This is a genomic window from Sphingomonas sp. 66-10, assembly GCF_001897045.1.
Taxonomy (GTDB): domain Bacteria; phylum Pseudomonadota; class Alphaproteobacteria; order Sphingomonadales; family Sphingomonadaceae; genus Sphingomonas; species Sphingomonas lycopersici.
The window spans coordinates 36397-84426 of the sequence record NZ_MKRR01000097.1 but is presented as its reverse complement, the minus strand read 5'-3'; the positions used below and the strand labels follow the sequence as shown (position 1 = coordinate 84426).

Sequence of the window (48030 nt, the reverse complement as noted above, 5' to 3'; positions counted from 1 at the left end):
ACGGTGGCATAGCCCCTGGCGAGCGCGCCCTGCATCGTGAGCTGGGGCAGCAACATGCTCCCGCCATAGCCGCCATTACCCGCACCCAGCAGCTTGCCGTTCCACGCCGCGGTGAGCGGCAGCCACACCTCGACCTTGATCGACGACCGCGGCGTGGGGGTGAGCGTCGCGCGGACGCGGCAGAAGGCGACCTGCGAGGGGAGGCCGGGCACCCCCTCCTTGGTGGTGACCATCGCGCCCTTCGCGACTTCCTCCGCCGCGACGACCTTGCCGTCGGCGAGCGTCAGCCCGGTGAGCGCCGCGCAGGCGCCGCCGGCGGGGGTGCCGGGCTGGGTTGCCGCGACGGGGGCGAGGTTGCTGCCCGAGGCGAGGAGCAAAGCGGCGAGCGCGCCGAGCGTACCGACATGCATGTTCATTTGCGGAGCAATCCTTTCGCGGCGAACCACGCCTGCGCCTGCCCGGTCCAGGCATCGGAGGCCTTGCCGCTCTTGGCGATGCCGAAGCCGTGGCCGCCGTTGGCGAAGGTGATCAGCGAGGCTTCCGCCCCGGCGGCTTTCCACGCGTCGACGACCCGCACGGGATCGGTGCCGACGAGCGGATCGTCCTTGGCGGCCATCGCGAGCAGCGGCGGCGCCTTGGCCGGCACGTTGAACGCATCGCCCACCACCCCGGGGTACATCGTCACGACGAAATCGGGGCGGCTGGCCGCCTTGGCGGCCATCACCGTCCACACCGTCACCGCGCCGCCGGCGGAAAAGCCCATCATCCCGATGCGATCAGGCTTCACCCCGTATTTCGCGGCATTGGCGCGGACGTAGCGCACCGCTTCCGCGCCGTCGGCGGTGGCGAGCGGGCGGAGCGGGGTGATCGCCTGCACCAGCGACTTGCGGTTCATCAGCCGGCCGAACAGCACCATCCCGAAATTGTCATTGGTCGGGAGCAGGCGATAGCGCAGCACGAAGGCGGTGATGCCGAGGCTATTGAGCCATTTCGCGACGCCATCGCCTTCATTCTCGATCGACAGCATGTGGAAGCCGCCGCCCGGCGCGACGATCACCGCGGTGCCGGTGGCGATCTTGGGATCGGGCGCGAAAACGGTCAGCGTCGGATCGGAAACGTTGCGGGTAATCCGGCCATAGGGCGCCTTGGTCGCGGTGGTCTCGGGCTGCATCGCGCCCATCGATCCGGGGGCGCCATTGGGCCACAGGCGGATCGCCTGTTGCGCCTGCGCCGTCGTGGCGCCAGCGACCAGCGCGAGAAGCGCGGCCAAGCGGGCAAGGATACGCATCATTGGCTTCCTCATTTCTTCTTCGCCGCGTCACGCGCGGCGGCGATCGCCTTGATCGTCGGCGCATCGGCGGGGGCAGTGTCGGTCTTGTCGCCGGCGATCCGCAGCATCACCGGTGCGGCCGGCACGAAGCGCGGCCAGGCGGGCAGGCCCCTGGCGTTGGGATCGCCGGTCTTGGCGAAGTGCGTCCAGTAATCGGCGACCTGCTTCGCCGCCGCCAGATCGGCCGCGGTCGGCTTGATGCCGGCCGCGGCGAGATTGTCGAACTGGAACGGCACGTCGGAGGCATGGACCGCGCCGGGCAGCGACGCGCGTTTTTCCTCGGCGACATAGCCGAAGCGATAGAGCCAGGTCGGCGCCCCCGCCTTCGTCGCGCGCGTCGCGAGCGAGAAGGCGGGTTCGGTGAAGGTGAGGTCGCTCGAAACGTGGCGCTCATAATTCTCCGCCGAGCCATAAGCTGCGCGCACCGCGTCGGCGGCGGGGCCGAGCGTCGCGCTGGCCTTTTCGGCGAATGCCTTGCGGAAGGGCGCCGGGATGAACCCGAGCTCGTCGCTGTTCGAGCCGACGATAGCGCTGATGCCGCGCGCCGCACCGGCGGCGAGCAAGGTGTCGGTATCGCCGGTGACGATGCGCCCGTCGGTGATCGGGCCGGAATAATGCGCCTCGTCGCCGTTGAGCAGGTTGATGCCGCCCTGCACCTTGTCGGCGGGGAGCGCGCGCAACGCGACGAGATCGTCGGGCGCGACATTCTCTCTGGTCGCGAAGGCGACGCCCTTCGCCTCGGCCGCGGCGAGATCGGGCCAGCTATCCCGCCCGCCGCCCGAGGCCGCGATCGCCTTGACGAACAGCCCCTTGGCAGCGGGCGAGACCATCAGCCGGCCGACCGATTCCCCGCCGGCGGATTCGCCGAAGACGGTGACGTTCGCCGCGTCGCCGCCGAACGCCGCGATGTTGCGCCTGACCCAGTCGAGCGCGGCGATCTGGTCCATCAGCCCCCAATTGCCGGTCGCGCCGCCCGCCGCCTCGCGGGTGAGCGCGGAGGTGGCGAAGAAACCGAACCGCCCGAGGCGATAGTTGAGCGTCACGACCACTATGCCGCGCGCGGCTAACCGCGTCCCATCAAGGATCGCTGCGCTGCCCGATCCGGTCGAGAAGCCGCCGCCGTGGATATAGACCATCACCGGCAGCTTCGCGCCGGCGCGTGGCCGGGGCGTCCAGACGTTGAGGAACAGGCAATCCTCGCTCATCGGCTGATTGCTGTTGGCGACGTCGCCCGGCATCCGCGACTGGACGCAATCATTGCCATAGCCGGTCGCGTCGCGCGTGCCGGTCCAGCCCGCGACCGGCGCGGGGGCGTGCCAGCGCAGCGCGCCGACCGGCGCCGCGGCATAGGGAATGCCCTTGAAGCTGGCGATGCCGTCGGCGCTCGCGCCGCGCAATGCGCCGCCGTCGGTGCGCACCACCGGGGCCTGATCGGCCGGCGCGGCGGCGGCGAGCAGCAGTGCGAGCGCAGGCAGAACGGCTTTCATCGATGATCCCCGGTGACGAAGGTGAAGCTGCCCGGGCCGGTGGCGTATACCGTCGCGGCATCGGTCTTGCGCAGCAAGGTCGCACCCTCCGGCGCCGAACCCACAGCGCCGAACCCGGCCGGCACCCAGATCTCGCCGGTCGCGTTCAGCGGGATCGTCGCGGTGAGGCTTAGCCGGCCGTTGTCGACCTGCCACGCGGCGCGCGCCTCGCCCTGCGGGGTCGCCATCGTCGCGGCGGCCGAGGCGAGCCCGCGCGGGATTTCGGGGCGGATCACGACGCTGCGATAGCCCGGCGCGCCGGGGCGCAGGCCGGCGAGCCGCTGGCGCATCCAGTCCGCGATCGACCCGAAATAATGATGATCGAGTGAGCGCGCCTTGAGCGTCCACGCCTCGAACATCGTCGAATGCCCGTTCCTGATCCAATAGCCCCAGCTCGGCTCGTCGGTGCGCGTCGCGACGCGATAGGCGAGGTCGGCGTGGCCGTAATCGCTGAGGATATCGAGCAGATAGCGCGTGCCATAAACCCCGGCGCGCAGCCCGCGCGCCTCGACATCGCGCGCGATCGTATCGGCAACCTTCTGCTCCGCCCCCGCGGGCGTCATCCCGAAGGCGAGCGGCAGGATATTCTGCGACTGGGTGGGCGCCTTGGCCGCGCCCTTGTCGTCGAGCGTGCGATACCAGCCGTTCGCGGCATCCCAATAACGCGCATTATAGGCGCGGCGGATATCGGCGGCGAGCGCGGCATAGCGAGTCGCATCGGCGGTATTGCCGATCACCGCGGAGGATTTCGCCAGCAGATCCGCCTCGTGGAAGAAATAGGCCACGGTGATCGCATCGATCCCGCCATTGTTGGTGGCGAAGATATCGAGCGGGCCGGGCGCGCTCCATTCGCTGAGCCCGGTGTTGTGGCGATAGTCGGGCGCCTTGAAGACGGCGGCGGTATAATCGACCAGCCGCTTCTGCATCTCGTGCATCCGCGCGAGGATGCGGGTGTCGCCCTGCGTCTGATACAATTCCCACGGCAGGATCATCGCCGCGACGTCCCACGGGGTCGACGGCCCCCAGACGAACGACCAGCCGGGCGTCCCCTCATAGCCGTAGAAGGGGGTGGCGGGGACGATCTCGGGGAGCTCGCCGCTCGCCGCCTGCGCATCGGGGAAATCGGTGAGCCATTTGGTCCAGACGCGCGAGATATCGAGGCTGCGCGCCGCCGCGCCCGCCGATGCCTGGGCGTCGCCGGTCCAGCCGTTTTTCTCATAGGTCGGCGTATCGGTCTGATAGCCGTGCATATTGTTGAGGATCGTGGCGATCGCCGCCTGATCGATCTGGTTGAGCAGCGGATCGGCGCTGGTGAAGCTGCCCACCGCGGCGACCGCCGAATGTGCGACCTTGCCGGTCAGCGTCGCCAATGTCGGGGTGCCGGGGAAGCCGCGTAGCTCGACATAGCGGAAGCCGCGATAGCCGAAGCTCGGCGCCCAATGTTCGCGTCCCTTGCCGGCGAGCGTGTAGCGATCGGTCTGGAGCTGCGCGTCGATCAGCCCCGAGGCGGGGACGACAAGCCCGTCGTCGCCGATACGCTCGCTCGCGACGAGCGAGACGGTGGCGCCGCGCGGCCCGCTGACGTCGAGCGCGGTCCAGCCGGCGAAGATCCGCCCGAAATCATAGACCCAGACGCCGGGTTTCACCTCCTTGAGCGAGACGGGACGGATGTCCGCGACCGGGGCGATCGGCTCGACATTGGCGGCCTGCAACACCCCCTTCGGCCCGGATACGGTCTGTACCGCGCCCCAGCCCGTGCCCGCAAAGCCGGGCATGTCCCAGCCGGCCGGCAGCAGCCGCGCGTCATAGCGCTCGCCGCGGTGGAGCGAATCGTTGAGCGTCGGGCCAGAGATCGTTCGCCAGCTCGCATCGCTCGCGATCGTCTGGCGCGAGCCGTCGGCGAACGTCACCTCGAGCTGGGTCTTGAGCGCGGGCTCGCCGTGCCACGGTGCCTCGTTGAAATACCATTCATTGGGATCGGTGAGGCCATACCAGCCACGCCCCAGTTCGGCGCCGAGCACGTTGCGTCCGACGCGGACGCGATCGGTGACGTCATAGGTCTGGTAGAGGACGCGCTTGTCATAGGCGGTGAACCCGCTCGCCATCGCGCTCGCACCGATCGTGCCGCCGTTGAGGTGGACGCGCGGCCAGCCCGCCCCGGCGACATAGAGCCGCGCCGCGGCGATCGGCTTCGCCGGCAGCGTGAAATCCTTGCGGACCAGCGGGGCGGGGGATTCGATCGGCAGGACGATATCGATATTCGGCACCCCGGCCGCGACGACCAGCCCGTCGGCCTCGACCGTGCCGCCGACGAATGGATTGTCGTTGGCCGCGAAGCGCGTCGCGAATGCCGGGCTGCCGGTGCCGGTCACCTCGACGGCGTGGATCGTCGCGGCCTTGGCGTCGCGCGAGGAATAGCCGATCGTGCCGTGGGTCTGCGCGGCATCGGTGATCGTATCGACCTGCCTGCCGTCGATCGCGGTGACGATGCTCGTGCCGCGCGCGGTGATCGTGATGCGGTGGCGGACGCCCTTCAAGGTGACGCCGGTGAGCGGCACGCGCTTCAATTCGGTGAGCTTGACCCCCGAGCTCGAGCCGCCCGGATAATGCCGCACCCGCGCGATCAGCACCGCGCCGGTCTTTTCCTCGGCGAGCGTCCAGACATAGGCCTCGCCATAGGTCTTGCCCGCGGCGCGCGCGCGGAACAGCAGGTCGATCGAATTGCCTGTCAGCGTCAGATCGCTGGTGAAGCGGAGATCGGCCCAATCGTGATCGCGGCGCGCGGGGCCGGCGATCCATTGCGCGGACCAGTCGGCGGGGGTGAGCAGCCCCATTTCCCACCACGCCGGCCGGCTCCAGCCGCTTTCGCGGCCGTCGGCGTCCCATGTCTTGACCTGCCACCAATAACGCGTCCGCGCGGCGAGCGCGGGGCCGGCATAGGGGATTTGCGCGTTGGCGGCGGAGGCGATCCGGCCGCTGTCCCACAATGGCCGATCGGTCTCGAGCGCCCCGGCGCTGTCTGCGACGCGGATGCGATAGGCGATCTGCCGCCGCGCGCTCGGCTGCCAGCCGAGACGCGGCGCGGGTTCGTCGATGCCGAGCGCGGCGTCGGTATATTCAACCGTGAGCCGTGAGGGGGCGGGATCGGCCCCCTCTGCGGCTGCGGCAACGGCGAGCAGGGCCGCCACGCCGATCGTCGGGATCGACCACGGAAATGATACCGGCTTGATGACCCCCTCCTAGAATTTGGTTCGGATACCGAACGTTACGAGCCTACCCAGCGTGGTGCCATTGGTATAGGCGGCGGACGTGTTGAGCCACGGCGGATCCTGATCGAACACATTGTCGATGTTGACGGTCAGCATCGCATTCTTGACGAAGCCGTGCTCGCCGAGATCGTAACCGAGGAACAGATCGACGGTCTTGAAGGCGTCCACCCGCGTCTGCTGCGGCACGAGGAGGATCGGATAACCGCCCCTGTAGTTGAACGAGGCCGATCCGACGAACCCGCCCGCCTTGCCACCCAATGTAGCGACGAAGGAGAGGCGGCCGACGCCGTTCTCGAGATCGTCGGCGAACGGGCCGCCGGCCACCGCCTGCGATTTGCGGTTGAGCGTATAGGTGCCCGCGACGCTCGCGTTGATCGCGCCGAACCCGGTCTTGCGGACATAGGACAGGTTGAAATCGAGCCCGTCGGTATTGACCGCGCCGAGATTGTTACGCCGCGCGTCGATCACGATATACGGACTCTTGCCCCCGGCATAGAGCGAGTCGATGCTCGGCGCGCCGACCACATTGAGGTTGCCGACCAGCGCCTTGGCCTGCGCCAGCGTGGGGTTGACGATATAATAGCCGGCGAAATTGGGCTGGGTGAACAACGTCGGCTGGGTGAACGGCACGAGCCCGATCGCGTCCTTGAACCGCACATTATAATAAGTGAGGTTGAGCGCGAGGCCGGGAATCCGGCTCGGTGCCCAGTCGAACCCGACCGACCAGGTATGCGCGCGTTCGGGGCGCAGCTTGGGATTGCCCCCCGCCAGCACGACGGTCGAGCGCAACTGGTTGAGCGGGCTCGCCCCCGGCGCGATGAACGGGCTGAACGGGAGCGCGGTCGCGCGTGAATCCGAAGTGCTGCTGGTATCCGCGAGGCTCGGCGCGTTGAACGAGGTGCCGTAATTGCCGCGGATCGTCAGGTCGCTGATCGGCTTGTAATTGATGCCGACCTTCGGATTGGTGGTGCCGCCCTGATCGCTGTAATCGTCGTAGCGGATCGACCCCGAAAGCTGCAGCCCGCGTAGGCCGGGGCTGCCGTTTTCCGGCCCGATCAGCGGAATCATCAATTCGCCGAAGGCCGAGCGCACGTCGCGCGAGGTGCGCGAGGTTTTGACATTTGCATAGGACCCGACCGCCCCTTGCGCGATCCGCGAGGCGAGCCCGGCATAATAATATTCCGCGCCGACTGCGAGGCGCACGTCGCCGCCCGGAAGCTGGGCGAGCGAGCCATCGAGGATCAGCCGGCCATCGGCCATTTCCTGCGTCGCATCGCCGTAATTCTCGTAATTGCGGATCGCGGCGAGCGCGGCGGGGCTGCTGGCGGAGAGGTTATAGGGGTTGAGTGCCATCCCGGGGATTAGCCCGGCGAGCGCCAATGTGGCGGTCGTCGTGTCGATCGCGCCTTCGCGCACCTGATTATAGCTGCGGCCGAAATTGCTCTCGGCGCGAAGCTGCCACTTGTCGCTGAGCTTGAACGAGAAGCCCGGGGTGACGCCGTAGGATTCGAAGCGCTGGCGGCTCTTCAGGCTGTTGCCGAAGACGTCGGCGAACGAAAAAGACGCATTCTGCTGCAATTCGCCGGTGATTGAGCGGAAGAACGGGTTGAGCACCGAGATCGTGCCCGACATCATCCCCGGTGCCTCGCTCACGGTCGTGTCGCGCCGCGACCAATAAGCGGTTGCCGAGAAACTGACGCTGTCGTTGAGCCGCTGGGTGAACGAGCCGAACACCGAATTGCGCCGCTCGCGCGGGAACAGTGTGGCATAGGCATTCGGGTCGCACTTGTTGACCGTGCCGGCAACGAGCCCGGGGAGCGCGTAATTGGTCGCGCCGACCTGGATATTGCCCGGCGCGCAGGTGGTGACACGGAAATCGCTGCCGCCCTTCGCGCGGAGATCGGGCGAGGTATAGTCGCGGTCCTTATTGTAGATCTCATTGTGCCAGACATAGGCATAAGAGAGGTAGAGCGAGCCGCTGCCCCAATCCTTGCCGACGGTGAGATTGCCGTCCACCGAGCGATAATCGCCGACGAAGCCGTAGCGCATATTGGCCGACACGCCGTCGAAGCGCTTGCGGGTGATGAAGTTGATCACCCCGCCGATCGCATCCGAGCCATAGACCGCCGAGCCGCCGTCGGGCACCACCTCGACACGCTCGAGCACGTCGGGCGGCAGGATCGAGGGATCGATCGTGGTCTGCAGGATTCCCGCGCCGACCCCGCGCTGGCCGTTGAGCAGCACGAGCGTGGTGTTGCCGCCCGATGCGCCGAGGTTGCGGATATTGGGGCGCACGATCGGCAGCCCGAAATTGGCGAGGCCGACCGGGATCGTGCCGAAATTGCCGACCTGCGGGATCTTGGCGAGAAGATCGTTCGACGAATTGACGCCGCGCGCGACGATCGTGTCCTGCGTGATGCCGATCACATTGGTGCCGGTGGGGGCGACCCCGCGCAGCAACGTGCCGGTGACGACGACATCGGCCTGATCCTCGGTGGGCTGCGCATCGGGCTGCGCGCCGATCGTGTCGGTCGCGGCGGCGGTCTGCGCCTGCGCGGTGCCGGCGGTGGCCAGCATCATCGCGATCGCGAGCGTCGAGAGCCCGGCGAGCGTCGCCCGACGTGAATTAGGCTGCGGTCGAACTTCGGTGTTCATAGATCCTCCCCGTCTGAATCGTTCGAACTCTTGTTTTTCCGCGCGTCGTCCGGCGGGCGGAATCGCTCACACGGCGACTTTCCACAATCGTTCAATCTCGATCTTTTTCGATCATGTCAATGATCAAATTAGATTGCGAAGGGCGGGGATCTGGTTTCGGGAGGGGCGCCGCACGTAAACGCGCGCCGCCACCCGGCCTCGAGCCGGAGTGGCAGGAGAGGGGGAGAAAAAAGCGCGCCGGTCGCTCAGGCGGGCAGGCGCGCCCGCTCGGCGGGACGCACCGACGCCGATTGCACCGCGACGATCGCCTCGATCTTGGCGAGCAGCACCGCCAGCGCGTGATCGGGGAGATTGTCGACGTCGACCGCGAAATGCTGCACCCCCTCGAGCCGCTCCGCCGCGATCGAGAGCGGGAGGATATTGTGCTGCGCGATCAGCCCGAGCACGCGGAGCAGCGCCTGCGGGCAGAGGTCGGCGGCGACCGACAAAGTGACGATCCGCTCACGCGGCACCTTGGTTTCGGCAGACTGATTCCGGCGCGCAGACGCCGCGCGCGACATGACATTGGACATGGAAAAGCACTCATCATTCGAATGAAAGATGCGCCGGTGCAGCGGCGCGGACGGCGCGCCGGATCAGTTGATCCGGCAGCTCGTAATTCGAATGCGGCTGCTCCGACCCTGCACGACCGAAGCGCCGGCGGTAAGTCGCGCCGTCGCAAGGATCGTAAGAAGGGCTCGTGCCGTGATCATGCTGCGCGGCGCTTAGCCGAAAATCGCGGGCGATTTCCACAGCTTTTTGTGCCGGCGGAGCATGCCCTCCGGTTATCGCCGCGATCCAGCTTGAGATCGCAATTCGCCGTTACTGGCGTTAAGTGGTTCGCATGTCCGCTATCATCGATCCGTTCCACGCCATCGCCATCAGCCGCACCGCGCATCGCCTGACCGCGGAGGGGCGCTCGATCATCCATATGGAATTCGGCCAGCCCTCCACCGGCGCACCCGCCGCCGCGATCGCCGCCGCGCATCATGTGCTCGACCATGATCCGATGGGCTATTGGGAGAGCGGCGCGCTCAAGGCGCGGATCGCGCGGCATTATGCCGAAACGCAGGGGCTGACGATCGACCCCGAGCAGATCATCCTGACCTGCGGCGCCTCGCCCGCGCTCGTTCTCGCTCTGTCGTGCGTGTTCGCGCCGGGCGAGCGGGTGGCGTTCGCGCGGCCCGGCTATGTCGCCTATCGCAACACGGTGAAGGCGCTGCATCTCGAAGCGGTGGAAATCCCCTGCGGCGAGGCGGAAAGGTTCCAGGTCACCGCCGAGGCGATCGAACGGCTCGACCCCGCGCCGCACGGGCTGATCCTCGCCAGCCCCGCCAACCCGACCGGGACGATCGTCGCGCCCGAGGAAATGGCGGCGATCGCCGCGGTGTGCCGCCGGCGCGGCATCCGCATCGTCTCGGACGAAATCTATCACGGGCTGAGCTATGTCGGCCCCGCGCGGTCGATGCTGCGCGACGACGCCGGCGCGCTGATCGTCAACAGCTTCTCCAAATATTTCAGCATGGCCGGCTGGCGGCTCGGCTGGCTGGTGGTGCCGCCCGAGCTGATCGACGCGGCGCGCGCGCGGATGGGCAATCTGTTCCTCACCCCGCCGTCGCTGGCGCAGCATGCCGGGCTGATCGCATTCGACGAGCGCGACGAGCTGGAAGGGCATATCCGCACCTATGCGCGCAACCGCGAGCTGATGCTCGCCGCGCTGCCCGCGCTGGGATTGCGGCGGATCGCGCCGCCCGACGGGGCTTTCTATATCTATGCCGATATCGGGCATCTGACCGACGACAGCATGGATTTCTGCATGCGGCTGCTGGTCGATACCGGAGTCGCCACCGCGCCGGGGGTCGATTTCGATCCGGTCGAGGGGCATCGCTTCGTGCGCTTCAGCTTCGCGGTGTCGACCGATCGCGTCGAGGAGGCCCTGCGCCGCCTGACGCCGTGGTTCGCCGCGCAGCAGGCGGCGGTGGCGGCCTCGTAAAGCATCGCGTCAAATTGGGGACACGTCCCCTCCATCCCGACCTTCGCCGGGGAGTCGGGGTCCCGATCTTCGGGGGAGAGCGAGCGCGAACCTCATTTGTGCTCCCGCGAAGGCGGGAGCCCAGCCTGGGTCCCCCGCCTTCGCGGGACACAAGGAAAGGGGCGGGTCGCTCGACAGCTCATCGGATCGCCACCGCAACCAATGCGGTTGAAGGGATCGGCAGCACCGGGCGATCGCCCGCCATCCGCCGCGCCTCGGCCACGACCGCGGCCTTTTCGGCATCGGTGAGGCTCGTCCAGTCGGGCGACATGCCGAACAAAGTATCGGGATCGGCGAGTGCGGCGATGTAGAGCGCGTAATCGTGGGTCACGCTTTCGATCTGCGGATCGCGATATCCCGCCGCGACCAGCTCGCGCGCAAAGTCGCCCGGATCGCTCAGCGCCTGCACGCCGGCCGGCATCGTCATCCCCTCGCGCTCGGGGAACAGCTTCTGGCGGATCTGGCCGAGCAGAAGGAAGGTCGCCGCGCCGCGCGCCTGCCAGGTCGCGACCACGCCGGTGCCGCCCGGACGTGTAACCCGCGCCATCTCCGCAAGTCCCTTGCGCCAATGGGGGAACATGATCACCCCGAAGATCGAGAACACTGCGTCGAACCCGGCATCGGGCAGCGCGAGCGCCTGACCGTCCATCACGCGTGTCTCGACATTGCGCAGCCCCGCGGCGGCGATGCGCGCGACCATACCGGGCGAGAAATCGGTCGCGAGCACCTGCGCCCCGGTCCGCGCCGCCGCCAGCGCCAGCGCGCCGGTGCCCGCCGCTATATCGAGAACGCGGCTCTCGGGGGTCAGCGACACGCGTGCCAGCGCCGCCGCCGCATAAAGCGCGGTGAATGGGTGGGCGGTTCGCTCATAATGCTGCGCGGCGCTGTCCCAATGAGCGGGGTTCTCGAATTGTCGCATTGTCGGCACTCCACGAATCACGTAACATTAAAAGTATCGTGATCGACCCGACTTGCCAATCCCGGCCGCGACGAAGAGGATCGCGAGGTGCGTAACGACAGCCGCCTTTCCCGCATGCTCCACGTGCTACTCCATATGGCGCGACACGAAGCTCCGCTGACGTCGGATGCGATCGCGCGGATGCTCGGCACCAACGCCGTCGTGGTCCGCCGCACGATGGCCGGGCTGCGCGAGGCCGGTTATGTGCGGTCGGAAAAAGGGCATGGCGGGGGGTGGGCGATCGCTGCGGACCTCACGAAAGTGTCGTTGCTCGATGTCCATCGCGCGGTGGGCGGCCCGCGCATCTTTGCGATCGGCAACGAAAATCCCAATCCGGGTTGCGCGGTGGAGAAGGTCGTCAACGATGCGCTGGAGGATGCCTTGCATCAGGCCGAGGCGCTGCTGATCGAGCGGCTGGGTGCGGTGAGCCTCGCCGAACTGGCGCGCGATTTCGACGTGCGCTGCGCAACGGCGCATCATCACTGAGCGTGCGGCTTCGTCGGCCTGCCCGGCTTTTCTCTTTTCCTTAACAGAGGCGTAGCCTTACCGTCATTGAGCCTCGCCATAGCTCCGCGCTCACCATCCGGGAGGGACACGGGGATATGAAGGCGTCGTTCTGCGCGCGGTTCAATGCGTTGCTATTGGTTTCTTCGCTGGCGGTGCCGGCGGCTGCGGAGACGCGCGCGCTTCCCGAAGACGGCGGGGCCGCCCCGGCGGCGGAGACCGCCGACAGCGCGGATACCGTCATCGTGACGGGTACGCGGTCGCAGGCGCAAACCCAGTTTTCCGCGCTGTCGCCGGTCGATGTCTTCTCCGCCAAGACGATCCAGTCGACCGTGTCGAGCAGCCTCGACACCAAGCTCGCGCAGCTCGTCCCGACCTTCACCGTCAAGCGTCTGCCGTCGTCGGACGGCCCGCAGTTCGTCCGTCCCGCATCGCTCGACGGGCTGTCGCCGGACATGACGCTGGTGATGGTCAACGGCAAGCGCTTCCACCGCTCGGCCTTTCTCAACGGCGGCGCGGGCGGCGCGCAGGCGGCGGATCTCGCGCAGATCCCGTCCTATGACATCAGCCATGTCGAGGTGCTGCGCGACGGCGCGTCGGCGCAATATGGCTCGGATGCGATCGCCGGGGTGATCAATATCATCCTCGACGACAAGCCGGGTTTCTCGGTCTACGGCCAGGGCTCGCAATATTATCGCGGCGACGGCCGGCAATGGCAGCTCGGCGGGCGCGCGGGCTTCGCGCTCAACGGCGGCGGGCATGTCGTCGTCACTGGCGAATATAGCGATTCCGACGCCACCTCGCGCACCGCGCAGCGCCCCGACGCGATCGCCTTCCAGGCCGCCAATCCGCAGATCGCGGTGCCCAATCCGGTGCAGCATTGGGGCAACCCGGAATTCAAGGCGCTCAAATTCGCGGTCGATGCCGCGACCCCGATCGGCGACGCGCTCGAACTCTACGCCTTCGGCACTTATGCCCGCACGCGCGGCGCCAATGACATCAACTGGCGCAACCCGACCCCGGGGGTGAACGACAATATCTTCGGCAAGCCCGGCGCGCCGTTCTTCCCCGGTTTCGATCTGCGCAAAATCTATCCGGCGGGGTTCGCGCCGCGCGAGGGCATCCGCGCCAACGACGGGCAGGCGGTAGCCGGGCTGCGCGGCAAGGGATCGTCCAATTTCACCTGGGATGTCAGCGGGTCTTACGGCGTCAACGACACGCAGTTCATCCTCAACAATTCGATCAACGCCTCGCTGGGGCCGGCAAGCCCGTTCAACTTCAACCTCGGGCATCAGATCCAGCGCGAATTCAACCTCAACGCCGACGCGGTCTATCGGCTCGACGTCGCCGGGCTGCCGCAACCGGTGAATATCGCGTTCGGCGCCGAGCGCCGGGTGGAAACCTATAAGATCGTCGCGGGCGATCCGGCCTCCTATATGGTCGGGCCGGGCGCCGCCGCCGGGCTGGCCGCGCAGTCGAACGGCTTCCCCGGCTTCGGGCCGACGCAGGCGGGATCGTGGAGCCAGACCGATTATGCCGGCTATCTCGACGTGCAGGTGCCGCTGACCAGCGCCTGGACGGTCGAAGCCGCGCTGCGCGACGAAAATTACGATACGTTCGGCAATACCTTCAATTACAAGTTCTCGACGCGCTATGAGCTGGCGCCGGGGATTGCGATCCGCGGCGCCTATTCGACCGGGTTCAAGGCGCCGAGCCCCGGCCAGCTCAACTCGACCAGCATCAGCCAGGGGCTCGATACCAGGACGCTCCAGCTCTTCACCACCGGGCGGCTCTCGCCGCTCAATCCGGTCGCGGCGTTCTTCGGCGCCAAGCCGCTCGAGCCGGAGGAATCGAAGACCGCCACCGCCGGGCTGGTGTGGCGCACCGCGAACGGGCTGAGCGGGTCGCTCGATCTCTATCAGATCAAGGTGACCAAGCGCTTCAGCCTGTCGCCGACCTTCGTCGTCACCCCGGCGATCCGCCAGCAGCTCGTCGCGCTCGGCGTCGCGGGGGCCAATGATTTCACCAACATCAACTTCTTCACCAACGATTTCGATACGCGCACGCGCGGCGTCGACGTGGTGGTATCCTATAATCACGCGCTCGGCGGCGGGCGGATCAACGCCACCGCATCCTATTCCTATACCGATACCAAGGTGACCTCGGGCTCGCTCACCGCGGCGAACAACCTGATGCAGCGCACGATCTTCGAAAAGGGGCTGCCCAAGCACAATGCCAGCGCGACGATCACCTATGACATCGGCGATGTCACGTTGACGGCGCGCGGGCGCTATTATGGTTCGTGGACCGATTCGAGCGGCAACGCGACCGGCGATATCTTCCAGAAGTTCGGCGGGATCGCCTTCTTCGACGCGTCGATCGGCTATCAGGTGACTAAACAGGTCAACGTGCGGGTCGGCGCGGAAAATCTGTTCAACACCTATCCCGACAAGGCGTTGTTCCAGGCCAGCCGCGGCCTCGTCTATTCGCGCAACTCGCCCTATGACACCAATGGCGGCAATTATTATCTCCGCCTCGAATGGCGTTATTGAGAGGGGCGGCGATAATGACCAACGGCTCCACCCGCCGCGAACTCTTGGGCGCGGGCGTCGCGGCGGCTACGCTCGCCGCACCGGTCCGCGCGCTGGCCGGGGATTCTCTTGCGGGTGGGGCGATGCCGACCGACGAAGCTTATTGGCGAACGATCGCCGCGCAATATGATCTGCCCAAGGGCATCGTCCAGCTCGAGAACGGCAATTGGGGGGCGATGGCGCGCCCGGTGCTCGCCGCCTATCAGCGGCACCTCGCGCGAGTGAATACCGAGACATCCTTCTACTCGCGGCGTGGTTTCGGGGCGGATGCGATCGCGCTGCGCGATCGCGTTGCGGCGGAGATCGGCGCCGCGCCCGACGAGATCGCCTTCACCCGCGGCGCGACCGAGGCGCTGCTCGGACTGATCGGCGGTTACAACCGGCTGCGTGCGGGCGATCAGTTGCTCTACGCCGATCTCGATTACGACAGCATGCAGGCCGGGTTCCGCTCGGTGGCACGGCGGCGCGGGCTTGAGGTGGTGACGATCGCGCTTCCCGAACCGGCGACCTATCAGGCTATCATCGACAGCTATGAGGCGGCGCTGAAGGCGCACCCTAGGGTGCGGCTGATGCTGCTCACCCATGTCAGCCACCGCACCGGGCTGGTGGTGCCGGTACGCGAGATCGTCGCGATGGCACGGGCACGCGGGGTCGATGTCATCGTCGATTCGGCGCACGCCTTCGGGCAGCTCGATTTCAAGGTCGGCGATCTCGGTGCCGACTTTATCGGCTACACCTGCCAGAAATGGATCGGCGCCCCCCTCGGCGTCGGGCTGTTCTACATCAAGCGCGACCGGCTCGACGCGATCGACCTGAGCATCGGCGAGGATCCGGGGGCGCGCGACACGATCCAGCAGCGCATCCACACCGGGACGACCGATATCGCCGCGCTGCTGACAGTGGGCGACGCACTCGATTTCCACCACCGCATCGGCGTCCGCGCCAAGGAGGCGCGGCTGCGTCATCTGCGCAACCTGTGGGCCGAACAGGCGCGGGACATGCCGGGGATCGAGGTGCTGACGCCGAGCGATCCGCGGCTGACCTCGGCGCTCACCTCGTTCCGGCTGAAGGGGATGACCAGCATGGCCGACAATCGCGCGCTGGCGAAGCAATTGCTCGATCGCTTCGGCATCTTCACCGTCGAACGCGACGGCCCCGCGCGCGGTGCCTGCGTCCGCGTGACGCCGGTGGTCTTCACCAGCAGCGACGACGTCGAGCGGCTGGTCGCGGCATTGCGAACGCTGCGGCGGTAACGACCTAACCGTGCCGCGAAAGCGTGGGCGTCCTCGTCGGGACATGCTACACGCCGGCCGTGGCCGATCTTCCTTTGTTTCTCGCGTTTCTCGCCGCAGCGTCGATCCTGACGGTCACGCCGGGCGTCGATACCGCGATGGTGCTCCGCACCGCGACGGTCGACGGCCGCCGCCCGGCGATCCTCGCCGGGCTGGGGATCACCGTCGGGTGCCTGATCTGGGGCGGGGCGGTGTCGCTGGGGCTCGGCGCGCTGCTCAAGGCGTCGGAACTGGCCTATACGATCGTCAAGATCATCGGCGCGGCCTATCTGTGCTGGCTAGGCGCGAAGCTGCTGATCGCGCCGCGGACCGCGTTGGATCCGGGGCAGGCTACCCCGCCCGCCGGCGGGGACGCCTTCGCCCGGGGGCTGCTGACCAATTTGCTCAACCCCAAGATCGGGGTGTTCTACGTAACCTTCCTGCCCCAGTTCGTGCCGGCGCATATCGATGTCGCGCGTTATTCCTTCTTCCTCGCCTGCGTCCACGTGCTGCTCTCGCTTATCTGGTTTGCGGCGCTCATCGCGGCGGCGATGCCGCTCGGGCGGCTGCTGCGCCGGCCGAGCGCGATCCGCCGGCTCGATCGGCTGACCGGCGGGATCTTCATCGCCTTCGGCATCAAGCTCGCGATCTCGTCCGCGCGTTGAGGAAGTGATCGCGGCGGGCGCGTTGACCTTTCTCCAATAAGAGAATATTATCCGATAAGATAATCGAGCGGCAGTTTCTGACCCGCGCATCCACCGCCGAAACGGGGAGCAGGTGTCGGGATGAACGCAGGGGAAGGGGGTGTGCCCGAATTCGGGCGAAGGGTCGATGCGCGCGCCGTTTGGCGGAGTCGCGGAGTCTTGGCACGCCAGATTTGCGGAAAAATCCGCTGCGGCGCCAGCACGTCGTAGGCGGAAGCCGCGCCGCTCGGCGTCATGAAGACCGCCGTAAGCCGGAGCATCCTGTCTGAATGCCCATCCCGGCCCGCGCCGGGGGTGGAAGCCAAGTGACCAATATCGAAAGGGAATCGATGATCAGCAGCAGGCGAGAAGCGCTGGGACTGGGCGTTGCCGGCATGATGGCAAGCGCGCTGCCGGGGATCGCCCGCGCGGCGACCCCCGCCACGCTCGTGATAAAGTCGAAGGGCCGGGATTATGCCGCGGCGCTCGATAAATTGCGCGACTATGCCGCCGCCGAACTCGCCGCGGTCGGACAACCGGGGATGACGATCGGCATCGTCGACGCCGACGGGTTCGCCGCGACGATCGCGCTCGGCTGGGCCGATGTCGAAAACAAGGTGCCGGTGCGCGCCGATCATCTGTTCGAGATCGGGTCGATCAGCAAATCGATCTCCGCTTTGTGCATCCACGCGCTGGCCGACGAAGGCCGGCTCGACCTCAATCTGCCGATCTCGCATTATCTGGACGGCGTGCCGCTGCCGGACGCGCCGATCACGACCCAGCAATTGCTCAACCACGCCGCCGGCTTCGCGCATGACGCCCCGCTCTTCCCGGTTTCGCCCGACGGCCGGTTGTGGAACGGTTTCGCGCCGGGATCGCACGCGTCGTACAGCAACATCGGCTATCTGCTGCTCGGGCTGATCATCACCCGCATCACCGGGCGGCCGCATCCGGAGGTGATCCGCGAGCGGGTGCTCGTCCCGCTGGGGATGACCGACGCGACCGCACATCTGCTCGCCGCCGATCGCAAGCGTTACGCCACCGGCTATGTCCCGATGATCGAGGATCGCCCGGTGATGACGCAATCGCCGATGGTATCGGGGCTGCTCGCCGAGGGCGATTTCGCCTCGGGGGCGGTCGCCGCTTCGAGCGATGCGATGCTCGGCTATCTGCGTTACGTGCTCGCGCTCGGGCGCGGGACGGGCGCACCGATCATGTCGGATGCGCACGCCAAGGCGCTGCTCGCGAACGATATGGAGCTCGACGAATTCGGCCCCGGCGCGCGTTATGCAAGCGGCTTCGCCAAGGTGAAGATCGACGGCAAACCGGTGCTCCACCACACCGGCGGGATGGAATTGTTCACCTCCTCGTTCCACGTCGATCCGGTCGCCGGGGTGGGCTGTTTCGCCAGCGTCAACGGTCGCGTCGGGCCGTATCGCCCGCGCAAGACCACCGCTTATGCGATCGAATTGCTCCGCGCGGTGCGCGACGGCAAGCCGCTTCCCGCCGCGCCGGATCCGCTCGCCTATCGCAAGGTCGACAAGCCCGCGCCGCTGCTCGGCCGCTGGTTCGGCCCCGAGGGTCGCTCGTTCGAGCTGAAGGCGGTGCCGGGCGGGGTGCGGCTGGTCGCCGGCGGGTCCGAGGGACGCGTCGAACTGTCGGGCGAGAACGAACTGGCGACCGATCATCCGTTGTTCGACCGGCATTTGCTGACGTTCGAGGTGAAGGGCGATCGCGCCACCGGTCTGTGGTGGGGCGAGCAATGGTTCGCGCGGACCAGTGCGCCCGAGCAGCCCGCCGCCGATCCGGCGCTCAAGCCGCTCGCGGGGGTCTATACCACGGGCAATACGGCGGAGCGGGTCACGCTGCTGGCGCGCGGCAAGGCGCTCCACCTCGAAGGCGTGGGCGAACTGGTCCGCCGGCCGGGGGGCTTCTGGTCGCCGAAGAAGGACGTCGGCGGGGTGACCCGGCTGTGGTTCGACAAGGTCGTCAACGGCGCGCCTTATCAGGTCTCTTTCTGTGGCATGCCGCTGCCGCGGCTGAGCTGACGGAGCGCTCGGACGTTGAGATAGGGTGGCCCATGCGGCTGTCGATATGGACTCCTTCTGTGGAATGAGGAATCCAATCGATATCGACGGCCGGCGAGCAAAGACCGGCAAGACCATCGGAGAGGCGACAATGAAGCGCAGGATCGGCATCATCCTATTGGCCGTGCTCGTGTTCGGTGCGATCACATTTTTCACGCTCGCGCCGGGCGTCGTCGAAAATTCGGCCAACAAGGTCGCGCCGACCGAACTCAAGGTCAGCGCGCACGCCGAAGCGCTGCACAAGACGCTCGATGTCGCCGACATGCATGCCGACAGCCTGTTGTGGAAACGCGATCTGCTCAAACGCTCGGATCGCGGGCAGGTCGATCTGCCGCGGCTTCAGGCGGGCCATTATGCGTTGCAGGTCTTCTCTTCGGTGACCAAGGCGCCGCGGAACCAGAATTACGACGGCAATTCGGGCGATACCGACAAGGTCACCGCGCTCGTCATCGCCGATATGCAGCCGGTGCGGACGTGGAATTCGCTGCTCGAACGCTCGCTCTATCATGCCGAGAAGCTCAAGCGCTTCGCCGCGCGGTCGGACGGGCAGATGCGCGTCGTCACCACCGCGGCCGATCTCGACAAGTTGGTCGCCGATCGCCGCGCGGGTCGGCCGGTGGTCGGCGCAATGCTCTCGATCGAGGGGCTGCAGGATCTGGAAGGCCGGCTCGACAATCTCGACCGGCTCTATGCCGCGGGTTTCCGTATGGCGGGGCTGGCGCATTTCTTCGACAATGATGTCTCGGGTTCGATGCACGGGATCGCGAAGGGTGGGCTGACGCCTTTGGGGCGACAGGTCGTCGCGCGGATGGAAAAGCTCGGCATGCTGGTCGATGTCGCGCACGCCAGCCACGAGACTGTCGCCGAGCTGATCGCGATCGCGCGCCGCCCGCTCGTCTCGAGCCACGGCGGGGTGCAGGCGACGTGCAAGGTCAACCGCAACCTCACCGACGCGGAGATCCGCGGGGTCGCGCGCACCGGCGGGGTGATCGGCATCGGCTATTGGGACGGCGCGATCTGCTCGACCAGGCCCGCCGACGTGGCGAAGGCGATCGCGCATGTCCGCGATCTGGTCGGGATCGATCATGTCGGGCTGGGATCGGATTTCGACGGCGCGGTGACGACGCAATTCGATGCGTCGCAGGTGATTGCGGTGACCCAGGCGCTGATCGATCGCGGCTTTTCCGACGACGACATCCGCAAGGTGATGGGGGGCAATGTCATCCGGGTGCTGACCGCGGGGATCAAGCCCGGCGCGTGATGCGCGATCCGCACCCGAACGACGATTGAGGCTTGATCGAACCGCCTGTTTCCTCTCCCTTTGTCGAAACAGGAGCGGAGCGGCGCATGACAATCGCGGTTGACGGCAAGCCGATGCTGGCGGGGATCAGGATCGTCGACCTGACGAGCGTCGTCTTCGGGCCTTATTGCACGCAAATCCTCGCCGATCTCGGCGCCGAGGTGATCAAGGTCGAGGCGCCCGGCGCGGGCGACGCCTTTCGCTGGTCGGCGAAGGCGGCGGTCACGCCCGGGATGAGCCCGGGGTTCATGGCGTTCAACCGCGGCAAGCAATCGATCACGCTCGATCTCAAGAGCCCCGACGATCTCGCCGCGATGAAGGAGCTGCTGCGCGACGCCGACGTCTTCATGCTCAATGTCCGCGGTAAGGCCGTCGAGCGGCTCGGTCTCGACTATGCGACCGTGAAGGCGCTCAACCCCGAGATCATCTACGCGCATTGCGTCGGCTTTGGGCAGGACGGGCCCTATGCCGATCTCCAGGCCTATGACGACGTGATCCAGGCCGCGACCGGCACCGCGACCTTGCTGCCGCGCGTCGACGGCGATCCGCGTGCGCGCTATCTGCCGTCGCTGATCGCCGACAAGGTGGCGGGGCTCCACGGCGCTTATGCGGTGCTCGCCGCGATCGTCCACAAGCTCCGCACCGGCGAGGGGCAGAAGGTCGAAATTCCGATGTTCGAGGCCTTTACCCATTTCATGCTGCTCGAGCATCTCGGCGGGCTGACCTTCGATCCGCCCAATGGCCCGGTCGGCTATTCCCGCCAGCTCGATCCCGACCGGCAGCCGTTCCCCACCGCCGACGGGTTCATCAGCATCGTTTTCTACAACGACGATGCCTGGATCAAATCGTTTGAGATACTGGGCAATCCCGCATTCCTCGCGGACGAGCGTTTTGCCACGCGAAAGGCCAGAGTGCAGAATATGGCGCTGATGTATCGCGAGATCGCCCGGCTGACCCCCGGTTTCGCGACCGCCGATCTGCTCGCGCGATGCCATGCCGCGCAAATCCCCGCGCAGGCGGTCCGCGATCTCGCCGATATCATGCAGGACCCGCACCTTGCCGCCACCGGCTTCTTTTCGCGCGAAGAGCATCCGAGCGAGGGCGGTTATTTCACGATGGTCTCGCCGGTGCGGTTCGCGGCGCAGGACAAATCGCCTGCGCGCCCCGCGCCGTTGCTAGGAGAACAGACCGACGCGCTTCGCCCGGTGGTGAAGGGATAATCCCGCGCTGTGGACGATCTTTTCGCCGACAGCGCCCTTCGCGGACAGCAACTCGACCGGCGCGCGATCGAGCGCCTCGCCGGCGCGCCGCAAAAGCTCGTCGACTGCGATCTCGAAGCGGTGGACCTGTCGCGGCTCGATCTTTCCGACTGGACGTTCGAGCGCTGCAGTTTCCGCAAGACCGATCTCGCCGGCGCGACGCTCGAACGCACCGACTGGCAATCATGCCGCAGCGCCTTCGCCAATTTCACCGGCGCGGATTTCACCGACGCGACATTGATCGCGTGCGATTTCAACAACGCCTCGCTCAAACGCGCATGTCTGGAGGGCGCCCGGATCGAGCGGTGCAAGCTCACCGGCGCCGACCTCACCGACGCGCGGGCGCTCCACGTCCATTTCGACGAGACGCTTCTGATCAATGCCAAGATGAACGCGCGCTTCTTCCGCAAGGCGAAGCTGCGGCGGATCGATTTCTCCCACGCAAACCTGAGCAGATGCGATTTTCGCGAGGCCTCGTTCGAGGCCTGCAGCCTGCGCGAGACGATCCTCGACGACGCGCGGTTCGAGGGCGCCGATCTGCGCGGTGCGGATATCGGCGGGGTGCGGCGGCAGGATGCCAGCCGGTTCCGCGGCGCGATCATCTCGCGCGATCAGGCGGCGCAGTTCCTGAGCGAGTTGGGCCTGATGATCATGTAGCGCGCGACTCCGCTGCCGTCTGGCCGGACTGTGGGGAAGTTATGACCGATGATTCATTCGACTCCCCCGCAGGGTTGGCGGATGCTTCGACGGACCGATCCCGGTCTGTAAGGAGCGTAAAGATGGGTGAAATCACCAATTTCATCGAGGAAGCCGCCGGCGCCTTCGCGGCGGACAAGGCGCTTGAGGCGGTCGACCCCAATGCCGGCATGCTTGCCAAGGCGGCGGCCGCGGTCGCCGGTTTCGAGGGCGTCGGCAAGGTCAAGGAAATGCTCGGCGGCGACGGCAATGCCGATGCCAACACCGACGCGGACGCACCCGCGCCGAGCGACGACTCGCAAAGCTGAACGGGGGCAGGCGGCTCGCGCGGCGATCGCGCGGGCCGCCTTCGGCTAGAAGGCCCGCGCCACCCCTAATTCCACTGCGATGCGGCGGTAATCATATAATCCGACGGTCGACCAATTACGTTCGAGTACCAACCGCGTATTGGGCGCAAAGCCGGCGAATGTAAGCTGGCGGAATGTGCCCGACAGCGAACTGCGCAACAGCCATTCTCGCCGCGGTTGCGCGAACAGGAACAGCCGCGCATCGCCCTCGAGCCGATAGAGCCCGGTCGACGCCACCAGCGTCACCTTGCCCAGATCGCGCCACACCAATGTCGACGCGCCGGCCGACCAGGTGGCATAGCCCGGATCGCGCGCGGTCTGGCGATAGCCGTTGAGCGTCAGTCCGATACCCTGCCGTGCGCTCAATGCGCGCTCATAGCTGAGCGTCGCATCGTAGATCGTGCCATCCTGCAACGTGTTGCGCACATAGGTTGCACGCGAAATCCCGCCGTGGAGCAGCAGCTGGCTCTGTCGGTTGAGCGGATGGAGCCAGTCGAGCGACGCCGCGGCGGTCCGCGCATAGGGCCGCCCGCCGTACCAGCGCCACGTCTCGCCCAGCGACGGGCTGATACGGTCCCTGCCGCGTCGCCATTCGAGCCCGAGCAGCGCCGACGCCGACACGTCGTTGAACGCACCCTCGCGGTAGAAATTTCCTATCCCCGCAACGCGCGGCAGCAGCGCCAGCCCGTCGGCGAGATCGATCCGCGCGAAGGCCTGGCCGCCGATCTTCAATCCTACCCCGGATTGCGCGCGCGCATCCTTCGACAAAGTCAGCGGGGCGATGACGGTATCGAGCGTCCGCGCCTGGGTCGCGCGGTTGATGTTGCTGTCGGGAGCGGCGGCGAGCTCGAACGACGCGCCGAACGGCCGCGCGGAGCGCAATGCGCGCGCGAATTGCTCGACGGTAAGCGCGGCGGTTTCGGGAAGCCCGGTGGCCTGCGCCTGGCGCAACGCGCGGCGCGCGCCCGGCTCGTCCCCCATCGCTGCCAGCACCCGGGCGAGTTCGAGCCGCGCGCGCACCGCCCCCGGTTGTTCGTCGAGCAGCGCGCGCAACGCCACCGCCGCGTCGCCGTAACGGCGGAGCTCGGCGAGCATCATCGCTTTGCGAAACCGCGCCTCCGCACGCACGTCGGGGTTCGCGTCATGCGCCAGCGCATCGTAAAGCGTCGCGGCTTCGTCGGTCTGCCCCGTCGCCTTCGCGCGATCGGCAAGCGCGAACAGATCTGGCGCGGCGAGATGATTGGCTGGCGCAGGGGAAGCGCCGGGCTCGCTCTGTTGCGCACGCGCGGGGGCGGCGGAAAACACCGCCGCCGCGATTAATGCGATCCCCGCGCGCCTATCGCGCCTCACTGCCTCCGCGCGACGGTTGCGCCGGCGATCGTCGTCCCCGCGCCGGGCACGCCGGTCGGGGTGGTCAAATAGAAGGTGGCGCCGATCTCATTGCCGTCGGGACCGTAGAAAACCGGGCGCAGTTCGCCGGCGATCGTCACGCCGCCCTTCGAGATCGGCGCGGGCATCACCCCGCTGCTCATGATCGTTCCGCCGAAATCATAGCTGCCGAAATCGATCGAGGGGGTGCCATTGGTCCCGGCGCCCCTGAGCGCCAGCGCGCCGCTATAGCTTTGCGCCGAGAAATCGACCGCGAAACGCGAGCTTCCGGTCACGTCATAGGTCGCATTGGCCTGTTTGTTCGCGCCCGCGCCATAGACGATACCTGCATAATTGGCCGTCCCGGTCTTGGCGCGCAGCAGGCCGGTCGGGGTTTCGAGGCCATAAACGAAATAGACGCGGTCGGTTTCGTTGACGATGCCCGATTTGCTCGACGTGGCCCAGCGCCCGAGGCTGGCATAGGTCAGTGCCAGTTCGGTGTTGCCGCTGCCGGGGCGATACAGTTCGAGCGACACGTCCTGACCATTGAACGTCTTGCGATAGGCGGTGAAATTGGGATCGCTGCTCGCGACCTTGTCGTTGATCGTAAATTGCCCGCCCGGCAGGTTCGACAACCCGGGGCCGTAGGTGAAGGTCTCGCTGTTGAGCCAGTTAAGCTGGCCGCTCGTGGTGTAGGTGCTGACGCTGTACAGCCCGGCCTGACCGTCGAGCGTGTTGGTAGTGAGCAACGCGAACGGCACGTAGAATAATTGCGCCTTAGTCAGATTGGTCAACGTCAGATTGTCCACTTGGCCGCCGCGCTGGCCGGTGAACGCGCCGCTAACGACGCCGCCGTTGCCGTCGCCGCCGGAGAAGCTCGCGCCTAGCTCTTCCGCCCCGGGGCCGTAGAAGCGCCCGCTCAGCTGGCCCCCTGCGGTGCCGCGAGCCCCACCATAGAACATGTTGCCACTGAATGTGCCTTTCGACGCGGAAAGGTTGCCTGCGCTGGTCAGCTCTATACCACCGCCTGACGTTCCCTGCCCGGAGGTAAGTTCGGTCTCGGTTACATAGCTGTGCGCCGAGAAGATACCGGCGCCGAAATCGGTGCTGAACGTCCCGCGGCCCTGGAACGAACGCGGCTCATAGCCGGGGAAAGAGGCCAGCCCGAAGACGTCGATCGTGAAGGCAGCGGTGCCGGTGCGCGGCATGTTCGCTGCCGGCGTGTCGAGCCCGTAGGTAAAAGCGACGAAATCGAGATTCTGCTGCGTCCCCGACGTGGTGTTGCGCTGCCAATAGCCGAGCCCGACATATTGGGTCGGATCTTTGCCGGTATAGGGCGTCTTGACCAGGGTGAGGTAATTGCGCTCGGCCGTGCCGTCCTTGAAGTAGCGTGCCTCGTTCGGCTCGCCCGATATGCTGTCGCCCGGGGCGAAGACCTGGCTGCGGCCGTTGGTCGATACCGTATAGCTGTTCGATTGCGCGTCGTAACTGACGGTCAGCGCGCCCGCCGTGGGCTTGCCGGTGATGACCGTCTTGGTGGTGAGGTCGAGCGTCTGCGTGCTGCTGCCGGCGTCGGTGGCGAAGGATTGGCTGTATTTGAGATCGGTCAGCGTCGTGTTGGTCGGGGTCGGGGTGGGTGTCGGCGTAGGGGTCGGCCCCGGCGTGGTGCCCGGGCTATTGGTGCCCCCGCCGCCGCACGCAGTCAAAGCGGTGCATGCGAGCACCGCCAACGCAAACTTCACTTTCATTGCAACCCCCGATTCATGTACGCGCCATGAATAATAGCGCCGGGGAATACGTCAAATGAATCCGGCTCTTACGCTTGGTGCGCGATCCGACGCGTGCGGTCACGCTGCTCGATATGACGATTCCTTGTCGCGATCAGCATTTTAATTTGATCATCCAGTTTCTGCTTTGTCACGCGCGATGCTATCGGTCACGACGAAACAGATGAACGGTGCAGACGAATTGAACGGCGAAGCAAAAGCGACGGTCGACCTGCTGGTGGTGGGCGGCGGGATCAACGGTGCCGGGATCGCGCGCGATGCGACGGGGCGCGGGCTTTCGGTGCTGCTGGTCGAGCAGGACGATCTTGCGGCGCACACCTCCTCCGCCTCGACCAAGCTGATCCACGGCGGGCTGCGCTATCTCGAATATGGTGAGATCCGGCTGGTCCATGAGGCGCTGGTCGAGCGCGAGCGGCTGTGGGGGATGGCGCCGCATATCATCTCGCCGCTGCGCTTCGTGCTGCCGCAGACGCAATCGCCGCGGCCGGCGTGGATGGTGCGGCTGGGGCTGTTTCTCTACGATCATCTCGGCGGGCGGAAGAAGTTGCCGGGGACGGAGACGATCCGGCTCGATCGCTCGCCTTATGGCGCGGGGCTGCGCGATACGCGCGGCAAGGGCTTCGTCTATTCGGATTGCCGCGTCGACGACAGTCGGCTGGTCGTGCTCAACGCGCGCGACGCGGCGGATCGCGGCGCCGATATCCGTACTCATACCAAGCTTCTCGCCGCGCGGCGCGAGGACGGCGGCTGGGTCGCGACGATCGTCGATGCGGCGGGCGAGCAGACCGTGCGCGCGCGCGTGCTGGTCAATGCCGCCGGCCCGTGGGTGGCGGACGTGCTCAGGCGGGTGCCCGATGCCGAGGCGCATCGCAGCGTGCGGCTGGTGAAGGGCAGTCATATCGTCGTCCCGCGGCTCTATGCCGGCGAGCATGCCTTCATGCTGCAGAATCCCGATCGGCGGATCGTCTTCACGATTCCCTATCAGAGCGCGTTCACCCTCGTCGGCACCACCGACGAACCGTGGGACGGCGCCCCGGCGGACGCCACGATCAGCGCGGCGGAAACGCATTATCTGCTCGAGACGGTCGCGCGCTATTTCAGCAACGCCCCGGGCGAGGCGGATATCGTCTGGAGCTATGCCGGAATCCGCCCGCTTTACGACGACAAGGCCGGCAATGCCTCGGCGGTGACGCGCGATTATGTGCTCGATCTCGATGCGGGCGAGGCGCGCGCCCCGATGCTGAGCGTGTTCGGCGGCAAGATCACCACCTATCGCAAGCTCGCCGAACATGCGCTGGGCGAGCTCGCGCGCTTCTTTCCCGAGGCGGGGGCGGCGTGGACCGCGGGCGCGGTGCTGCCGGGCGGCGATATGCCCGGCGCCGATCTCGACGCCTTCGTCGCGCAATTGCAGCGCGAGTGGCCCGATCTCCCGCCGGCGCTGGTGCTGCGGCTGGCGCGGGCTTACGGCACCAAGGCCCGGATATTGCTGGGCACCGCGCGGGGCATGGCCGATCTGGGCGAGGATCTCGGCGGCGGGCTGACGATGCGCGAGGTCGATTATCTGCGCACGCGCGAATGGGCGCGGACGGCGGAGGATATCCTCTATCGCCGCAGCAAGCTCGCGCTGCACGTGCCGCCCGGCACCGCCGCGCGGCTCGGCGCTTATCTCGCGCAGGCGTGATGGCGACCGAACTCCCCGAAGTCGTCGCCCGGCGCCAGCAGCGCATCCTCGATCTGGCGCGGCACACCGGGAGCGTGGCGGTCGACACGCTGGCGAGCGAATTGGGGGTGACCCCGCAGACGATCCGGCGCGATCTCAACCTGCTCGCGCGCCGCGCCTTGCTGTCGCGGGTGCACGGCGGGGCGGTCGTCACGTCGGGGGTCGACAATCTCGACCGCGAGGCGCGGCGACAGGTCGCGGCCGAGGCCAAGGCGCGGATCGGCGCCGCGGCGGCGGGGCTGGTGCCGAACGGCGCGAGCCTGTTCATCAATATCGGCACCACCACCGAGGCGATCGCGCGCGCGCTGGTCGATCATCGCAACCTGCGGTGGTCACCAACAATCTCAACGTCGCGGATATCCTCGCCGATCGCCCGACGATCGAGGTGGTGGTGGCCGGGGGCCGCGTGCGCGCCAGCGATCGCGCGGTGGTCGGCGCGCTGGCGATCGATTTCATCCGCGGCTTCCGCGTCGATATCGCGCTGATCGGCGCGTCGGCGGTCGATCATGACGGCACGTTGCTCGATTTCGACATCGACGAGGTGCGCGTCTCGCAGACGATTATCGCCCAGGCGCGCAGCGTGGTGCTCGCCGCCGATCGCAGCAAGTTCGGCCGTGCCGCGCCGGTGCGCATCGCCGATCTGACGCAGATCGATCATCTCGTCACCGATCGCCTCGACGATCCGGCGCTCGCCGCCGCCTGCGCCGCCGCCGGCACCAGGGTTATCGCGACCGAAGAACAACTGGCCTGACCAATATCGACAAATGCCGGCGAATTGGCTAGGCGGGTGGCGACACCGCCTTGGATGGGCGGGGAGAGGGGAGGTCCATGCGGCGGATACCGCACCTGCGCTGGTGGATCGTCGCGCTGATCTGCGTCGGCACGATCGCCAATTATCTCGCGCGCAATTCGCTCGGGGTGCTCGCGCCGCAGCTCAAGACCGGGCTCGGCATGTCGACCGAGCAATATAGCTATGTCGTCGGCGCATTTCAGCTTGCCTATACGGTGATGCAGCCGGTCGCCGGGGCGATCGTCGACCGGATCGGGCTGCGCGCCGGCTTCGCTTTGTTCGGCGTGGCGTGGTCGGTCGCCAATATGCTCCACGCGCTGGCGGCGGGGTGGCTCGGGCTCGCGCTGTTCCGCGGGCTGCTCGGGCTCGCCGAATCCGCCGCGGTGCCCTCCGGGATCAAGGCGATCGCCGAATGGTTTCCCGCGCGCGAGCGATCGGTCGCGGTCGGGTGGTTCAACGCCGGCACCTCGCTCGGCGCGCTGCTCGCGCCGCCGGTGGTGATCGCGGTTTCCTTATGGGCGGACTGGCGGGTGGCGTTCATCGTCACCGGAGCGGTCGGGCTGCTGTGGGCGGCCGCCTGGTATGCATTCTACCGCAGCCCGGCGATGCATCCCGCGATCACGCCCGCGGAGCAGGCGCTGATCGCCGCCGACCGCCCGGCGGTGCCGCCGCGCCGCGCGACCGCGCGCGAGATCCTGCGCACCGCCAAGTTCCGCGCGATCGCGATCCCGCGCTTCCTCGCCGAGCCGGCGTGGCAGACCTTCAGCTTCTGGATTCCGCTCTATCTCGCGAACGAACGCGGGATGGACCTGAAGCAGATCGCGCTGTTCGCCTGGCTGCCCTTCCTCGCCGCCGATCTCGGCGGGGTGCTCGGCGGCTATCTCTCGCCGTTCCTGATGCGCCGCTTCTGCGTGCGGCTGATCCAGTCGCGGGTCGCGGGGATCGCGCTCGCCGCGGTGCTGATGATCGCGCCGGGGTGCATCGGGCTCGCCGTCAGCCCCTACACGGCGATCGCGCTGTTCTGCGTCGGGGGCTTCGCGCATCAGATGATCTCCGTGCTGATCAATACCTTGTCGGCCGATGTCTTCACCGCGGAGGAAGTCGGCACGGCCAATGGCTTCATCGGGCAGGCGGGGTGGATCGGCGGCCTCTTATTCTCGTTGCTGATCGGCCAGCTCGCCGACCGGATCGGTTATGCGCCGCTGTTCGCCGCGCTTTCGGTGTTCGATCTGATCGGCGCCGCGGTGCTGATCCTCAGCCTCAAACATCTCATTCCTGCGGAGCCCAAGTGATGAAGCGCGCGACCCTGTCCAATCCGCCGCTGTTCGCGCTCGTCGACCGTGCGCCCGGCCGGCTGACCCTCACGGCCGATACCGGCGCGGTGGCGCATCTCTTCGTGCTCGAGGAGGATATCGCGCGGCTGCTGCTGCTCACCGACGGTACGCTGACCAGCCCACCGAGTTGGGCGATCGCCCCCGGCGCGGCGGATATCGCCGAGCCGGGGCGCGATCGCATGAGCGTGTCGGGCTTCGCCTGCCCCGATTTCGGTGTGGCGACCGACGGCGACACGCTCGTCGTGGAGACCGCGCGGTTGCGCGTGACGATCGCGCTTCGCGGGCTGCATTGCACCTGGGCGCATTATGACGGCACGGCGTGGCAGATGATGGCCAGCGATCGACCGACGCAGGCCTATGATTTCGGCTGGTGGGACGGCCGGGCGCATCATTATTGCGTGCGGCGCCCGGGCGAACGCTATTACGGGCTGGGCGATCGCACCGGCGATTGCGATCGCGCCGGGCGACGCTTTCGTCTGACCAATCTCGATCCGATGGGCTATGATGCGGAGCACAGCGACCCGCTCTACAAATCGATCCCCTATCTGCTGGTGGCCGATGCCGAGGGGCGGTGCCACGGCGCCTTTTACGACACGGTTGCCGACGTCACCTTCGATTTCGGGCGCGAGCTGGACAATTATCACGGCGCCTATCGCCATATGGTCGCCGATAGCGGGGACCTCGATCTATGGATGATCGCCGGCCCCGATCCGCTCGCGGTGACGCAGCGCTTCACCTGGCTGACCGGTCGCCCCGCGCTGATGCCGCGCTGGACGCTCGGCTATTCGGGCTCGACGATGAGCTATACCGACGCGCCCGATGCCGCGGTGCAGATGGCGGGGTTCATCGACAAGCTCGCCGAGCACGATATCGGCTGCACCTCGTTCCATCTTTCGTCCGGTTACACCTCGATCGGTGAGAAGCGCTATGTATTCAATTGGAATTGCGACAAATTCCCTGATCCCTCGGGCTTCGTCCAAAGCTATGCCGATGCCGGGATCGTGCTGGTGCCCAATATCAAGCCGGCGCTGCTGCTGAGCCACCCGCGTTATGCCGAGGCCGCGGCCGAGGGCGTGTTCGTCGGCGATGAGGAAGGGCGCCCGGTCGAGGCGCAATTCTGGGACGAGGCAGGGAGCTATATCGACTTCACCGATCCCCGCGCGGCGGACTGGTGGCGCGCGCAGGTGAAGGGGGCATTGCTCGATCACGGCATGGTCGCGACGTGGAACGACAATAATGAATATGAGATCTGGGATAAGCGCGCGCGCTTCGCCGGCTTCGGCACGGCGCGTCCCGCCGCCGCGATGCGCCCGGTTCAGCCGCTGCTGATGACCCGCGCATCGCGACGGGCACAGGCTGAGGCCTTTCCCGCGCTGCGGCCCTATGTCGTCACGCGATCGGGGATGGCCGGGCTGCAGCGTTATGCGCAGACGTGGAGCGGGGACAATCGCACCGAATGGAAGACCTTGCGCTACAATGCGCGGATGGCGATCGGGCTGGCCTTGTCGGGAGTGTCGAACAGCGGGCATGATGTCGGCGGGTTTTCGGGCCCCGCGCCGTCGCCCGAGCTGCTGGTGCGCTGGGTGCAGGCCGGCGTGCTGATGCCGCGCTTCAGCATCCACAGCTGGAACGACGATCGCACCGTCAACGAGCCGTGGATGTATCCCGAGGCGCTGCCCGCGATCCGGCGGCTGATGGCGCTGCGCCAGCGCCTGATCCCGTTCTTCTACGATCTGCTGCACCGCTATCATGCCGATTATGCGCCGATGGTGCGGCCGGTGTGGATGGATTTTCCCGGCGATCCGGCGGCGTGGGCGGAGAATGACGAGCATCTGCTCGGGGCGGATCTGCTCGCCGCGCCGGTGATCGAGCCGGGTGCTGCGATGCGCGCGGTGCGGGTGCCGACGGGGGCGGAGTGGGTCGATGTGTGGAGCGGGGCGCGCTTCGCCGGCGGCACCACCGCAACGCTCGACGCACCGCTCGACGGGCCGCCGCCCTTGCTCGCCCGTGCCGGATCGGGGATTGCGGTCGATCTGGCGCAAGGTGGGTGGCACCCGGGGCCGTATCGGCGCGGATTGTGGCTGTTTCCCCCGCGCGAGGGCGCGTTCGCCTGTTCGTTCGTCGAGGATGCCGGCGACGGCGAGGGCCCGTGCGATCGCTGGACGGTGAGCGGAGACGCCGATGCATCGCGTATCGTGGCGACGGTGCGACGCGAGGGGCCGGGGAGCTGGGGCGACGATGCGATCACGCTGTTGCTCCCGCCGGGCGAGGCGCGCGCGCTGGTGATCGAGGGCGGGGTGCCGGCCGAGCATGAAGGACGGCGGGGCATGACGGTTCGGGTCTAGCGGCTCAGGGTAAGGTGATGACGACGAGCGACGTTCTGGACGAGGGGCCGTTCTTTCACGGCACGATCGCGGATTTGCGCGTGGGTGATTTCCTCACCCCGGGATATCGGTCGAACTATCGGCCTGAGGTGGTGATGAACCACATCTACTTCACCGCGCTCGTGGACGGTGCCGGGCTCGCCGCCGAGATCGCGGCGGAACTCGTCGGAGGCGACGCGATTCCGCGTGTTTATGCCGTGGAACCGACCGGGCCGTTTGAGAACGACCCGAACGTGACCGACAAGAAGTTTCCCGGCAATCCCACCCGATCGTATCGCAGCAGCGCCCCGCTCAAGATCGTCGGAGAGGCCAAAGATTGGACCAGACTGACGCCCGAAGCGCTTGAGATGTGGAGAGAAAGGCTGGCGACCTTACAGTCGGACAGGCGCGCCGAAATCATCAACTGACGCGGCGCGATCCGATCAGACCGCGACGCGCTTCGCCAGATCGGTGCGCTTCGCTTCCACCTCGGCGCGGGCGCGCTCCAGCGCGTCGATCTCGGTGGCGCGGAGCAGCCCGTCGATCACGCGCCCGAGATGGTCGCGCATCGCCTTTCGCGCGGCCTTGGGGTTGCGCTCGCGCAGCGCGGCGAGGATTTCCTGATGCTCGTCGATCCGCGGCTGCACCCCCACGCTGCGCGCGCGTTCGAGCATATGCATGCACAGGGGCGCCTTGTAGCGCGTATCCCACAGCGATTGCACGACATCGGCGACCGCCGAATTGCGCGTGGCGCGCGCGATCGTCAGGTGGAATTCGCGATCGGCATGTTCACCCGAGACATGCGCCTGATTTTCGCGCTCCATCTCGCCGATCAGCCGCTCCAGCGTCGCGATCTCGGCATCGGTGATCGTCACCGCGGCCAGCGCCGCGGCCTCGGCCTCGAACAGACGGCGTGCCTCGGTCAGCTCGAAGGCGCCGATATCGAGCCCGATCATCGGCGTGTCGAGCGGCGGATTGTCCGCGACGAAGATGCCGGAGCCGTGGCGCGAGCGTACCACACCGATCACCTCGAGCGCGATCATCGCCTCGCGGATCGTCGGGCGGCTGACCTTATATTCCTCCGCCAGTTCGCGCTCCGACGGGATGCGCTGCCCGGGGCCGAACTCGCCACGCTGGATCGCTTCCGCCACCGCGGCGGCGACCTGCTGATAGAGTTTGCGGCCGTCCGGCGCGTCCGACGCGGCGGCGGGTTGCCCAACTGGCCTGATCAATCTTTGTGCCGGCATAAGTCATTGGCGAGCCTAGCAGCAGTGTGCTGCACGGGCAACAGGCAGCGAAGCTTCGGCGAGGTGGCAAGGACAATATCGCCGACTAAGGCTTGCATGTGGTCAGGCCATTTGTTAGCTGCCGCCCCAGACGATCGGGTCGAAGAGCCCGCGACTCGCTATTGAGGGGAGGATGAAATGGCTGGATTCCACCATACGACCTGCCGCGCCGCGCTCGTCGCCGCGCTGGTGATGGGCGCATCGCCGGCACTGGCCGACACCGCCGCCAATGCCGAACAGACCGCGCAGCCCGCCGCGCCGCCGCCGCCGCCCGCCGCCGAGACGCCGGGGATGGGCGACATCATCGTCACCGCGCAGAAGCGCGCCGAAAATGTGCAGAGCGTGCCGCTCGCCGTCTCGGTGCTCGGGCAGAGCCAGCTCGAACTGGCCGGAGTGCGGCAGTTCCAGGATCTCGGCAATGTCGCGCCGTCGCTCACCGTCCGTCCCGCCGAACACCCGGTCAATGCCAATGTGTCGCTGCGCGGCGTCGGCACCTTCGCGTTCGGCATCGGGGTCGAGCCGAGCGTCGCGGTGCTGGTCGACGAAGTGCCGCTCGCCTTCCAGGCGCGCGCCTTCACCGATCTGCCCGATGTCGAGCGGATCGAGGTGCTGCGCGGGCCGCAGAGCACGCTCTACGGCAAGTCGGCGTCGGCCGGCCTCATCAACATCATCACCCGCGCGCCGACCGACACATTGCATGTCCGCGCCAATCTGCTGGCGACGACCGATCAGGAATATGGCGGCAATTTCAGCATCTCCGGGCCGATTTCGGAGCAGCTCGGCTATATCGTCTCGGGGAGCTATTCGAACTTCAACGGCAACGTCCACAATCTCTTCAACAACCAGTGGGTGAACGGCCGCGAGGCGGTGAACCTGCGCGGCAAATTGCGCTGGGAGCCGGCGCCCAATGTGACCGTCACCGCTTCGGCCAATTATCTCAACGGCAACACCACCGTCGGCCGTCCGTTCGTCCGCATGAACCCCAATGCCTTGCTGCGCAATCAGCCGGGGCTCAACGAAGCGACCAATTTCCCGGGCGTGACGATCAGCGAGACCAATCAAGACATCAGCAACAACTATAATTCGCGCACTAAATATTACGGCTATGGCGGCTATATCCGCACCGAGGGCGGGCTGGGCGAGATGAACCTCGTTTCGATCAGCTCCTATGACAAGTTCCGGCTCAACGATTATCTCGATCAGGACGATACGTCGGCGCCGGGGCCTTATGGCAGCAACAACCAGATCGGCACCTTCCGCTCGCGGCTGCTGACGCAGGAAGTGCGGCTGCTGTCGCCGGGCGACAAGCCGTTCCGCTATACCGTCGGCGTCTATTATGCCGGGGTCAATTTCGAGCGGCCCTTCTATCGCGGGCCGCAATTCTCGCTCGCCAATTGGGATGCGACGTCGCGCTCGCGCCAGATCGCAGGGTTCGTCCAGGCGGATTGGGAGTTCCTGCCGCACGCGACGTTGACCGGCGGCGGGCGGGTCCAGAACGAGCGGGTTTCCTATACCTTCCGCGACAATCTCGCGCATACCTTCTACAGCGGCAGCGCGGAGGATACCGCCGGCACCTATCGCGTCAGCCTGAAATATGAGCTGACGCCGACGCTGATGCTGTTCGGCACCTATTCGACCGGCTACAAGGGCCAGACTTACGATCTGACCACCGGTTTCAACGCCAATCGCGCCGCGGCGGGGCCGATCCGGCCGGAGCGGTCGCGCGACAAGGAAATCGGTGCGCGCACCCAGTTCTTCGACCGGCGCCTGACGGTCAACCTCACCTATTTCGATACGACCTACAAGGATCTGCAGGCGCAGACGATCGAGACGCTGTCGGACGGCACCTCCAACTATCGTCTGACCAATGTTGGCCGCCTCAATACCAAGGGGCTCGAACTGGATAGCTCGGCGCGGCTGGGGGATCTGACCCTCACCGGCTCGCTGGCCTATCTCGACGCGAAATATACGTCGTTCCCGGTCGCGCAATGCTGGCCGAACCAGAGTCAGGCACAGGGCTGCGTCCCGGCGGTGCCCGCAACCCCGACGACCCCGGCACGCCCGGCCTATCAGGACCTCACCGGCGCGCGCGCGATACAGGCGCCGAAGTGGAAATTCTCGGTCGGGGCGGATTATTCGCCGTCGCTCGGCCACGATCTGCGCGGGGTGGCGCAGCTCAACTGGCAATATCAGAGCAGCGTCTATTATGTCGCGGAAGACCCCGAGACCTTCCAGCGCGGCTATCATATCGTCAATATCGGGCTGGGCGTGCGCGACGAGCAGCGCCGCTGGGAACTGGTCGGCTTCATCAACAATTTGTTCGACCAGCAATATTTCCCGTCGCTGGTCAATACTGCGGGCAATTTCGGCGGGTTGCAGGCGACGCAGGCGGTGTTGCCGCGCGATTTCCGGCGGTACGGCGGGCTGCGGCTCGGCTTCAATTTCTGAGGGGCAGCGGATGAAGACCGGGCCGGAGGAGTGGTTTCTGGCATGTTGATGACGCAGACGATGCGCTGGTTCGGCCCGGACGATCCCGTATCGCTACGGGATATCCGCCAGTGCGGCGCGACCGAGGTGGTGACCGCGCTGCACGAGGTGCCGAACGGCGCGGTCTGGCCGCGCGCGGCGATCGAGGCGCGCCGGCAGATGATCGCCGCGGCGGGGCTCGGCTGGACGGTGGTCGAAAGCCTCCCCGTGCACGAAGGGATCAAGACGCGCGGGCCGGACTGGGACGAATTGATCGATCATTATCGTCAGAGCCTGCGCCACCTGGCGGCGTGCGGCATCACCGTCGTCACCTATAATTTCATGCCGCTGCTCGACTGGACCCGCACCGATCTCGCATGGCCGCTGCCGGACGGCGCGCTTGCGCTGCGCTTCGAGCCCGAGGTGCTGGCGGCTTATGATCTCCATATCCTGCGCCGGCCGGGCGCCGAGGCGGACTATGATGCCGCCACGCTCGAGGCGGCCGCGCGGCGCTTTTACGCAATGGACGAGGACGCGCGCGAAACGCTGGCCGCGACGATCCTCGCCGGGCTGCCGGGGAGCGAGGAAAGCTTCACGATCGACGAATTCCGCGCCGCGATCCTCGATTATGCCGAGGTGGATGCCGATCGGCTGCGCGCGAACCATGTCGCGTTTCTCGCGGCGGTCTGCCCGGTGGCGGATGAGGTCGGCATCCGGCTGGTCGTCCATCCCGACGATCCGCCGTTCCCGATCTTCGGGCTGCCGCGCGTGGTGAGCACGGAGGCGGATGTCGCGCATCTCTTCGCCGAGGTGCCCAATGCCTCGAACGGGCTGTGCTTCTGCGCCGGATCGTTCGGGGTGCGTGCCGACAATGATCTGCCCGGCATGGTCGAGCGGCTGGGAAGCCGGATCGGTTTCCTTCACCTGCGCGCGGTGCAGCGCGAGGCGGGGGGCGGGTTCCACGAGGCGGCGCATCTTGAAGGCGACGCCAATATGGTCGCGATCATCGGCGCGGTGCATGCGCTGCAGCGGCGCGAGAGGCGTTCGATCCCGATGCGCCCCGATCACGGCCACCAGATGCTCGACGATCTCAACCGGCGGACCAACCCGGGCTATTCGCTGCTCGGGCGCATGCGCGGGCTGGCGGAATTGCGCGGGGTCGAACGCGGGATCGCCTTCGCCCGCGGCTGACGCGAAAAAGGGGAGTGGAAGATGCGGATCGGGATCGCGATCGCGACGATGCTATTCGGGGCCGCGCCAGTGCTGGCGCAGACCGCCGACGCGCCGGCACTGCCGCTCGCCACCGCGGCATCCGGCCCGCGGCTCGTCGCGGCGGACTTGCGCGGCGGCATGGACCTCTCCGGCCCGTGGCATTATTCGATCGATCCGTTCCGCGCCGGGATCGCTGGCTTCCACGGTGAGCCTCCCGATCGCGGGCAATTGCGCTATCAGGATGTCGACGTGCGTCGTGAGATGGCGCGCGACAGCCGGACGCTCTACGAATTCGATCTCGCGCGCTCGCCGGTGACGACGCTGCCGTCGTCGTGGCTCACCGAGGCGCCCGAATTGCGTCATTATCAGGGGCTGATGTGGTATCAGCGCACCTTCCCCGCGCCGGCGCAGCGCAAGGGGCGGTACTTCCTGCGCTTCGGCGCGGCCAATTATGCGACGCGGGTCTATCTCAACGGCCGGCCGCTCGGGCGGCACGAGGGCGGCTTCACCCCCTTCGCGTTCGAAGTGACCCAATGGCTCCGCGACGGCGAGAACCAGATTACGATCGGGGTCGATTCGCAGGCGACCGAAGCGACGGTGCCGCCTCCCGTCACCGACTGGGAAAATTACGGCGGGGTCACCCGCCCGGTGCGGCTAATCGCCACGCCCGATACCTATGTCGACGATGCCTGGGTGCGGCTGACGCGCGACGGCCGCCTGGCGGTCGACGCGCATCTCGACGGGGCCGGGGCAGCGGGCCGCGCGGTGCATTTACGCATCGCCGCGCTGGGGCTGGACCTCGCCGGCAAGACCGATGCGACGGGCAATTGGCGCGCGACCGTCGCCGCGCCGCGCGGGCTGGTGCGCTGGTCGCCCGAACATCCCAAGCTCTATGACGTGACGATCGATGCCGGCGAGGATCAATGGCGCGATCGCATCGGCTTCCGCACGATCGAGGTGCGCGGCGCCGATATCCTGCTCAACGGGCGGCCGGTGTTCCTGCGGGGGATTTCGCTCCATGAGGAGGAACTCGGGACCGATCCGACGCGCGCGATCACCCCGGCCGCCGCGCGCGCGTTGCTCGGCGAGATCAAGGACGGGCTGCACGGCAATTTCGTCCGCCTCGCGCATTATCCGCATTCAGAGGTGATGACGCGGACCGCCGACGAGCTCGGGCTGATCGTGTGGAGCGAGGTGCCGGTCTATTGGCGGGTCGCGTGGTCCAACCCCGATACTTTGGCGACCGCACGCAACATGCTCGCGGAAAACATCCTGCGCGATCGCAACCGCGCGGCGATCGCGATCTGGAGCGTCGCCAACGAAACCCCGGTGACCGAGGCGCGCAATACCTTCCTGCGCACATTGGTCTCGGACGTGCGCAAGCTGGACGACAGCCGGCTGGTCAGCGCCGCGCTGCTCGTCGAGCGATCGCCGGACAAGCTCGACATGACGCTTGCCGATCCGCTGGCGGACGCGCTCGATGTGTTGGCGATCAATACCTATAACGGCTGGTACACCCCCGATCGCCTCGCCGATCTGCCGGGCAGCGTGTGGCATGTCCCGGCGAACAAGCCGCTGGTCTTTTCCGAATTCGGCGCGGATGCCAAGGCGGGGTTCCACGATCTTGCCGGCCCGCAGAAATTCTCCGAGGAATTCCAGGCCGATTATTATCGCCAGACGCTGCGCATGGCCGATCGCCTGCCGACGTTGCGCGGGATGTCGCCGTGGATCCTCAAGGATTTCCGCTCGCCGCGGCGGCAGAATCCCGATTTCCAGCAGGGCTGGAACCGCAAGGGGCTGATTTCCGAAACCGGCCAGCGCAAGATCGCATTCGGGGTGCTGGCCGATTATTACCGTGCGAAGGAAGCCGCGCCGGCCGGCGAACGCTGACCGGCGGTGGCGCTCACCCCGCGGTGTGGCGCGATTCCAGCTTCTCCGAGGTGTAGGTGAAATAGACCATCTCCGCGATATTGGTTGCCTGATCGCCGACCCGTTCGAGGCTTTTCGCGGCAAGCAGCAGCTGGCCGATCACCGGGATCGTCGCGGCGTCGTTGGCCATCTGGGTCAGCAGGACGAGGAACACGCGGCGATATTCCTCGTCGATCCGCGCGTCGCTTTCGTAGATCTGCTTGGCCTTTTGCGGGTCGCGCGCGGCATAAGCATTGAGCGCGCCGACCAGCATGTCGTAGGAGCGCGCGCCGAGCTCGCCGAGCATCTTCGCCGCCTGCCGTTCGGCGGGCGAGTGGACCTGCTCGAGCCGTCGCGCGACGCCCTTGGCATAATCGCCGACGCGCTCGAGATAGCCCGAGACGCGGTGCGCCATCAGCACTTCGCGCAGATCGTCGGCGAAGGGCGAACGCCGCACCAGCGTCTGCAGCACGAGCTGATCGATCTCGGCTTCGGCCGCATCGATCGCTTTATCCTCCTCGACCACCTTGGCGGCGAGCACATTGTCGCCTTTCTCAAGCGCGGCGAGCGTGTTGGCGAGCGCGAATTCGGCCAGCCCGCCCATGCGGATCACCGCCGCGCGCAGGCCGCCCATCTCCACGTCGAACGCCGCGACCGTGTGGCGATCGCCGTTGCCGGTCTTTTCGTCCATCTTCTATCTCACCCAAATCGGCCAGTGACGTAATCGCGCGTGCGCTTGAGCTTCGGCGCGGAGAAGAATTCCTCGGTCGGCCCGAATTCGATCATCCGGCCGAGGAACATGAACCCGGTATGCTGCGCGAGCCGCGCCGCCTGGTGCAGATTGTGCGTGACGATCACGATCGTCACATTGCCGACCAGTTCGTTGAGCGTGTCTTCGAGCTTGGCGGTCGAGATCGGATCGAGCGCGGAGGCGGGCTCGTCGAGCAGCAGCACCTCGGGATCGATCGCCAGGCCGCGCGCGACGCACAGCCGCTGCTGCTGGCCGCCCGACAGGCCGAGACCCGATTCCTTGAGCTTGTCCTTCACCTCGTCCCACAAAGCGGCGCGGCGCAGCGCGCGCTCGACGATCTCGTCCATCTCCGCGCCGCGGATGCGCTTGTAGAGGCGCACCCCGAAGGCGATATTGTCGTAGATCGACATCGGGAACGGCGTCGGCTTCTGGAATACCATGCCGACGCGGGCGCGCAGCGTGGCGAGGTCCATTTTGTTCGGCGTTACTTCCACCGCATCGCCGTCCCGCGCCCGCAGCCGGGCGATGCCGGCCTTGTCCGCCAGTACGTCCTGCCCGTCGAGGATGATGCGGCCGGTCGCCTGCTGGCCCGGATAGAGCTCGTAGATCCGGTTGAGGGTGCGCAGCAGCGTCGATTTGCCGCAGCCCGAAGGGCCGATCAGCGCGGTGATCTTGTTCTTCTCGACGGGGAGGTCGACCCCGAACAGGGTCTGCTTCTTGCCGTAGAAGAAATCGAGGTTGCGCGCCTCGAGCACCAGATTGTCGGCCGGGGGCGCGGTGATCGATCGTTCGTAGGTTTCGACCGCCTCGCTATCGAGCAGGCTCATGATGATTTCCCGTGGATGATCGCGCGTCCCGCGATGTTGATGGCCAGAACCGATGCCGCGATCAGCAGCGCGCCCGCCCAGGCCAGCCGCTGCCAGTCGTCATAGGCGCTGAGCGCGAACTGGAAGATGGTGGTCGGCAGGCTCGCGATCGGCTGGAGCAATTTGACGCTGAAGAACTGATTGCCGAGCGAGGTGAACAGCAACGGCGCGGTCTCGCCCGAGATGCGTGCGAAGCCGAGCAGCCCGGCGGTGAGCAGGCCCGTGGCGGCCGAGCGCCAGACGATCTTGCGCACGACAAAGGCGCGCGTCGCACCCAGCGCCATTCCCGCCTCGCGCAACGCCGCGGGCTGGAGCAGCAGGATATCCTCGGTGGTGCGCGTCACGATCGGCACCGCGAGGATCGCCAGCGCGACCGAGCCGGCCAGCGCCGAGAAATGCCCGACAACGTTGCGGACCAGCAATTCGTAGACGAACAGGCCGATCAAGATCGACGGAGCGGAGAGCAGCACGTCGTTGAGGAAGCGCACCACATGGCCGAGCTTGGTTCGCCCGCCATATTCGGACAGCCACGTGCCGGCGAGCACCCCGATCACCACCGCGAAGACCATCGCCAGCAGGCACAGGATGACCGAGCCGGTGATCGCGTTGAGCAAGCCGCCGCGCGATCCGGGCGCGGGTTGCGACATGGTGAACAGATCGCCGTTGATCCCGCCGATCCCCTTGGTGAGCAGCGACCAGCCGATCAGCGCCAGCGCGCCGAGCGCAATCACCGCCGTGAGCCCGCAGGCGGTGACGAAGATCGTGTTGATGATCGAGCGGCGGCGGGCGCGTGCGGTCATCCGGGTCATCGCATCGACCTCGCGAGCAACAGGCGCGCGAGCGCGAGCACGCCGAAGGTGATAAAGAACAGCACCAGCCCCAGCGCGATCAGCGCGGCGCTGTGCATGTCGCTGCTCGCCTCGGCGAATTCGTTGGCGATCGTCGAGGCGATCGTCGAGCCCGAGTCGAACAGGCTCTTGGGGAAGCCGTGCGCGTTGCCGATGATGAAGGTGACCGCCATCGTCTCGCCAAGCGCGCGGCCGAGCCCGAGCATGATCACCCCGAGCACCCCGGTGCGGACATAGGGGATCGAGATCCGCGCGGTGACCTCGAACGAGGTGCAGCCGATGCCGTATCCCGCCTCACGCACCTGCGCCGGAACGGTGAGCAGCAATTCGCGGAACACCGCCGCCATATAGGGCAGGATCATGATCGCGAGGATGATCGAGGCGGTGAAGATATTGGCGCCGTTGGGGATGCCCTGGGTCAGCGTGTCCATCAGCGAGCCGGGGGTGACCGAATTGGCCAGCGGCTGCTGAACATTCTCAGCGAACCACGGCGCGAAGACGAACAATCCCCACATGCCGTAGACGATCGACGGGATCCCCGCGAGCAGCTCGATCGCCACTGCGATCGGCCGCGCGATCCGTGCCGGGGCGAATTCGGTGAGGAACACCGCGACCCCGATCGCGAGCGGCAGCGCGATCGCCAGCGAAAGGAACGAGGTGACGAGCGTGCCGACGATCGGCCCCGCCGCGCCATAAATGTCGCTGACCGGATTCCACGTCGACGAGGTGAGGAAGCCCAACCCGAATTTGGCGAAGGCGGGCCAGCCGCCGATCGCGAGGCTGACCACCACCCCCGCGAGGATCGCGAGAAGCAGAGTCGCGGCGGAAAGGCACAGCCAGCGGAAGATATCTTCCCCCAGCGGCGCCCGACCGCCGATCGCGGGATTGTGCATCCCCAGTTCCTTGCCCGTTACATTGAATGCCGAAAAGCGGCGCGCTTCGCGAGGCGAGGCGCGCCGCTCGGTCCGGTCGCTGGCGTCAGCGCGAGACGTAAACCGGCTTTCCGCCCGAGGTGACGTTGGTCGCCCACTGGCGGCGGATCGCGGCCTTCACCGCGGCCGGCAGCGGCACGAAATCGAGCTTCGCCGCTTCGGCATCGCCGTTCTTATAGGCCCAGTCGAAGAACTTCAGCACCGCCGCGCCATTGGCCGCATTGGCCTGATTGCGCTGGAGCAGGATGAAGGTCGCGCCGGTGATCGGCCACGCCTGCGCGCCCGGCTGATCGAGCAGCAGCAGATAATTGCCCGGGGCGCTCGCCCAGCGCGCACCGGCCGCCGCCGCCGCGAAATTGGCCGCATCCGCCGCGACGAACTTGCCCGCCTTGTTCTGCACCGAGACGTAAGGCAGCTTGTTCTGCTTGGCATAGGCATATTCGACATAGCCGATCGAGCCTGCGGTCTGTTTGACGAACGCGGTCACGCCGTCATTGCCCTTGCCGCCGAGCCCGGTAGGCCATTCCACCGCGTCGCTCGCGCCGACCTTCTTCGCCCACTCGGCGTTCTTCATCGCCAGATAGGAGGTGAAGAGGAACGAGGTGCCCGACCCGTCCGAGCGGTGGACGACGGTGATCGCCGCGCCCGGGATCTTCAGCTCGGGGTTGAGCTTGGTGATCGCCGGATCGTTCCAACGGCGGATCTTGCCGAGGAAGATATCGCCCAGCACCTGCCCGGTAAGGCGCAGGCGGCCGGCGCGCAGCCCGTTGAAATTGACCACCGGCACGACGCCGCCGACGACCGTCGGGAACTGATAGAGCCCCGCGGCCTGCAACTCGGCGGGCTTCAGCGGCTTGTCGCTGGCGCCGAAATCGACCGTCTTGGCCTTGATCTGCTTGATCCCGCCGCCCGAGCCGATCGCCTGATAGTTGAGGCGCTGGCCGGCCTGCTGGCTGTAGATTTCCGCCCAGCGCGCGTAGATCGGCGCCGGAAAGGTCGCCCCCGCACCCGAGATGTCGGCGGCAATCGCGGCGCCCCCAACGGCCACGGCCGCAGTGCCGATCACGAATTTCTTGAACATATTTGCTCCATAAGCTGCCGAATGCGAGCGGCCTGATTCGCGTTGGAAGCCCCCACGCTCATCCGAAACCGCTCTGCGCGCATTCGATGACAAGTTTGTGACAGTTCAGCCCGCGATCAGAACGGGTAATAGCGGATGCTGAAGAACCCCATGTTCTGCGTCGCGGTGGGCGCGCCGCCCTGATTGACGTTGAACGTCTCGCGCCAGGTGCGGCTATATTGCAGGCCGAGCTGGACGCGGCCCCACGGCCCCTGCAACGCACGCTGCCAGAAGCCGGCGGTGATTTGCTTCACCGCCCTGGTCTGGACGGTGCACGGCAGCGGCGAGCCCTCGATCAGGCATCCGGTGCCGTTGAAGTTCGGGTTGCCGAGGCCGTAATTGACCCCGTTGACGGTCGACCAATGCGCGTCTTCCCATTCCTCGCCGCCGAACACATAGATGTCGAGCATCTTGGTCGGATGCGCGGTGAGCCCGCCGAGCAGCATATATTCGCGCAGCGGCGTCAGCGTGCCATCGGGGTTGAAGGTCACGTCGGCGAGATTGGCGGCGCCGTAGCGCCCGATCCCGTCGCCGACGGTGCCGCTGAACTGCGCGTCCAGCACGCCCGGGATGATCTGGGTGCCGATGCTGCCGCCGGCGCCCCAGCCGCGGACGTCATGGTTCGTCCCGTTCAGCCGCTCGTAGAAATCGCGCACCATGCCAAAGGCTTCGATGTGCAGCGTGCGCCCGGCGAATTTGCCCTCATAAGCGACCTTGCCGATCACGTCGGGGTAGCGATTGGCCGAAATCGCGTTTTCCGCGATGCCGTTCCCGCCGAAGCCGCTGCCCGCGGGCACGGTGGTGACGAGATCCGGGAAGCCGGAAGGAACGGTGCCGGTGAAGGTCGTCTGCGGATTTTCAAGCGAGAGCGCGAACCACCATTTTTTGTCGAAATCCACCGCGACGCGCACCTGCGGCTGGCGCGTGAAGGTGAAGCCGGGGACATATTGCGCTTCGATCACCGGCGGCGTCACCTCGGCGCGCGGGGTGATGCCCTTCGAATTCATCGTGGCGAGCGACCAATTCTGCCCGAACAGGACATGCGCAGTGATGTCGCCGCTGCCGAGCTTCTGGTCGATCGTGCCGTAAAGGTTGCGGATACGCGGGCTGTAGGAATTGCTCTGGTTCGAGTTGGCGGTGACGCCGGCAGCCTGGAAATCGAACTCACCGTACATGGCGAGGTGGGTCTGCTTCGACGCATCGCCCTCTGCCAGCAGCGACAGGCGGCTCTGCCGCGCGGTCATGCGGAATTCGTGCGTATTGGCGACGTGGCTCTGCGGAAACGGAATATTGTTGAAGGTGGAGGCGATGTCCGCGCCCTGATTGTGGGTACGGTAGATCGAGGTCATTTCGAGGAAGCCGCCGGGCGTGATCGAAATGCCCTTGAACGGCAGGCGATCGGGCTTCTCCATCTTGGCGACGCGGCGCTGCAGATCGGCATTCTGCTCGGTCAGCGTGGCGATCGCGGCGGTGTCGGCCGCGTTGCTCGTCTGGACCGGGGCGGGGGCCGGCGCGGGGGCGGCGGCGAGGCGGGTGGTGGTCGCGGTCTGTTCGGCGAGCTGCTGGCGCAGGTCGGCGATTTCGGCACGGAGTTGCGCGATCTCCTCGCGGACGCTGCTGTCGGTGCCGGCCCCGCGCCGCGCGGCGCGGCAGGCGCGCGATTTGCTTCCCTTCACGCAGCGATGCGCCGCGGCGGGATCAGCCCAAGCGTGAGTCGCGCATGTCAGCGATACCGCCGACACGCCAAGCAGAAGAACCCGTCTCATCAAACCGCCCTTTCAAGTGCGTCATGGCGCTATTTCGTCTCCCGTGGCGCCGCGAATAGGCGCGTTATGTGACAGTTCAGGGACAGTGACGGGCGCCGCAGCAAAGAACGGTGTGCGGAAGTAAGGCGTTATTATTCAATAAGATAATATCATCCGCCGTCGCGGAGACATCGTGCTGCAATCAAATTGTCACACGAATCCCCTAGGTGCTTCATCAAGCTGGCGAGAATCGGCGCTCAACGCACGATCGCAGCCGTGCGGATTTTTCCGGGCAATTTAATGGTGTTGTTGCGCGCCGCATGAGATGAGCGGTTCGAGCTTGCTCGATAGCCGCTCCGGCCGGAACGGCTTTTCCAGCCGCGGCACCGTGAAGAAACGTTCGGGGAGCGACCATTCGTCATAGCCGGTGGCGAAGACGAAGGGCACGCTGCGTGCGACCAGCGCATCCGCGACCGGAAACACCATGTCGCCGTGCAGATTGACTTCGAGCACCGCGAAATCGATCGCCTTCTCGCCCGCGATCAACTCCAGCGCGTCGCGCACGCTGGGCACCGGGCCGAGCACCGTCGCGCCGGCATCGTCGAGGACATGCGCGAGATCGTCCGCGAGCAGAAATTCATCCTCGACGATCAGAATGCGGCAACCTTGCAGCGTTTGACTAGCCATCGATTTTCTCCCCGATGCGGTCCCCTACCGGCACCTGCACGTCGATCGTGCAATGAACGCCCCCCGCGTCGATCCCCAAGGTCGTGCGCGCGCGAAGCTGATAAGGCAGAGCGCGCTCGATCAGTTCGCGGCCATAGCCGTCGCTTTGCGGCAGGACGTCGCTGTCGCGCATCCCTTTCATCCCGCTTTCCCGCCAGTCGATGAACAAGCGATGCTCATCGGCCTTGGGTTCGCGGATTTCCCAGCAGATATCGAGATGTCCGTCGGGCTGCGACAGCGCGCCGTGCTTGACTGCATTGGTAGCAAGCTCGTGCAGCGCCAGCGCCAGTGTCTGGACCAGCGCGGACTTGAGCGGGACGCCAGCGGGGCCGCGCAGCGTAACCTGCCTGCCCTTGCCGTCCGCGTCCAGCGTCACCAGCGCCGACAATTCCTCGCGCACCAGCGCGTCGAAGGTGACGCGCAGCCCGCTCGCGCGCCGCGACAGCAACCCCTGGACCCGCGCGAGTGCTTGCAGGCGATCTTCGAAACGTTCGGCAAATTGCTCGAGCGACTGGCTTTCCTTGAGCGTGCGACCGGCGACCGCCTGCACCACCGCCATCACGTTGCGCGTGCGGTGCTGCAACTCCTTGACCAATATTTCCTGCTGCGCCTGAAGCTGGAGCAGATCGTCGACATCGGTCGACGTGCCGAGCCATTCGAGGATCGGGCCTTCGGGCAAGTGGACGGGCGAGGCGAGGGTGCGAAAATGGCGATAGCGCCCCTCCGCGGCGAGGAAGATCCGCCCTTCGAATTCAAGGCTGCCGGCGTCCGGCGCGCGCGACCACGCCTCGACTGCATGATCGCGATCGTCGGGGTGGAACATGTCGAGCCAGCCCGTCGCGTGGCTCGCTTCTTCCTTCTGCCCGGTATAACGCGTCCATTGCGGGCTCGACCAGGTCCACTTCCCGCCCTCGATCGCGCGCCACACGAGTTGCGGCATGCCTTCGACCAGGGTGCGGAACCGCAGCTCGCTCTGCTGCAAAGCCTCCATGCCGATATGATGTTCGTGGACGTCGGTCGCCGCGGCGAACCAGGCGGTGATCGTGCCCTGCTCGTCGCGCATCGGCTCCGCGCGGATGAGGAACCAGCGATAATCGCCGTCCGCGGCGCGGATACGCTTCTGCTGCTGGCAGGGCGTGCCGGCCTTGATCGCTTGGGCCCAGGAGGCCAGCGCCGACTCGCGATCGAGCGGATGCAGCGCCTCGATCCAGCCCTTGCCGAGCGGATCGGCCGCATAATCGCCGGTATATTCGAACCAGCGCTGGTTGAACCAATCCGCCTCGCCGGCCGCATCGGTGCGCCACAAGAGATCGGGCACCAGATCGGCGACGGTGCGCAGCGACCCTTCGGTCGAGCGCAATGCGGCGCTGATCTCCTGGATCTGGCACGTCCGTTCCTCGATCCGCGCATCGAGTTCCTGATTGGTGTGATGGAGGCTGTTGTTGGCCAGCTCCAATTCCTCGGTCAGCACCTGCAGCTCCTCGAAGGCGGAGCGCAATTCCATCTCGGCCTGGTTCTGATGCTCGCGGACCTGCGCGGCCGGGGCGGGGGTGGCTTCCGCCCGGGCGGCATGTGCCGTCTGCAGATCGCGCGACAGTGCGGAGACGCGGCGCAGCAGCCGGTCGCGGTCCTCGGCGAGCCGATCATTCTCTTCGATCGCGGCTTCGAGCGCGGTGCGCAATTGCTCGATCTCGTCGAGCAATATCCTCCCGCCAACGGTCGAATCCGCTTGATCTGGCATCGCGCTCCCTGGGCGTTCCCTGGCTTTCCCGTTAACCTAACGCACGAAAGCGCGGATCAGCAGCAAAGACGCAGAAAAATAAGTTAGTTTTTGTGCACCCTTCGGCGGCGGCGGCTCGTTCTCTTCCCTTAAGCCGCACGCAAGGAGACACGATGCCGACCAGGGATATCATCGTCGTCGGCGCGTCGGCGGGCGGGGTGGGTGCCTTGCAGCGGCTTTGTGCCGGGCTGCCCGAGGACCTGCCGGCCGCGATTTTCGTCGTGCAGCATCTGTCGCCGTCGGCGCGCAGCGTCCTGCCACATCTGCTCGACAAGATGGGGCCGCTGCGCGCGCTCTCCCCGGTCGACGGGCAGGAGATCGAGCGCGGGCGCATCTATGTCGCGGCGCCGGATCAGCATCTTCTGTTGCGGCCGGGACGGATCCTGATGCGCCGCGGGCCGCACGAGAACCGCACGCGCCCCGCGATCAACGCCTTGTTCCGCTCGGCGGCGATCCATTATGGCAGCCGCACGATCGGCGC

35 protein-coding genes and 2 pseudogenes are annotated in these 48030 nt (G+C 66.7%); 19 read left to right on the top strand and 18 right to left on the bottom strand.

Going from position 1 to position 48030, the window contains the following annotated elements:
- The 6 genes and pseudogenes from BGN95_RS08515 to BGN95_RS08490 form a co-directional block, all read right to left on the bottom strand.
- Positions 1-416 (bottom strand): annotated as a pseudogene (locus tag BGN95_RS08515) (hypothetical protein); the annotation flags it as partial.
- Positions 413-1288: an alpha/beta hydrolase gene (locus tag BGN95_RS08510; protein ID WP_286772373.1), complete on the bottom strand. Its 876-nt coding sequence runs from the start codon at positions 1286-1288 to the stop codon at positions 413-415. The gene BGN95_RS08510 and the pseudogene BGN95_RS08515, both read right to left, overlap by 4 nt.
- 11 nt (positions 1289-1299) lie before the next feature.
- Positions 1300-2817: a carboxylesterase/lipase family protein gene (locus BGN95_RS08505; RefSeq protein ID WP_286772372.1), complete on the bottom strand. Its 1518-nt coding sequence runs from the start codon at positions 2815-2817 to the stop codon at positions 1300-1302.
- Positions 2814-6044, bottom strand: a complete 3231-nt coding sequence (locus tag BGN95_RS08500) for an alpha-L-rhamnosidase (RefSeq protein WP_286772371.1) — start codon at positions 6042-6044, stop codon at positions 2814-2816. The genes BGN95_RS08505 and BGN95_RS08500 overlap by 4 nt, the downstream gene beginning before the upstream one ends.
- A gap of 51 nt (positions 6045-6095) precedes the next feature.
- Positions 6096-8780, bottom strand: coding sequence for a TonB-dependent receptor domain-containing protein (locus BGN95_RS08495; RefSeq protein WP_286772370.1), 2685 nt, complete (start codon positions 8778-8780; stop codon positions 6096-6098).
- 245 nt (positions 8781-9025) lie between these two features.
- Complete coding sequence (locus BGN95_RS08490) at positions 9026-9352, bottom strand: ACT-like domain-containing protein (RefSeq protein ID WP_286772369.1); 327 nt, start codon at positions 9350-9352, stop codon at positions 9026-9028.
- A gap of 311 nt (positions 9353-9663) precedes the next feature.
- Here BGN95_RS08490 and BGN95_RS08485 point away from each other — a divergent pair, with 311 nt between their 5' ends.
- Positions 9664-10812, top strand: coding sequence for a pyridoxal phosphate-dependent aminotransferase (locus tag BGN95_RS08485; RefSeq protein WP_286772368.1), 1149 nt, complete (start codon positions 9664-9666; stop codon positions 10810-10812).
- 178 nt (positions 10813-10990) lie between these two features.
- Here the strand turns inward: BGN95_RS08485 and BGN95_RS08480 are convergent, their stop codons facing one another.
- Positions 10991-11770 (bottom strand): class I SAM-dependent methyltransferase, encoded by a 780-nt coding sequence (locus tag BGN95_RS08480; protein ID WP_286772367.1) that lies wholly within the window; start codon positions 11768-11770, stop codon positions 10991-10993.
- 87 nt (positions 11771-11857) lie between these two features.
- On the opposite strand from BGN95_RS08480, the gene BGN95_RS08475 reads away from it, so the two are divergent.
- The 9 genes from BGN95_RS08475 (at position 11858) to BGN95_RS08435 (ending at position 22508) form a co-directional block, all read left to right on the top strand.
- Positions 11858-12295, top strand: a complete 438-nt coding sequence (locus BGN95_RS08475; RefSeq protein WP_286772366.1) for an Rrf2 family transcriptional regulator — start codon at positions 11858-11860, stop codon at positions 12293-12295.
- Between the two features lie 116 nt (positions 12296-12411).
- On the top strand, positions 12412-14865 hold the full coding sequence (locus tag BGN95_RS08470; RefSeq protein WP_286772365.1) for a TonB-dependent receptor plug domain-containing protein: 2454 nt from the start codon (positions 12412-12414) through the stop codon (positions 14863-14865).
- Positions 14866-14879: 14 nt separating this feature from the next.
- Positions 14880-16157 (top strand): aminotransferase class V-fold PLP-dependent enzyme, encoded by a 1278-nt coding sequence (locus BGN95_RS08465; protein ID WP_286772364.1) that lies wholly within the window; start codon positions 14880-14882, stop codon positions 16155-16157.
- 59 nt (positions 16158-16216) lie between these two features.
- The gene (locus BGN95_RS08460) at positions 16217-16840 is read left to right on the top strand and encodes a LysE family translocator (protein WP_286772363.1); all 624 of its coding nucleotides are present in this window, start codon (positions 16217-16219) and stop codon (positions 16838-16840) included.
- Between the two features lie 368 nt (positions 16841-17208).
- On the top strand, positions 17209-18906 hold the full coding sequence (locus BGN95_RS08455; RefSeq protein ID WP_286772362.1) for a serine hydrolase domain-containing protein: 1698 nt from the start codon (positions 17209-17211) through the stop codon (positions 18904-18906).
- Between the two features lie 130 nt (positions 18907-19036).
- Positions 19037-20206, top strand: a complete 1170-nt coding sequence (locus BGN95_RS08450; RefSeq protein ID WP_286772361.1) for a dipeptidase — start codon at positions 19037-19039, stop codon at positions 20204-20206.
- Between the two features lie 86 nt (positions 20207-20292).
- Entirely contained in the window at positions 20293-21465 is a 1173-nt protein-coding gene (locus BGN95_RS08445) for a CaiB/BaiF CoA transferase family protein (protein WP_286772360.1), read from the top strand.
- 9 nt (positions 21466-21474) lie between these two features.
- Positions 21475-22161 (top strand): pentapeptide repeat-containing protein, encoded by a 687-nt coding sequence (locus BGN95_RS08440; protein ID WP_286772359.1) that lies wholly within the window; start codon positions 21475-21477, stop codon positions 22159-22161.
- 122 nt (positions 22162-22283) lie between these two features.
- Positions 22284-22508, top strand: a complete 225-nt coding sequence (locus tag BGN95_RS08435) for a hypothetical protein (protein ID WP_286772358.1) — start codon at positions 22284-22286, stop codon at positions 22506-22508.
- Positions 22509-22553: 45 nt separating this feature from the next.
- Here the strand turns inward: BGN95_RS08435 and BGN95_RS08430 are convergent, their stop codons facing one another.
- Together BGN95_RS08430 and BGN95_RS08425 are read right to left on the bottom strand one after the other, a co-directional pair.
- On the bottom strand, positions 22554-23897 hold the full coding sequence (locus BGN95_RS08430; protein ID WP_286772357.1) for a surface lipoprotein assembly modifier: 1344 nt from the start codon (positions 23895-23897) through the stop codon (positions 22554-22556).
- On the bottom strand, positions 23894-25663 hold the full coding sequence (locus tag BGN95_RS08425; RefSeq protein ID WP_286772356.1) for a transferrin-binding protein-like solute binding protein: 1770 nt from the start codon (positions 25661-25663) through the stop codon (positions 23894-23896). The genes BGN95_RS08430 and BGN95_RS08425 overlap by 4 nt, the downstream gene beginning before the upstream one ends.
- A gap of 202 nt (positions 25664-25865) precedes the next feature.
- Between BGN95_RS08425 and BGN95_RS08420 the strand changes: the two genes are divergently transcribed.
- The 5 genes and pseudogenes from BGN95_RS08420 (at position 25866) to arr (ending at position 32337) form a co-directional block, all read left to right on the top strand.
- Entirely contained in the window at positions 25866-27383 is a 1518-nt protein-coding gene (locus BGN95_RS08420) for a glycerol-3-phosphate dehydrogenase (RefSeq protein ID WP_286772355.1), read from the top strand.
- Positions 27278-28173: pseudogene (locus BGN95_RS08415) on the top strand (DeoR/GlpR family DNA-binding transcription regulator). The gene BGN95_RS08420 and the pseudogene BGN95_RS08415 overlap by 106 nt, the downstream one beginning before the upstream one ends.
- Positions 28174-28250: 77 nt before the next feature.
- Positions 28251-29504, top strand: coding sequence for an MFS transporter (locus tag BGN95_RS08410; protein ID WP_286772354.1), 1254 nt, complete (start codon positions 28251-28253; stop codon positions 29502-29504).
- Positions 29504-31891 carry a glycoside hydrolase family 31 protein gene (locus tag BGN95_RS08405; protein WP_286772353.1) on the top strand — a complete coding sequence of 796 codons (2388 nt, stop codon included), beginning with the start codon at positions 29504-29506 and terminating at the stop codon, positions 31889-31891. The genes BGN95_RS08410 and BGN95_RS08405 overlap by 1 nt, the downstream gene beginning before the upstream one ends.
- A gap of 17 nt (positions 31892-31908) precedes the next feature.
- The gene (gene arr / locus BGN95_RS08400; protein ID WP_286772352.1) at positions 31909-32337 is read left to right on the top strand and encodes an NAD(+)--rifampin ADP-ribosyltransferase; all 429 of its coding nucleotides are present in this window, start codon (positions 31909-31911) and stop codon (positions 32335-32337) included.
- A gap of 15 nt (positions 32338-32352) precedes the next feature.
- Here the strand turns inward: arr and BGN95_RS08395 are convergent, their stop codons facing one another.
- Entirely contained in the window at positions 32353-33141 is a 789-nt protein-coding gene (locus tag BGN95_RS08395; RefSeq protein WP_265313701.1) for a FadR/GntR family transcriptional regulator, read from the bottom strand.
- Between the two features lie 192 nt (positions 33142-33333).
- On the opposite strand from BGN95_RS08395, the gene BGN95_RS08390 reads away from it, so the two are divergent.
- Genes BGN95_RS08390 through BGN95_RS08380 form a run of 3 tightly spaced genes read left to right on the top strand, consistent with a single transcriptional unit; the run spans position 33334 to position 38763 of the window.
- Complete coding sequence (locus BGN95_RS08390; protein WP_286772351.1) at positions 33334-35643, top strand: TonB-dependent receptor; 2310 nt, start codon at positions 33334-33336, stop codon at positions 35641-35643.
- Between the two features lie 42 nt (positions 35644-35685).
- A complete protein-coding gene (uxuA, locus tag BGN95_RS08385; protein WP_286772350.1) occupies positions 35686-36852 on the top strand; it encodes a mannonate dehydratase in 1167 nt (388 codons plus the stop codon).
- 21 nt (positions 36853-36873) lie between these two features.
- Positions 36874-38763 (top strand): glycoside hydrolase family 2 protein, encoded by a 1890-nt coding sequence (locus BGN95_RS08380; protein WP_286772349.1) that lies wholly within the window; start codon positions 36874-36876, stop codon positions 38761-38763.
- Positions 38764-38776: 13 nt separating this feature from the next.
- On the opposite strand, the gene phoU is transcribed toward BGN95_RS08380, so the two are convergent.
- The 8 genes from phoU to BGN95_RS08340 all read right to left on the bottom strand — a co-directional run bounded on the left by phoU (position 38777) and on the right by BGN95_RS08340 (position 47510).
- Positions 38777-39472, bottom strand: coding sequence for a phosphate signaling complex protein PhoU (gene phoU, locus BGN95_RS08375; RefSeq protein ID WP_179515455.1), 696 nt, complete (start codon positions 39470-39472; stop codon positions 38777-38779).
- Between the two features lie 8 nt (positions 39473-39480).
- The gene (locus tag BGN95_RS08370) at positions 39481-40359 is read right to left on the bottom strand and encodes a phosphate ABC transporter ATP-binding protein (protein WP_179515454.1); all 879 of its coding nucleotides are present in this window, start codon (positions 40357-40359) and stop codon (positions 39481-39483) included.
- Positions 40356-41198, bottom strand: a complete 843-nt coding sequence (gene pstA, locus BGN95_RS08365; protein ID WP_286772348.1) for a phosphate ABC transporter permease PstA — start codon at positions 41196-41198, stop codon at positions 40356-40358. The genes BGN95_RS08370 and pstA overlap by 4 nt, the downstream gene beginning before the upstream one ends.
- Before the next feature lie 5 nt (positions 41199-41203).
- Entirely contained in the window at positions 41204-42139 is a 936-nt protein-coding gene (pstC, locus tag BGN95_RS08360) for a phosphate ABC transporter permease subunit PstC (RefSeq protein WP_179515453.1), read from the bottom strand.
- Between the two features lie 85 nt (positions 42140-42224).
- Positions 42225-43259 carry a phosphate ABC transporter substrate-binding protein PstS gene (pstS, locus tag BGN95_RS08355; protein WP_286772347.1) on the bottom strand — a complete coding sequence of 345 codons (1035 nt, stop codon included), beginning with the start codon at positions 43257-43259 and terminating at the stop codon, positions 42225-42227.
- Between the two features lie 116 nt (positions 43260-43375).
- Complete coding sequence (locus BGN95_RS08350) at positions 43376-45064, bottom strand: hypothetical protein (protein WP_286772346.1); 1689 nt, start codon at positions 45062-45064, stop codon at positions 43376-43378.
- A 276-nt stretch (positions 45065-45340) separates the two neighbouring features.
- Positions 45341-45730, bottom strand: coding sequence for a response regulator (locus tag BGN95_RS08345; RefSeq protein ID WP_286772345.1), 390 nt, complete (start codon positions 45728-45730; stop codon positions 45341-45343).
- Entirely contained in the window at positions 45723-47510 is a 1788-nt protein-coding gene (locus BGN95_RS08340) for a sensor histidine kinase (protein WP_286772344.1), read from the bottom strand. Before BGN95_RS08340 ends, BGN95_RS08345 begins: the two co-directional genes overlap by 8 nt.
- Before the next feature lie 152 nt (positions 47511-47662).
- Between BGN95_RS08340 and BGN95_RS08335 the strand changes: the two genes are divergently transcribed.
- A partial coding sequence (locus BGN95_RS08335; protein WP_286772343.1) for a chemotaxis protein CheB occupies positions 47663-48030 on the top strand: 368 nt, incomplete at its 3' end.

Excerpts from the sequence above, each read along its gene's own strand:
- phoU (WP_179515455.1), bottom strand. The coding sequence starts at position 39,472 with ATGGACGAAAAGACCGGCAACGGCGATCGCCACACGGTCGCGGCGTTC.
- BGN95_RS08455 (WP_286772362.1), top strand. The coding sequence starts at position 17,209 with ATGATCAGCAGCAGGCGAGAAGCGCTGGGACTGGGCGTTGCCGGCATG.
- BGN95_RS08390 (WP_286772351.1), top strand. The coding sequence starts at position 33,334 with ATGGCTGGATTCCACCATACGACCTGCCGCGCCGCGCTCGTCGCCGCG.
- pstC (WP_179515453.1), bottom strand. The coding sequence starts at position 42,139 with ATGCACAATCCCGCGATCGGCGGTCGGGCGCCGCTGGGGGAAGATATC.
- BGN95_RS08470 (WP_286772365.1), top strand. The coding sequence starts at position 12,412 with ATGAAGGCGTCGTTCTGCGCGCGGTTCAATGCGTTGCTATTGGTTTCT.
- BGN95_RS08410 (WP_286772354.1), top strand. The coding sequence starts at position 28,251 with ATGCGGCGGATACCGCACCTGCGCTGGTGGATCGTCGCGCTGATCTGC.
- BGN95_RS08340 (WP_286772344.1), bottom strand. The coding sequence starts at position 47,510 with ATGCCAGATCAAGCGGATTCGACCGTTGGCGGGAGGATATTGCTCGAC.
- pstA (WP_286772348.1), bottom strand. The coding sequence starts at position 41,198 with ATGACCGCACGCGCCCGCCGCCGCTCGATCATCAACACGATCTTCGTC.
- BGN95_RS08490 (WP_286772369.1), bottom strand. The coding sequence starts at position 9,352 with ATGTCCAATGTCATGTCGCGCGCGGCGTCTGCGCGCCGGAATCAGTCT.
- arr (WP_286772352.1), top strand. The coding sequence starts at position 31,909 with ATGACGACGAGCGACGTTCTGGACGAGGGGCCGTTCTTTCACGGCACG.
- BGN95_RS08425 (WP_286772356.1), bottom strand. The coding sequence starts at position 25,663 with ATGAAAGTGAAGTTTGCGTTGGCGGTGCTCGCATGCACCGCTTTGACT.
- BGN95_RS08420 (WP_286772355.1), top strand. The coding sequence starts at position 25,866 with ATGAACGGTGCAGACGAATTGAACGGCGAAGCAAAAGCGACGGTCGAC.
- uxuA (WP_286772350.1), top strand. The coding sequence starts at position 35,686 with ATGTTGATGACGCAGACGATGCGCTGGTTCGGCCCGGACGATCCCGTA.
- BGN95_RS08465 (WP_286772364.1), top strand. The coding sequence starts at position 14,880 with ATGACCAACGGCTCCACCCGCCGCGAACTCTTGGGCGCGGGCGTCGCG.
- BGN95_RS08505 (WP_286772372.1), bottom strand. The coding sequence starts at position 2,817 with ATGAAAGCCGTTCTGCCTGCGCTCGCACTGCTGCTCGCCGCCGCCGCG.
- BGN95_RS08350 (WP_286772346.1), bottom strand. The coding sequence starts at position 45,064 with ATGAGACGGGTTCTTCTGCTTGGCGTGTCGGCGGTATCGCTGACATGC.
- BGN95_RS08495 (WP_286772370.1), bottom strand. The coding sequence starts at position 8,780 with ATGAACACCGAAGTTCGACCGCAGCCTAATTCACGTCGGGCGACGCTC.
- BGN95_RS08510 (WP_286772373.1), bottom strand. The coding sequence starts at position 1,288 with ATGCGTATCCTTGCCCGCTTGGCCGCGCTTCTCGCGCTGGTCGCTGGC.
- BGN95_RS08380 (WP_286772349.1), top strand. The coding sequence starts at position 36,874 with ATGCGGATCGGGATCGCGATCGCGACGATGCTATTCGGGGCCGCGCCA.
- BGN95_RS08450 (WP_286772361.1), top strand. The coding sequence starts at position 19,037 with ATGAAGCGCAGGATCGGCATCATCCTATTGGCCGTGCTCGTGTTCGGT.
- BGN95_RS08405 (WP_286772353.1), top strand. The coding sequence starts at position 29,504 with ATGAAGCGCGCGACCCTGTCCAATCCGCCGCTGTTCGCGCTCGTCGAC.
- pstS (WP_286772347.1), bottom strand. The coding sequence starts at position 43,259 with ATGTTCAAGAAATTCGTGATCGGCACTGCGGCCGTGGCCGTTGGGGGC.
- BGN95_RS08485 (WP_286772368.1), top strand. The coding sequence starts at position 9,664 with ATGTCCGCTATCATCGATCCGTTCCACGCCATCGCCATCAGCCGCACC.
- BGN95_RS08480 (WP_286772367.1), bottom strand. The coding sequence starts at position 11,770 with ATGCGACAATTCGAGAACCCCGCTCATTGGGACAGCGCCGCGCAGCAT.
- BGN95_RS08445 (WP_286772360.1), top strand. The coding sequence starts at position 20,293 with ATGACAATCGCGGTTGACGGCAAGCCGATGCTGGCGGGGATCAGGATC.
- BGN95_RS08370 (WP_179515454.1), bottom strand. The coding sequence starts at position 40,359 with ATGAGCCTGCTCGATAGCGAGGCGGTCGAAACCTACGAACGATCGATC.
- BGN95_RS08435 (WP_286772358.1), top strand. The coding sequence starts at position 22,284 with ATGGGTGAAATCACCAATTTCATCGAGGAAGCCGCCGGCGCCTTCGCG.
- BGN95_RS08345 (WP_286772345.1), bottom strand. The coding sequence starts at position 45,730 with ATGGCTAGTCAAACGCTGCAAGGTTGCCGCATTCTGATCGTCGAGGAT.